Below are 57,281 nucleotides of genomic sequence, written 5' to 3' on the forward strand. Positions count from 1 at the left end.
CGGGTATGCCCCAGGCCTCCATCGGCTTGAAGCTGCCATGGGCTGCCGGCCCGGCGCTGGGCCACGCCGCGTTGAAGCCGGGCCACAGCAGCGCGGTTTGCCCCAGCTCAGGTACCGCGTAAAACCGGGCATAGAACAATGCGCCGAACAATGCGCCGAAGAACATCACCTCGGAGAAAATAAACCAGCCCATACCCCAGCGGTAGGAGAGGTCGACCTGATCGTTGAACAATCCGGCGACGTTTTCGCGGATAACGGTGCCGAACCAGCCGAACAGCATGGCCACCAGGATCAGCGCACCGACCGCCATGACATAGGGGCCGGCATGGATTTTTTGCAGCAGCAGCACAAAGCCTGTCGTCAGGGTGAGCAGCGCGATCGAGCCGGTGATCGGCCACAGCGAAGGCGCCGGGAGATAATATTTGGTAGGGCTGGCGGTGGATTGCATGATGGTTTCTCCTTATTTGATCGCCGGCGCGGTTTCGAAGGAGTGATACGGCGGTGGCGAGGGCAAGGTCCATTCCAGCGTCTCCGCGCCTTCCCACGGCTTGGCGCCGGCCGGCTGGCCGCCGCGCACGCATTTGATCACGGTGTAGAGGAACAGCAGCTGGCTTGCGCCGAGTACGAATCCACTGATCGAGATGATTCTGTTGAAGTCGGCGAACTGCAGCGCATAGTCGGGAATCCGGCGCGGCATGCCGGCCAGGCCGAGGAAATGCATCGGGAAGAAGGTCATGTTGAAGGCGATCGTGGTCAGCCAGAAATGCCATTGGCCGAGCTTTTCGTCATACATGTGGCCGGTCCATTTGGGCAGCCAGTAATACGCCCCGCCCATGATGCTCATTGCCGCGCCCGAGAATAGCACGTAGTGGAAATGCGCCACCACGTAGTAGGTATCCTGCAGCTGGATATCCACTGGCACGATCGCCAATACCAGGCCGCTGAAGCCGCCGATGGTGAACAGGCATACCACGGCGATGGCGAACAGCATCGGTGTTTCGAACGTGATCGAGCCTTTCCACATGGTGGCAGTCCAGTTGAATACTTTCACGCCGGTGGGGATCGCGATCAGCATCGTGGAATACATGAAGAACAGCTGGCTGGAGACCGGCATGCCGACCGTGAACATGTGGTGCGCCCACACGATGAACGACAGGAAAGCGATCGACGCGGTGGCGTACACCATCGAGTGGTAGCCGAACAGCGGCTTGCGCGAAAAGGTCGGGATGATCGTCGACAGGATGCCGAATGCCGGCAGGATCATGATGTAGACCTCGGGGTGGCCGAAGAACCAGAAGATGTGCTGGAACATCACCGGGTCGCCGCCGCCCGCTGCGCTGAAGAACGAAGTGCCGAAGTGGCGGTCGGTGAGCAGCATGGTGACTACCGAGGCCAGCACCGGCATCACCGCGATCAGCAGGAATGCGGTGATCAGCCAGGTCCAGACGAAAATCGGCATTTTCATCAGCGTCATTCCCGGCGCACGCATATTGAATATCGTGGTAATGATGTTGATCGAGCCGATGATGGACGAGATGCCCATGATATGAATCGCGAAAATCGTCATGTCGTAGGCGGCACCGCCCTGGATGAACAGCGGCGGATACATCGTCCAGCCGCCGGCTACGGCGCCGCCGGGCACGAAGAACGAGGTCAACAGCAGCGTGGCGGCCATCGGCAGCAGCCAGAAACTCCAGTTGTTGAGCCGCGGAAAAGCCATGTCCGGCGCGCCTATCATCAGCGGGATCAGCCAGTTGGCGAAGCCGACGAAGGCCGGCATGATTGCGCCGAAGATCATGATCAGCCCGTGCATCGTGGTGAGCTGGTTGAAGAACATGGGCTGGAAGAATTGCAGCCCGGGCTGGAACAGCTCGGTGCGGATCAGCATTGCCAGGGCGCCTGCGAACAGGAACATCGCAAAGCTGAACCACAGGTACAGCGTACCGATGTCCTTGTGGTTAGTGGTGGTCACCCAGCGTAAAAAGCCGCTCGGGTGCAATTCGTGGGAATCGTGCACGGGAATGCTGGTGGCCATTGCAATTCTCCTTATCCTGCGGGTTTGCGCAAAGCCGAAACCTCCGCCGGCTGGATTACATCGCCGGTATGGTTGCCCCAGCTGTTGCGTTCGTAACTGATGACGGCTGCGATATCGACATCCGACAGCTGACCGGAAAAACCCGGCATCGGCGTTCCCGGAATGCCGTGCATCACGATGTCGAGATGACGGTTTTTCGGCCCCAACACGATCTTGTCAGCTTTCCAGAAGCCGCGTTCGGTGAGTGGATCGGTCATGTTCTTGCCGGCGGAGAAGGGCGCCCCATCTATTAATGGCGGGAATACGCCCGCAGTGCCCTGGCCGGTGGCCTGGTGGCAGACTGCGCAATTGGCCATGAAGGCTTTTTCGCCCTGGGCTTTCAGTTCATCCAGCGTGAACGTCCTGCTGGAAGCCGCGGCCTGTTCGGCGGTGCTGGCTTTCTGCCTGGCCAGCCAGGCCGAATACTCTTCCGGCGCCATGGCTTCCACCACGATCGGCATGAAGCCATGGCCCACGCCGCACAGCTCGGCGCACTGGCCGCGGTAGGTTCCGGGTTTTTCCACCTGGAACCAGGCTTCGTGGATGAATCCCGGAATGGCGTCCTGCTTAACGCCGAATTGCGGCAGCCACCACGAGTGGATGACGTCGGTGGAGGTGAGCAGCACCCGTACTTTTTTACCTGTCGGAACCACCATCGGGTGGTCGACTTCGAGCAAATAATGCTCGCCCTTGTCGGCCTTGTTGTCGATCTGGTCGCGCGGGGTGGACGAACTGCTGAGGTAGCGCACGCCCTCGCTTATGTATTCGTATTCCCACATCCACTGGTGGCCGGTGACCTTGATGCTAATGTCGGGATGGCCGGCATTTCTCATCGCGAAGATGGTTTTGGTGGTGGGGTAGGCCATGCCGATCAGGATGAAGAACGGAATGATGGTCCAGATGATTTCCAGTCGCGTGTTCTCGTGAAACTGCACGGCCTGATGTCCCACCGCTTTGCGGTGTTTGTACAGCGCATAGAACATGACTCCGAACACCACGATGAAGATGAACAGGCAGACCAGCAGGATCAGGTTGTGCAGCTGGTAGATCTCATGCGCAATCGGCGTGGCCGGGGTTTGCAGGTTCAGCTGATACTCCGCATGCGTTGCAGAGGCAAAAAAAATTATCGGGAATGCGGAAAGTAAGGAAAGTGTTTTTCTTGACATGCTGCAGGCTCCCTATGTTAGAAAACCGCCTAATCGCGACTTCAACAGACGCCCAACGTCGAGCCGTTCCTCACTGCTCAGGTGACGGCCAAATTCGATTTCCTTGCCATGCGAACGCAACGCCAGCCGTCGGCAATAGCCGTCCGGCATGCAGTCCAGAGTCACGCGTGCCCAATAACCGTTAAGCTCGACGCAGATGTCGGACCCCGGCGCGTGTTTCTCCACCAGGACTTTGTCATGGTCTATCGTCAGCCGCTCGTAATCGTCGGCATGGCGCCAGACCAGGTGCAGGCAAAAATACAGCACCAGCAATTCGGCGCCGGTAAAAGGTAAAACCAGCCACGCGCCTATCAGGAAAAACCCGAAAGCGATGCCTAAAGTAAACAGGGAAATCAGGAAAAAGATGCAAAGAGAACCGGCCGGAGACAGGGAGCAATTAGGCCTGCCGGTAATGGAGTAACGCACCGATGATGCCGAACCGCTGACATCGACCACGAATGCCTCACTTTCTGCGGCAGAGACGCTGCCGCAATCCTATTGTTGATTATATTAGTCTGATAATAGGTCGGATGGCAAGCATAATTATTGAAATCGACGACATCGCGAGACGTTTGGCGCGATACTTGTAGGTGTTTGTATTTAAATATATTTATTTGGAATTTCTCAGCGCCTGATGGATGGATAAAATGCTGGACAAACCATACTGAAATAGTAAACTATTGGTGCAGGATTAACCCTTGTAGAGAGGATGGTCGCCATGAGTCCGCGCAATATTTTCTTGCTGTTCGCTTCCCCTGCCAAAGGGTGGAGCAACCTGGTTCAAAGCAAGCCGTCGATCCACCGGCTTTACATGCTGCATGTGATGCCTTTCGCACTGATTCCGCCATTGATGGGGTATCTGGCAGCCAGCAAATATAGCGGGGAGTTTTTTCCGGCTATGTCGTCGTCTAAGCTGATACTGATTGCCGTCATCTTTTTTATCGTCGAACTGATCGTGGTGCCGGCGATGGCGGTGATTGTCCGGCAATTGGGCGAAGTTGCCGAAGTTCATCCTTCGTACCACGACGCTTTCGTCCTGGCCGCCGTGGCGCCCACGCCGCTGTGGCTGGCACCGGTCTTTCTGCTGGTGCCCAGCGTGCTGCTCAACTTGGCGGTAATTTCTATGGCGATGATGGCTGCGGCCGGGTTCATCTACTACGGCATTCCGGCGGTGTTCGGGCTGAAGGAGGAAGGCCACGCGATGCTGATGTTCGGCGCCGTGCTGATCGCCGGCGTGGTGGCGTGGGGATTCCTCATGGTATCGACGCTGGTGGTATGGGGCAGCGTGCAGAATCTGCAATTCGGCGTGCTGATGAGTTGAAGTTGCAATCGTCAGCATGTCCGTGACTAGCCAGCCGCGCGGTGGGATGTTGCCGTGCGGGGAAAGGAAGCTGACATGAACGAAGACAATTTCAACATGAGCATACGCACCTTCCTCAAGATGGTAGGGGTGCGTTCCCAGCATGAAATCGAGCAAGCCGTATCGCATGCAATGGCCAGCGGCGTGCTGAAGGGCAATGAGAAGCTGCCGGCGAAAATGACGTTAACAATAAGCGAAACCAATCTCAACGTCAGCTTCGATGGCGTGATCAGCCTGGAATAGATGTTTACTTCGCTACCCTGCCCATCCGGGCAGGGTAGCGAGAAACCTCAAGCCGCTTTTTTCCTGGCGAAATACCAGTCGCAAATCTCGTACTCGGTGTTGGCTGCCCGCAGTTCGGCCTCCTCCATCGTCGTCGGTGCCGGGACGATCACATCCTTGCCGCGCGTCCAGTTGGCTGGGCAGGCCACCTTGTTCGCATCCGCCATTTGCAGCGCGTCGATCACGCGCACGATTTCGTCGAAATTGCGGCCCACGTTCATCGGGTAATAAATCATCGCGCGCAGCACCCGCCTGGGGTCGATGAAGAACACACAGCGTACGGTGGCGGTGCTGCTGCTCGATTCGTGGATCATCCCGTACAGCCGGGAAACCTTCATGTCGATGTCGGCGACAATCGGAAATTTGATCTTTACGCCGAATTTGTCCTCAATATTGCGTGCCCAGGCGATGTGGCTATAGATGCTGTCCACCGAGCAGCCCAGCAGCGCCACGCCTTTTTGCTCGAATTCGTCGAAGCGTTTGGCGAACTCGATGAATTCTGTGGTGCATACCGGCGTAAAATCCGCCGGATGCGAGAACAGGATCACCCATTTGTCCTTGGCCCATTCGGAGAGGCGAACCGGTCCCATGGTGGTACTCGCCTCGAAATCCGGCGCCGGGCCGTTCAACTCCAGCCGGGCCGGAGCCCTTTCAATCGTTGTCGTGTCCATGGCATATCTCCTGTACGTTGCAAGTTAAGGCTGGCGGAAATTTCCCAACCCTGAGTTATAACTATCAGACAGTTGCAGCCGGGGGATGTTCGCCTGATCCTGTTCGCCAGAATTAAAGATGTAACGCATCGGGCAGGTCCTTGATGGAGGCGAGCACCAGGTCTGGTTTCACGGCGGAGGTTTCGGCGTAAGCCCTGCGGTATTTGCCGGTTTTGACCAGGATGCCTTTCAGCCCGGCCTGCTGCGCGCCGCCCACATCGGAATCGATGTCGTCGCCGACCATCGCCACTTCGTCAAGCTGAAGGTGCATGTCGTCCAAGGCCGCCTGGAAGAAATCCATTGATGGCTTGCCGATGATGATCGCCTCGGTACCGCTGGCGTATTCCAGCGCGTGCACGAAGCCGCCGATATCCATCTGCAGCCCGTCCCCGGTCTGCCAAAAGCGGCTTTTGTGGATCGCGATCAGTTTGGCGCCGTCGAGCAGGCGGTTGAAAACCTCGTTCAGCAACCGGTAGTTCCAGGCATCGCCGATATCGCCGATGACGATATGGTCGGCGCAGGTATCCGACTGGCGCAGTTCGCTGAAATCCCGCCTCACGTCATCGGCTAACAGCAAGCGGCAGACCGGATCAGCCTGGCGGCGCAAATAAAGCAGTGCCGCTTGCGGCGCGCTGATGATTTCTTCCTTGCGGATGGCAAAGCCGAAAGCGTTGATTTTCTTCTGCAGCGAGGCCAGCGACAGGGTGCTGGTGTTGGTGACGAAGCGGCAGGGCAGGCCGCTCTTGCGGATGCGCTCGACGGCGGTGGCGGCGCCTTCGATGGCCTGCGAGCCGACATAAAGTACGCCGTCCAGATCCAGCAAAATACCTTTGATAGCAGAATTAAAACTCATGCCGATCCTTCGCTTGTTGGAAGAGGGAGTAGGCATAGGATACTCCCGATTAGGCAGAGCATTGGACTGGGGTGTCGAGGCTGAGTTCTCGGCATGCGGACAACGCGGGCGTTTATTAATGCGGATGAATCGGTGATAATGAACAGATAAAAGGTCTGCTGTAATAAGGATGATGATGGATATTTCCAGTCTTGCCGGTGCGGCGACATTGATCAGTGCGTTGTCGCAGGCGCCAAATTTGCCCTCCCATTTCGGCCATAGCATTAATACTAGCGCCTGATGGTCAATAACGAAGCCCTTATTCTGCGCCTGTTGTGCGGGGTAAAAGCCTTTGCCGGCTTTTCACCGCAGGATGGCAGGGATTTAATGACCTGTGCGGTGCGGCATGACGTCGCTGTCGGTAACCGCGTCGTGCGCGAGGGCGACGGCGGACGCGAGTTCTATATCGTGCTGTCGGGAGAGTTCTCGGTCGTCAAGATGCTGCCATCGGGCAAGGAGAAAATCATCGCCAAACTGCATCCGGGCGATACTTTCGGCGAAATGTCCTTTCTGGACGGCAGGCCGCGCGCCGCTTCCGTCATTGCCGACAGTTCCGGCCTGCTGCTGAAATTCGAACGCCCCAGCCTGCTGAAAATTCCTGAAACCGCGGCCAAGATTTATTTCAACCTAGCCAATCTCATGGCGAGCCGTATCCGCGAAACCAATTCGCTGATTTCCCTGGCGCTGGAAGGTCGCGAAACGCCAACCGGGCCAGGCGTGCCGGCCGAGGCGCTGAAAACCCATCGCAACGTTCGAAAGTTTTGAGTCAATGTTCACCCGTCATTTCACCAGTATAGGCATCGCCGTCGCCCAGTTATTCCTGTCGCCGGCTTGCCATGCGGCCGATTGGTACGAGGTGGGAGGTTTTCCGGACAAAGGCGTGAAAGTCTATGTCGATGAGTCTTCGCTGGTGGTCGACCACGATACCGTCGTTACGGGCTGGATACGCTTCGAGTACAAGACGCCGCGCGAACGGGACGGCAAACAACTGATTGGCCAGAGTTCGTTGCGCATGGCCAATTGCGGCGACCGCCGTTACTGGATATCGGAAGCCTGGGGCCATCCGCCCAACAATACCGAGCCGGTGCGCCTTTACAGCGATACGCAGGAATGGCAGCTGGCCGCACCTGACAGCGAAGCCCGGATTGCGCTGGATGCGTTGTGTTTCGAGGCTCAATCGCTGTTCAGCATCCTCTGGGACAAGGCCGGAACCGGTCTTTCCCGGATACGCCACGGTGGCATGGGTGCGGGGCAGTAGTATTACAGCCTGCTTTCCAGCTCTTCCCAGCGCAGCATCGCCGCTTCCGTTTCCGCTTCGATGCGCGCCAGCCTTTCCTGCAGCCGTTTCACTTCCTGCGGCTGGTCGCGGTAGAGCGCGGCGTCGGTCAGCCGTTCGCCGATTGCCTTTTGTTCGGCTTCCAGTTTTTCGATCAGTTCCGGCAGTGCTTCCAGTTCGCGCGCTTCCTTGAAGCCGAGGCGGCTCTTTTCGGGCTTGGGCGCGGCCGGCTTGGACGCGGTCGCCGGCTTCGCTTTCAGGAGCGCCGCCTCATCCGCACGCGCCGCCTGGAATCGCCGCCAGTCGTCATAGCCGCCGCCGAATTCGGTAAGCCTGCCGTCGCCTTCGAACGCGATCACCTGGGTCACGGTGTTTTCCAGGAAAGCGCGGTCATGGCTCACCAGAAACAGCGTGCCGTCGAACGCTTGCAATAACTCCTCCAGCAGTTCCAGCGTGTCGATGTCGAGGTCGTTGGTGGGCTCGTCCAGCACCAGTACGTTGGAGGGCTGGCTGAACAGGCGGGCGAGCAGCAAACGGTTGCGCTCGCCGCCGGACAGCGATTTCACCGGCGCACGGGCGCGCTGGGCCGGGAACAGGAAGTCTTCCAGATAGCTGATGACATGCTTGCGCTCATTGCCGATCTGCACATAATCCGCGCCGGGGCTGATGGTGTCGGCCAGCGTGGCTTCCTCGTTCAATTGTTCGCGCATCTGGTCGAAATAGGCCACGCTCAGTTTGGTGCCAAGCTGAACCTCGCCGGAATCCGCTCGCAGTTCGCCCAGTATCAGCTTGAGCAGCGTGGACTTGCCGGCGCCGTTAGGGCCCAAGAGGCCGATGCGGTCGCCGCGCAGGATGCGGGTGGAGAAGTCGCGGATGATCGGCCTGCCGTCGAAGGCCTTGGCGACGTGGGCGAGCTCCGCCACCAGCTTGCCCGAGCGTTCGCCGACATCCAGGTTCAGCGCCACCTGGCCGATGCGTTCGCGGCGCGCGGCGCGCTCGCGGCGCAGCGCTTCCAGCCGCCGCACGCGGCCTTCGTTGCGGGTGCGGCGCGCCTTGATGCCCTGGCGTATCCACACTTCTTCCTGCGCCATGAACTTGTCGAATTTCGCCGCGTGCTGCTCTTCGACGGCGAGCAGTTCCTGCTTTTTGCTTTGATACGACGCGTAGGAGCCGGGAAAGTCGGTGAGGATGCCGCGGTCCAGTTCGACGATGCGCGTCGCCAGCCGGTCGAGAAAGCGCCGGTCGTGAGTGATGAACAGCACCGCGCCGCTGAAGCCCAGCAGCAGTTCCTCCAGCCATTCGATGGCTTCCATGTCCAGGTGGTTGGTGGGCTCGTCCAGCAGCAGTACGTCGGGCTCGGCCACCAGCGCTTGTGCCAGCGCCACGCGCTTTTTCCAGCCGCCGGACAGGCTGGCAATGGCGGCATCGGCGGGCAGCCCCAGTTTGCTGATGACGGTATCGATGCGTGACTGCGCCTGCCAGCCGTTCTGTGCTTCCAGGTCGTGCTGCAGATGCTGCATGCGCGCGAGCAGGGCATCGGTATCCGCATCGGCGTGCGACAGCTCCACCGACACCGCGTGGTAGTCCAGCAACAGCCGGCGCAACCCGCCCAGACCTTCGGCGACGGCTTCCAGCACGGTATGCGTATCTTCCAGCGGCGGTTCCTGCGGGACATAGGCCAGGCGGATTCCCGGCGCGCGCCAGGCGATGCCGTCATCCAGTTTGATGGTGCCGGCGATGGCCTTGAGCATGCTGGATTTGCCGGCGCCGTTGCGGCCGATCAGGCCGACGCGCTCGCCGGCATCGAGCTGGAACTGGACATGGTCGAGAAGCGGCGTCAGGCCATAGGCAAGGCCGGCCTGGTCAAGGGTAATTAAGGGCATGGCGTATTTTACCGCGCCTATGGCTTTCTTAGCCGATTTGATTTTACCGACTCCTCTATGCATATTGCATAAAGCCGAGTAACCTGACAGGAACTCCCGCATCTTGAAGAGGGGACATCGAAGCATGAATTGGAGAAGTCCCGATTTTCGTCGGCAGTTTTTCTCAATGTGACGGGCGATGAGGATGTTCGATCGCCTGCGCACATTGTTCCGCCGCTTCTGGCTGGGATCCATTTATCGCCAGCTGACGCTGGCTTTTGCCCTTCCCGTCGCATTGCTCATGCTCATTTTCGGCTGCAGCCTGATCCGGCAGGAGCGCGAGTTCCTGATGCGGCAGAGTATCGAGCACGCCAGGGATATCGCCCATACGATTTCAGTGGGCTGCGCCGCCTGGATGGCGGCCGGCGACATCGCGAAACTGCAGGAGGAAATGAAGAATGTTTCCCGGCGGCCCAGTGTGCGCTATGCGATGGTGATGTCGCCGGACGGGCTTATCGTGGCTTCGACGGCCGAGGCCTATATGGGCCGTTTCATCAACGACGAGGCAAGCCGCGGCCTCATCGACCAGGCCGACCCCTATCCCCACGTGCTGGCGCAGGAAGACCAGATCATCGAAGTGGCGGCGCCGGTATTTGCCGATACCAGGCTGGTGGGATGGGTGCGCATCGGAGTGGGACGCGACGAGTCCCAGGAGAACCTGCGCGATGTATCGCTGCAGGAGGCGTGGATGGCCGGATTGGCCATCGCCATGGTCATTCTGATTGCGGTCTCCATTTCCAGGAGATTCGCCGGCGGCCTGCGGCAGTTGATGCAGGCCATGAAGCTGGTGCAGGCCGGACGGCGCGACGTCCGTGCCGATGACGCCCGCGCGGACGAACTGGGCGTGCTGGCAAGAAATTTCAACGGCATGCTGGACAGCCTGGCAGAATCCGAACGCAAGCTGGAGCGTTTGAACCGGGTGTATGCCGCCTGGACGCAAAGCAACGAGGCGCTGGTGCGCGAAGCCGACGAGCAGGTGCTGCTGGAGCGCATCTGCGGCATCATGGCGGAGTGCGTGCCGTTCAAGCTGGTGTGGGTGGGGATGGTGGATGCCGGCGGCTGGGTGCATGTTATCGCCTCCAGTGACCCGCAATCCGTTTACCTGCGCGACCATGCCAGGATCTCCGTGGATGCCGAAAAACCCGAAGGGCGGGTCGCGATGGCAATTGCCATTCGCCAAGGCATACCTCAAATCCATAACGATTTCCTCAACCCCGATAACGTATTTCCCTGGAAGGCTGCGGCGCAAGCCGAACAGTTCCGCTCGGTGGCGGCATTCCCGCTCAGGCGCAATGGGAGCTGTGTCGGCGCGCTGGGATATTACTCCACCGAGATCAATTTCTTCGACCTCGACGTGGTGGCGCTGATGCGCGGTCTGTCCGACGATGTTTCCTTTGCGTTGGACAGCTTCGACCACGAACGCCGCCGCCGCGATGCCGAGGCGCAACTGGTGCTGGCCTCGCGCGTGTTCGAGAACAGCATGGAAGGCATCATCATCACCGATGCCGAGCGCAACATCATTTCGGTAAATCCGGGGTTTACCGAAATTACCGGATACACGCTGGAAGAGGCGCTGGGCCAGACTCCGCGCATCCTGAGCTCGGGGCAGCAGGAGCAGCAGTTCTACCAGGCGATGTGGAGAAGCGTCGAGGCTTCCGGCAGCTGGCGCGGCGAAATCAGCAACCGCCGCAAGAACGGCGAGTTTTATCCCGAATGGCTGACCATCAGCCGCGTATTGGACGAATCCGGCCGTGTCTCGAATTACATTGGCGTGTTCACCGATATTTCCGAGCGCAAAACGGCCGAGGCCCGTATCCAGCACCTGGCCTATTTCGATGCCTTGACCGACCTGCCGAATCGTATTTTGTTGCGCGACCGGCTGGAGCAGGCGATCATCAAGGCGCAGCGCGCCAACGAGAAAGTCGCGGTACTATTCCTCGACCTCGACCGTTTCAAGGTGATCAACGATACGTTGGGCCACGGCGTTGGGGACGGTTTGTTGAAGGTGGTATCGAAACGCCTGCTGGACTGCGTACGCGAGCAGGATACCGTGTCGCGCCAGGGCGGCGACGAGTTTCTGGCGATACTGCCCGACACCGATGCGGAGGGTGCGGAGCTGGTGGCGCAAAAGATGCTCTCCGCCCTGACCGGCCCCTGCCCGGTCGAAGGGCACACGCTGTATGTCACGCCCAGCATCGGCATCAGCCTGTATCCGGACAACGCCACCGATATCGACGAACTGGTCAAGCTGGCCGACGTGGCGATGTACCGGGCCAAGGACCGGGGACGCAACAACTACCAGTTCTATTCGACGCTGGCGAGAGCCAGTGCCTGAACGGAACTTTATTTCCCCAGCAGCGCCTTCATCTGTGCAATCCGATTGGCTGCCTGCGCCTTGCGGTCTGCCGGATCGGCCTCGGCGGTCTTGCCCGCATGGCGCACGTCGTCTTGCGGCAGTTCGTCAAGGAAGCGGCTGGGCTCGCAGTTTTCCCAGTCGCCGGCGCGCTTGCGCTTTTTGCAATAGGTGATGGTCAGCGATTTCTGCGCGCGCGTGATGCCGACGTACATCAGGCGACGTTCCTCCTCCACTTTTTGCGGCTCCAGCGATTCCCTATGGGGCAAAATGCCTTCCTCCACGCCGATCAGGAACACATGGCCGAATTCCAGCCCCTTGGCGGCGTGCAGCGTGGACAGCTTGACCGCGTCCGGCTCCGCTTCCTCGCGGCCTTCCAGCATGCTCATCAAGGCCACGGTCTGGATCAGTTGCAGCAGGTCTTTTTCCTCTTCCTCGCCTTTTTTCGACAGCCAGTTGGTGAAATCCGTGACGTTCTTCCACTTGGTCTCGGCGGCGCGCGGTTCTTCGCTGTCGTAAAGAAACGCTTCGTAGCCGATCGCGGTCAAGAGATCGGTGAGCAGTTCGCCGGCCGAGTCCTTCTGCGCGCGGGCTTGCATGCGGTTGATGAAGTTGCAGAAGGTCAGCAGGTCTTCCAGCTGCTTGGCGCCGAGCGCATGCTGAAATCCCGGCTCGAACGTGGCCTCGAACAGAGAGATATGCTGTTTGGCGGCATGCTCGCCCAGGCGTTCCAGCGTAGTGTTGCCTATGCCTTTCTTGGGCGTGGTGGCGGCGCGGATGAAGGCCGGATCGTCGTCTTCATTGGCGATCAGCCGCAGGTAGGCGATCAGGTCCTTGATTTCGGCGCGCTCGAAAAACGAGGTGCCGCCGCTGACGGTGTACGGCACTTTCTGGTTGCGCAGCTGCTGCTCCAGCAGCCGCGCCTGGTGATTGCCGCGGTAGAGGATCGCATAGTCGGCATAGCGCGTGCGATATTCGAACTTGTGCGCCAGCAGTTTCATGACGACGACTTCGGCCTCGTGCTCTTCGTCCTTGGCCGGCGTGATCTGGATCGGGTCGCCCAGCCCAAGGTCGCTCCACAGTCTCTTGTCGAACAGCTTGGGGTTGTTGGCGATGACCTGGTTGGCCGCCCTCAAGATGCGCACGGTCGAGCGGTAATTCTGCTCCAGCTTGATGACTTTCAGCCGGGGAAAGTCCTGCGTCAGCTGGCGCAGATTTTCCACGTCCGCGCCGCGCCAGGCATAGATGGCCTGGTCGTCGTCGCCGACCGCGGTGAACTTGCCCTCGACGCCAGCCAGCAGTTTGACCAGTCGGTATTGGCAGGCGTTGGTGTCCTGGTACTCGTCGATCAGCAGGTATTGCAGCTTGCGCTGCCATTTCTCCAGCGCCTCGGGATGGTTCTGGAACAATTCCACCGGCAGACGGATCAGATCGTCGAAGTCTACCGCCTGGTAGGCTTTCAGTGTCTGCTGGTACAGCTGATAAACCTTGGCGGAAGCGACGTCGAGTTCGTCCTCCGCGGTCACGGCCGCGGCTTCCGGCGTGACGAAAGCATTCTTCCATTGTGAAATTCGCCACTGCGTGCGGCGTAATAATTGTTTGTCGGTGGTGGCGAGGATATCGGACAGCGTCTTGAAGCTGTCGGAGGAATCCAGAATCGAAAACTGCGGCTTGTAGCCCAAGAGTTGCGCCTCGGCGCGCAGCATTTGCAGGCCCAGCGAGTGGAAGGTGGTCACCGTCAGGCCCTTGCAAGGCTTGTCCTGCAGCAAGTGCCCGACGCGCTCCTGCATTTCGCGCGCTGCCTTGTTGGTGAAGGTGATCGCGGCGATATGCCGGGGCGCATAGCCGCAATGCTCGATCAGGTGCACGATCTTGTGCGTGATCACCCGCGTCTTGCCGCTGCCGGCGCCGGCGAGGACGAGCAGGGGGCCGTCGAGATATTTTACGGCTTCGCGTTGGGGGTCGTTGAGTTTGGAAAGCATGAGGAAATTCCGCGGTCCGGAGTTTATCCGCTTGCGGGTTAGGTGTCACTTCGCAAAGGCGAACGCGAGATTTTTATAGCCGGTAATTAGTGTGAACACGCCCTAACTCAAGATCACTCGCGTCGTCAGAGAAATGGGCGCCCTCTCATTGCTCGAAGGCGCATGCAGCAAACTCAATGATGGGCTGAGCACTGCGGATGAAGTGCTGCGCGTGCTCGGCGCGCAGCAGTCGGGTATCAGTCCTGGGGACTAACGACTTTCGACTGGCTGAGGTATCCTGCGAGGTTCTTCGATGATCTCCTGGTTCACATGTCGTCCTCCGCCCGGCAAATCCTCCACGACGTTTTCGGCTATGCCGACTTTCGCGGCGCGCAGCAATCCATCGTCGAACATGTCGCGGCCGGTGGCGATGCGCTGGTGCTGATGCCTACCGGCGGCGGCAAGTCGCTGTGCTACCAGATTCCCGCATTGCTGCGTTCCGGCATAGGTCTCGTGGTGTCGCCGCTGATCGCGTTGATGCAGGACCAGGTCGACGCGTTGAAGCAACTCGGGGTGCGGGCGGCCTTCCTCAACTCCAGCCTGGACGCCGAGGCCGCGCGTGCGATTACCGGCCAGCTTCATCGCGGCGAACTGGATATGCTTTACGTTGCGCCGGAACGCCTCTTGATGCCCAACTTCCTGGCGCTGCTGGAGCAGGTGCAGGACGGGCCGGGGCTCGCCCTGTTCGCGATCGACGAGGCGCATTGCGTCTCGCAATGGGGGCATGATTTCCGGCCGGAATACCGTGCGCTGACAGTGCTGCACGAGCGTTTTCCCGATGTGCCGCGCATCGCACTGACGGCCACTGCCGATGCGCCGACGCGGGCCGAAATCGTCGAACGGCTGGCGCTGGAAGATGCCCGGCAGTTCGTTTCCAGCTTCGACCGCCCCAATATCCGCTACCGCGTCACGCAAAAAGCCAACGCCCGTAGCCAACTGGAGGCATTCCTCGAGGCCGAGCATCCCGACGACGCGGGCATTGTCTATTGCCTGTCGCGTAAGCGCGTGGAGGAAACCGCGGAATGGCTGAAAGCGCGCGGCTGGGATGCGCTGCCTTACCACGCCGGCCTGGACACCGCGACGCGCAACGCCAACCAGCGTCGTTTTTTGCGTGAAGAAGGCGTCATCATGGTGGCGACGGTCGCGTTCGGCATGGGCATAGACAAGCCCAACGTGCGCTTCGTCGCCCACCTCGACCTGCCCAAGAGCATGGAGGGCTACTACCAAGAAACCGGCCGCGCCGGCCGCGACGGCCTGCCCGCCGACGCCTGGATGGCCTACGGCCTGGGCGACGTGGTCAGCATGCGCCAGATGCTGGATTCCGGCGAGGCGCCGGAGGAAAGAAAACGGGTAGAGCGGCAAAAACTGGACGCGCTGCTGGGCTTCTGCGAATCCACCGCCTGCCGCCACCAGACCATACTGCGCTACTTCGGCGAAGAGCATCCGGGCGATTGCGGGCAGTGCGACAACTGCCTGGAGCCAGTGGACACCTGGGACGCCACGCAGGCCGCGCAGATGGCGCTATCGTGCGTCTACCGCACCGGGCAAAGATTCGGTGTCGTGCACCTGATCGACGTGCTGCTGGGCAAGACTACGCCAAAAATCGAACAATTCCGCCACCAGGCCCTTTCCACCTACGGCATCGGCCAATCGCTCAATCAGGCGCAGTGGAGCAGCGTGTTCCGCCAGCTGGTCGCAGCCGGCCTGCTCGAATCCGACATGCAGGCCTATGGCGGCCTCAAGCTTACCGAAACCGCCCGCCCGGTGCTGAAAGGCGAGCGGGAAGTCTGGCTGCGCCGCGACGCCGAGCCCGCCCGCCGCAAAACCAGCAAGGCCGAACGCGCTTCTCGCGCCAAGGAAGCCTTCGCCGGCGCGCAAGACGATCCGCTATGGCAAGCGCTCAAGGCCAGGCGCCTTGAACTGGCAAAAGAGCAGGGCGTGCCGCCATATGTGATTTTTCACGACAGCACCTTGCTGGAAATTCTCAACCGCCGCCCCGGCAGCCTGGCCGAAATGGGACAGATCAGCGGGGTAGGCCAGGCCAAGCTGGCGCGGTACGGGGATGCGTTTTTGCAAGCGCTGGAAGAGGCAGAAGGTTAAAATAGCGATCTACTTCATCATTCCGCATGCATTCGTAAAGGCTTCAAATAGTCATGTCTGAAACTACCGTCGATGTGTTGCTGGTCGGGGCCGGCGTCATGAGCGCCACCCTCGGCATGTTGCTCAGACAATTGGATCCCGCATTCAGGATCGTCATGGTAGAGCGGCTGGATGAGGTGGCGCAGGAGAGCACGGACGGCTGGAACAACGCGGGCACCGGTCACGCGGGCTATTGCGAACTGAACTACACCCCGCAGAGCGCGGATGGCAGCATCGAAATCGGCCGGGCATTATCCATCAATGCCGCCTTTGAAGTCTCGCTTCAGCTTTGGTCCTGGCTGGTCGAACAGAACGCGCTGCCTGCCCCACGCACGTTTATCAACCCTACACCCCACCAAAGCTTTGTCTGGGGCGAGGCCGACGTCGCCTTTTTGCGCCAGCGGTTTGAACGCTTGAACCGGCATCATCTGTTCAAGGACATGGAATACAGCGAGGATCTCAGGGTTCTCGGTACATGGATGCCGCTGGTGATGCGCCAACGGGATGCAAGCCAGGCGGTGGCCGCCACGCGGGTAAGCTACGGCTCGGATGTCGATTTCGGCACCTTGACGCGGAGCATGGTGAAGTCGCTTGAGCAGCATCCCAACTTCACACTGATGCTGGGGCATGCCGTGAAGGCGCTGAAACAGCAAGCGGACGGGCAGTGGAATGTCCGTATCGAGGATAGACAGACCGGAAAACTTAAAACGATAAACGCCGGCTTTGTTTTTCTCGGCGCCGGCGGCGGCGCGCTGCCCCTGCTGCAAAAGTCGGGCATCCCCGAAAGCAAGGGCTACGGCGGCTTTCCGGTCAGCGGTCAATGGCTGGTCTGTAAAAACCCGGATATCGTGAGGCAGCATCGTGCCAAGGTGTACGGAAAAGCACCCGTGGGTGCACCGCCCATGTCGGTTCCGCATCTGGATACACGCATCATCGGCGGTGAACCCGCGCTCCTGTTCGGGCCTTATGCGGGCTTCACTACCAGGTTTTCCAAACAGGGTTCGCCTCTCGACCTGCTGGCCTCGGTCAAGCCTAACAACCTCAAGTCCATGCTGGGCGCCGGTTTGCATAATATCGACTTGACGCGCTACCTGATCGGCGAAGTGTTCCAGTCGCACAAGGAACGGGTTGATGTCCTCAGCAACTTCTACCCGGAAGCCAACATGGATGACTGGACACTCGCCACCGCAGGGCAGCGCGTCCAGATCATCAAAAAGTGCGGTCAAAAAGGCGGGAAACTCGAATTCGGCACCGAAATAGTCGCCTCCGAGGATGGCTCCTTGGCCGCGCTGCTAGGTGCATCCCCCGGCGCATCCGTCTCCGTGCAAGCCATGATCAACGTGATCGAGCGCTGCTTCAAAAACCGGATGCATCACGGAGACTGGCAAGCCAAGCTGAAAGAAATGGTGCCATCCTATGGCGAATCCTTGGTCGAAGACGCGGAGTTGCTCCAGGCTGTACGCAAGAGGACACTGGCCACATTGGGCTTGAACCAGGCGTAAACCCGATGTGGCGGCGTATTGGAATGCTATAGATTGCAGAGAGTGAAATAGTTGCACATGAGAGATTGATGCCAGAGTTAAGGATTTTTGCAAACTGGCGGTGCAGACAGCCTCGGTTGCCGCGCATCTTCCGAGGGAGTGGCATGGATACGCTTGAAATCCGGTGGTTCTTCCGCCTGGTCGAGAAATGCGGAAAATCCCCGGCCGAAAGGTTGGTGGCTGTTTTCGCCATTGTCGAGAGCTTGGTTCAATCGCCAGAACTCCGCGAAAAGCTGATGCAGGAGTTTCCGGGAGATGTGCATTGCCTGTATGCGGCCCTGGAACTGAAAGAGTTTCTGACGGGATTGGCGGCGGCAAATATCGCCAACCCCACCGGTTTGGCGCATCAGTTGGCGATTTTGCTGCAGGGAGCGATTGCCGAAGAGCTGCGCAATCCGCATACCGGCGCCTTGCGCGAGGCCGCAAAAGTGGCCCAGGTGGTGATTGAAAAATCTGGCAAAAAATCCGCGGTGCAGAATGCCGGCTGGATGTCTGTCGGCGGCGTGGCTGCGCGCTGCTGTTATCGCTGATGGGCTGGCAGGCGGCTGAGCGGGCTCCGGCACATGCCGCCCCGATGGCACATGTGGCGGCGTTGAGAGCACCGCAAGCCATGCCGGCCGGGGTAAGCCCCGACGAGATCGACGCCGTGCTGGTGCTGCCGCCGGGTCAGATGACGGCCTATATGAATGTGGTCGAGTTTCGCACGCCGGATGACCCCGCCGCGGATCGCAAGAATATTCGGGAGTTTCTGGCCTGGTTCAACAAGATACAATCCACCGAATGCTATGACCCGCCGATCAATGGCCATACCGCCGTGACCTGGAAGAAAGGCTAGCGCCGAACCCGTCCGACGCGGACTCTCTCAGTGCTTGACGATCAGCCCGCCAAGCAGCGCGGCGATTTGTTTCTTGGGCTTATTGGGACGGAAAACGGGGCGGTCTCCGGCAAGCACCGCGGTTGCGGAGGGCTCGTAAGGCTTATGGAACCAGTCGTCCACCGGGGCGGTTTTTCTGCCTGATGCTGCGGGGCGATGCGCGCGCGGGGCGGCCGCCGCAACCGTGGCCCGCTCGCGCGGGAATTCGCGCTTGAGCAGTTTCTCGATATCCTTCAGCAGTCTTTCCTCTTCGCCATCTATCAGCGAAATCGCTTCGCCGGAAGCCCCGGCACGGCCGGTGCGGCCGATGCGGTGGACGTAATCCTCGGCGTTGGGTGGCAGTTCATAGTTCACCACCAGCGGCAACTGGTCGATATCCAGCCCGCGCGCGGCGACATCGGTGGCTACCAGCGCGGTAATCTTGCCTTCCTTGAAGGCATCCAGCGCCTTGATGCGTTCCTGCTGGCTCTTGTCGCCGTGGATGGCGTCGGCAGCAATGCCATCTTTTTCCAGCATGCGCGCCAGCCGCGCCGCGGTCAGTTTGGTGCGGGTGAACACCAGTACCTGCTTGACGCCGCGTGAGCGAATCAGGTCGGCCAGCACGCTGAATTTGTTGGCCTGATCGACCAGATAAACCGATTGCTTGACATTTTCTGCCGCGGTGTTGCGGCGCTCGGCTTCAACCGTGACCGGGTTGATGAGAAAGTCGTGCGCCAGTTTCTTGATGTCGTCGGAGAACGTGGCCGAGAACAGCAGCGTCTGGCGCTGTTTCGGCAGCAGGGCGAGGATGCGCTTCAGGTCGGGCATGAAGCCCATATCCAGCATGCGGTCAGCTTCGTCCAGAATCAACACCTGCACCTGATTAAGCTGAAGATTTCTGCTTTCGACGTGGTCCAGCAGCCGTCCCGGTGTTGCCACCAGAATTTCCACGCCTTTCATCAGCGCGGGCTTCTGCGTCTTGATGTCGATACCGCCGAATACGACAGTAGAGCGCAGCGGCACATGTTTGCTATAGGTTTCTACGCTTTCCTCGACCTGGATCGCCAGTTCCCGCGTTGGCGCCAGAATCAGCGCGCGGATCGGGTGTTTGGCCGGCGAGGCGCTGGTGCTGGCTTGTGGCAGCAGGAGTTGCAGCAGCGGCAGCGTGAATGCTGCCGTCTTGCCGGTACCGGTCTGCGCCATCGCCATCAGGTCGCGGCCGGCCAGAACGTGGGGAATGGCCTGCGCCTGGATCGGCGTCGGTTCGGTGTAGCCCTCTTCTTCGATGGCCCGCAGAATCTGGGGGGCGAGGTTGAGGGATGAAAACATGATTTTCGTTGCTGAGGAATCTTCCATATGTGGCGTCAGTGATCCTGAAAATGCTTTTTTACCATAGGGAACACGGGAATTTCAAATATGAGCTTCCGTGTCCCCGTGGTTCAAATGCTGTCCCGGAATTAGGCAAAATTCCCGCGGCGCTTGGCAGCCGGCTTGGCGTCATGCCAATGCTTGCCGCCGTTGCCTGCGCTCTTGTTGCCGTTGCCGAAACCGCTGCGCGGTGCGCCGTTGCTGCTGCGCGGCTTGCCGTTGAACGGTTTTTTGTGCGCGCCGGCAGGCTTGGCCGACGGTGCCCGCATTTGCGGCTCCAGGCCGGGGATGACTTCCGCTTCCAGGCGCTGGCCGGTCAGGCGCTCGATGCTGTACAGGTGGCGACGGTCGGCCATCGAGGCGAACGATACCGCGATGCCGGTGTTGCCGGCGCGGCCGGTGCGGCCGATGCGGTGCACGTAGTCTTCGGCCACCTTGGGCAGGTCGAAGTTGATCACGTGCGTGATGCCGTTGACGTCAATGCCGCGGGCGGCGACGTCGGTGGCTACCAGCACGCGCAGGTCGCCGTGGCGCAGCTTGGTGATGGTGCGGTTGCGCGCGCCCTGGTTCATGTCGCCGTGCAGCGCGGCAGCCTTGTGACCCTGCGCGTACAGGTCTTCCGCCAGCGCATCGGCATCGCGCTTGGTGGCGGTGAACACGATGGCCTGGCGCAGGTCGACGTCGGTGAGGATGTGCTGCAGCAGTTTATGCTTGTGCGACAGGTTGTCGACGAAGTGCAGCTTCTGTTCGATCTGCGCGTGGCGGGTATGTGCGGTGGCTACTTCGATGCGTTGCGGGTTGCGCAGCAGCTTTTGCGCCAGGCCGGCGATGCTGCCGTCCAGCGTGGCCGAGAACAGCAGGGTCTGGCGGCTGGCCGGCGTGGCGGCGGCAATGCGCTCGACATCCTCGATGAAGCCCATATCCAGCATACGATCGGCTTCGTCCAGCACCAGTACTTCCAGGCGCGAGAAATCGATGCGGCCGCGCTCCATGTGATCGATCAGGCGGCCGGGAGTGGCGACCAGGATATCCACCGGCTGGCTCAAAAGCTTGTTCTGCACCGGGTAGGGCATGCCGCCGACGATGCTGACGGTGCGGGCGCGCATGAATTTGCCGTATTTGCGCGCGGCGTCGTTGACCTGCGCGGCGAGTTCGCGCGTCGGGGTCAGTACCAGCACGCGCGGACCGCGGCTGCGGCTATCGGACGGGGTGGCGATGCGGTGCAGCGAAGGCAGCATGAAAGCGGCGGTCTTGCCGGTGCCGGTCTGGGCGGACGCCATCAGGTCGCGGCCTTCGATCGCAGCGGGAATTGCCTGCTGCTGGATCGGCGTGGGTTGGGTGTATCCCGCCTCCTGCAATGCTTTGAGGATGGAAGGGTTCAGATTCAGAGATTCAAAAGACACAAGTTTTCCTTAATGAAAGGAATGAAAAACGCGCAAGCAAGCGGAGTCCGAAAGAGTTCGGGAAATATGGTATTGCCGGCGCACGGGCATCGTCGCTAACCGGCAATCTATAAACCAGGAAAATACTGGTGAGGGAGGTCAGGGATCGATGAATCGTCAGCTAACGTCAGCTGATTCGAAGTCGCGCATTCTACGTTGATTAATCGTTATGTCAACACTTATGTGCTAGAATGCGCGCCTTTTTTCAATACGGTTCAAACACATGTCTCGCGCTCTCAGAAACATCGCCATCATCGCCCACGTCGACCACGGCAAGACCACCATGGTGGACAAACTGTTGCAGCAGGCCGGCACTTTCGCCGCGCACCAGCATGTGCAGGAGCGCGTGATGGACAGCAACGACCTGGAAAAGGAGCGTGGCATCACCATCCTTTCCAAGAACACCGCGGTGGATTACGACGGCGTGCACATCAACATCGTCGACACCCCGGGGCACGCCGACTTCGGCGGCGAGGTGGAGCGCGTGCTGGCGATGGTCGACGGCGTGCTGCTGCTGGTGGATGCGGTGGAAGGCCCGATGCCGCAGACCCGTTTCGTCACCAAGAAGGCGCTGGCCCTCGGTCTGCGCCCCATCGTCGTCATCAACAAGGTGGACCGCCCCGGCGCGCGCGTTGACTGGGTGATCAACCAGACCTTCGATCTGTTCGACAAGCTGGGCGCGACCGAAGAGCAGCTCGATTTCCCGGTGGTTTACGCTTCCGCGCTCAACGGCTATGCCAAGCTGGACATGGCCACCACTTCCGATAACATGCGCCCGCTGTTCGATACCGTGTTGAAGCACGTGCCGGCGCCGGTGGTGGATGACGCGGGCGGCCTGCAACTGCAGATCAGCAACCTCGACTATTCCACCTTCGTCGGTCGCATCGCCATCGGGCGCGTCGCGCGCGGCCAGATCAGGCCGGCGATGGACGTCATCATCATGAATGGCGAAAAACAGGTGGGCCGCGCGCGCATCAACCAGGTGATGGGTTTCCAGGGCCTGGAGCGGGTACAGATGACCGAAGCCGGCGCCGGCGAGATCGTGCTGGTGACCGGCATCGATGAAATCGGCATCGGCGAAACCGTGTGCGATCCGGATCATCCGGAAGCATTGCCGATGCTGTCGGTGGACGAGCCCACGCTGACCATGAATTTCCAGGTCAACAATTCGCCGTTCGCCGGCCAGGAAGGCAAGTTCGTCACCACGCGCCAGATCCGCGAGCGCCTGAACAAAGAATTGCTGACCAACGTTGCGCTGCGCGTGGAAGATACCGCGGATACCGACGTGTTCATGGTCTCCGGCCGCGGCGAACTGCACCTGACGATTCTGCTGGAAAACATGCGCCGCGAGGGCTATGAACTGGCAGTTTCGCGCCCGCGCGTGGTGTTGCGCGAAATCGACGGCGTCAAGTGCGAGCCATATGAAGCGCTGACGGTGGACGTCGAGGAAACTCACCAAGGCGCCGTCATGGAAGAACTGGGCCGCCGCAAGGGCGACCTGACCGATATGGCCTCGGATGGCAACGGCCGTACCCGGCTTGAATATCGGATCCCGGCGCGCGGCCTGATCGGCTTCCAGTCGGAGTTTCTGACGCTGACGCGCGGTACCGGGCTGATGAGCCACGTGTTCGACGAGTATGCGCCGATAAAGCAGGGCGACCTCGCCGAGCGCCGCAACGGCGTGCTGATTTCCGCCGAGCAGGGCGATGCGGTAGCCTATGCGCTGTGGAAATTGCAGGATCGCGGCCGCATGTTCGTCAGTCCGGGCGATCGTTTGTATGAAGGCATGATCATCGGCATCCACAGCCGCGACAACGACCTGGTGGTGAACCCGATCAAGGGCAAACAGCTCACCAACGTGCGCGCTTCCGGGACCGACGAGGCGGTGCGTCTGGTACCGCCGGTGCAGATCACGCTGGAGTCTGCGGTGGAGTTCATCGCCGACGACGAACTGGTGGAACTCACCCCCAAAACCATCCGTATCCGCAAGCGCCACCTCACCGAGCAGGACCGCAAGCGCGCGATGCGCAGCGACGCGTAAACCGATTCGGCCCCCGGTGCAACAGGGGCCCGGGTCTTTATTGCCTTATATCGCGGCGGCGGCCGATTCCGTATCGCTGTAGCTGGTCAGCTGGATATTGTCCTTGCCGGCCAGCTTGTTTTCATGGATCAGGTTGTCTACCAGATCGAGTGCGTGTCCGACCGAGCCCGGCGACTTGTCGAAGGCGATGGCGCCGATGCTGAAAGTGATGCCCCAGCGATGCTCCTGCATCGCGTCGTTGAGTTTGGTCCTGAGCTTTTCCAGCACGGTCATGGCTTCGTGCTTCATGATCAGCGGGAACAGCAGCGCAAATTCGTCGCTGCCCAGGCGCGCAACGATGTCGGTGGTGCGGGTGTTGAGTTCCAGCGTGCGGGCGACGGCGATCAGCAGATTGTTGCCTTCGCTATGCCCCAGCGTATCGTTGATGCGCTTGAAGTGGTCGCAGCTGATAATCGCCAGGGTATAAGGATGGCCAAACCTGATCTGGCGCCGGATTTCCATGTTGAGGACGTCGTAGAACCCGACCCGGTTCATCGCGCCGGTAAGAAAATCCTCGCGGCTGATCCGATGCAGTTTGCGGTGGTCCTCGCTGAAGCGGGCGGTCAGGCAGGCCACTCCGAGAAACACCACCAGAAACCCGAAGGTGTTGATATACAAGGCCAAACGCGAACCCGCCGGCATGCCCGCGTAGAAGTCGACGCTTAGCAGCATCACGGTTGCCAGCAGTGAAAAGGCGATCCCCCACATCAGGCCGCCCGTCCAGCTGACCAGCGCGACAGGAATGAAAAAATAGATTCCGATCATGATCTGCTGGCTGACCAGATGGTTCAGCAGGTAAATAATGCCCATCAGCACAGCCGCTGCGATTTGCATCCAGATTCTTTCGTTATCCATTGCGCTACCCCCAGTAGCTTGCGGCTGCGGATCAGTTTTTGATTTTGTAGAAACGCTCCGTCAGCGTCTTGCCTTCGCCGATATTGTCCAGACGGTCGCCGATGGCATCGCCCAGCTTCGCCAGTCTATCATCAGGATGCGGATGGGTCTTGAACAGCAGCGCTACCCGGTTGTCATCCTTGCCGGCATGGCCGATTTCCTGCAGCACTTCAGGCAGTCCATACGCATCGTAGCCGGCACGGGCACTCAGCACGACGCCGATGCGGTCGGCCTCGAACTCGGCATCCTTGTCCAGGCTGCGGGCGAAGATTTCCGCTCCGCTGCCTACCAGCTTTTTCACCGTATCGTTGTTCTTGCCGGCCTTGTCGCCCAAGAGGCCGGCTCCGGCATCGAGGAACTGTTGTTTCTGCAGCAGCTTGAGTTGGTGCTTTTTGACGACATGGCCGATTTCGTGGCCGAGTACGCCGGCCAGTTCGGCCTCGTTTTCCAGTTTGCGGTAGAGCCCCTTGGTGATCAGTACATTGCCGCCAGGCGTGGCGAAAGCATTGATGTCTTCGCTTTCGATCACGCCGAAGTGCCACGGCAGGTCGGGGCGCTCGCTCTGCAGCGCCACCCAGCGGCCGACATGGTTGACGTATTTCTGCAACTCGGCGTCATTCACCAGTGGTGCTGCGCCCAGCAGATTGCCGGCGATTTCGCGGCCGATCTTGATTTCGTCTTCCTTGGAAGTTTTGCCCAGGTTCAGGCTTTTGCCGCCCAGCGCCTTGCCCAGATCGAAAGCCTGGGCGGGCAGGGCACACACGACTAGCATCGCGGCGAGAGTGATAGAGCGTTTCATTGCACACCTCCTTGTGTGGCGGGGGCGGGTAGATAATCCAGCTTGCGCGGTTTCAGGCTGCCTGCCGCGGCGAACTGTTGTGCCTCCGCACCGGAGATGCCGTTGCCCTCCAGCTTCCTGATTTCGTCTTCACTGAATTTGGCAGCTTTCAGGTCTTCCTCGCTCAGGCCGCGCACGCCGGTCGTCGACACCACCTGCCCGGTGCCGGACCGGCCAGTGGCGAGCCCGAGCACGCCAGCGGCGTCATTCGATTTGCCGAGCGTGCCGCGCTTGACTGAGAGTAGCCGCACCCAGCCGCTGTTTTTCGCGGTCTTGATCTTGAGCCAGGCGCCTTTTTTCTCGAGGATATCCAGTTTGTCGCCGCGCGTGAGGCTGCCGACAGGCCGCGCATCGCTATAGGGTTCCGCCATGAGGCTATCGTTCTTCAGCGCAGTCCCGGTTTCCGCTGCACTGGCGGCCGTGGCGGCCAGTAGCGCAAGCGTGGTGATGAGGATTTTTTTCATAAATGCTCCGCTGGTTTTACGATGTGGTCCGAGGCCACCTTCAAAGTTCCCTGTTTTCCAGTTGCATGATGGCCTGGGCAAACAACACGCGCCATTGTGCTGCCGTATCGCCGTCGTCATGCAACCGCCCCGCATGTCGGGCCTGGCGAAAGCTCACATCCGCTGACACCCCTTGCCGCGCCAGTATGCCCGGCAGGGCTTGCAGCAGCTCTGCGGCTTCCTGCCCGGCGGTCGCGTCCGCCTGTGTCCAGGAAACGGCCAGCATATCCCCGAACAAGCCCCAGATGCCGGATTGCGTGGCTTTGAGTTCGTCCACCCGGCAATGCATATGCGTTTTAGACATCAATGCACGCCTGATTTTCTTCAGCATGGCCTCGCCTAGCGGTTGCGGGGTTTCGAGTAATATCACCATCAGCGAAACTTCTACATCGCCGCCCCCGGCCGGTAGATTTGATGACAGCACCCGTTGCAGCGCCCGGTCGGTTGCCAGCGCATAAATTTTGGCAATGCTGAAATAAGCAATGGCCCAGGTCACCGGCGCGGTCAGATCGATATAGACATTCGCCAGGTTGATGCCGATATAGGAAATCGCCAGCAGCACCAGTTGCGATGCCCCGAACAAGCGGTCGAACCGGTCGCGTTCGATATTCCGGTAAAACGCGGCAGCGGCCAGCCAGATGACAAGCAGGCTTAAAACAATATAAGGCACCGATCCGCGCCAGAACTTCAGCGGGTCGCCGTGCTTGATGTTGTCGATCGCGGTGGCCAGGATTTCCACGCCGGGATGGGCTTTCGCCATCGTCGTCGCCTTGAGGTCGAACAAGCTGGGGGCGGTGGAGCCGATGATGACGATCTTGCCGGTGAATTCGTCGGCCGGGCGTTTGGGTGTTTTTGCGGTCATGTCGCGGTAAACGTCGCTGAAGCTGACGTAGCGATAGGTGAACGGTCCGCCGCGCCAGTTGAGCAGCATGCTGTCCTGCGACGGGATGGTGCCGCCGACGGCGCGGCCGACCGCAAGCGGCAGCGAAGGCAGGCGCCAGCCGTAATCGTCGCGGTAGAGACGGTATTCGCGCACGATGCCGTCGGGGTCGGGATAGATGTTGTGCGTGCCCAGGCGGCCCGGTTTCAATGCTGCCGGGAAGTGCGGGAGCACGACGGCGACCGTGGCGGTGGGATCGGCTGCGCTTGCGGCAGGCGAGCGCTCGATGCCGGGAATCATGCCTGGCTTGACCTGGCTTAAGTTGTCTTGGGCCTCGGAAAGCCGTAGAAAAGGAAAAAAGGTATTGTCGGTCGCGGCAATTGCGTCATTGAAATAGGCGTCGCTATCCGGATTGTAGATGTCGGCATCGGAAAACAGGATGTCGAACACCACGGCTTTGGGCTGCTGCCGTTCCAGCTGTTCCAGGAACTCGCCGAACACTTGCCGCGGCCACGGCCAGCGTCCGTAATCCGGCGCCAGCGCGGCGAGGCTGGCTTCGTTGACGTCGACGATAACGATGTCCGGGTCGGGCTTGGGCACGACGATGCGGTGGCGCACCACGAGATCGAAAGCCTTTTGTTTCATGTCGGCGCCGACATGGAACAACGAGGCATCCAGCAATATGCCCAGCGACAGGATGAGCGCCAGGTAGAGGTAAAAGTTGTTGCGCAGGCGCTCGGCCAGCAGCGTGGAAAAGCGGATGAATTGAAAGTTTAGTTTACTCAGCAAGATTGATTTCCATCAATTTTTGCTGAAGCGGCGCTGTGCGGCCAATAGTCTGGCGTTGAGCAGGCGCGGCTGAAAGGGTTTTTTCATGCAGGCGTCGGCACCGGCCTCAAAGGCCTCGATTTGACGATACTCGTCCTCCAGCGCGCTCAGCATGATGAAATAGACCCGGCTTCCCCAGGATTGTTCGCGTATCCTGCGGCACAACGTTACTGCGCCGGTTTCCGGGGTCAGCCAGTCGGCAATGATGACCTGGGGCTGCTCGCGCTCAGCGATTTCGAAAGCCTGGCGGCCGTTCTTCGCGCTGAATACGGTATGTCCGGCAGCATTCAGTTCCCTGCAGGTCAACGCGACCAGGGTTTCGTCGGTATCCGCGAGCAGAATGCGCAAAACGGGCGTAGCGGAGGCAGGCGGCAGTGGATGATGGCCGTTTTCGCCGATGGCGGCGGGGGGCGCCTCATCCGGCGTCCGGAAAGGCGCGATATTGCTGGTTTTGATATTGAGCAGCCGCCCCCATTCGTGCCATTCGGTCAGCGTCTGGTTGGCGATATTCACGATTTGCCCGGTTTCCAGATTGAGCGCGCCGGCCAGCCTGAAAACACGCCGCATCAATTCCTCGTGCGCCTCTTCCGCAGCCAGGTAGACGTCGGCCAGCAATGCCGCCAATTGCAGTGCGCAAGTCAGTTTCTGCTGACGCGAACCTTCCGCAAAACCGGAGTTTTCCGGGTTTTCATGGAAGAACACGGCGTCGATGAAGAGTTTGGGGATACCCCAATCGGTCATCATTTCGGCGCTGAGTTTGTTATGGCTCATACCGAAGCGCTCGATTTCGGCGGCTGTAAACTCGATGCCTGAAATGACGGGAAGCTGTTCCAGCAAATCGGAATATTCTGCCGGACGCGCGGCTGCCATTCCCAGCCGACCGATGCCCGAGAGCAGGCCACAGGTAAACATTTCCGCCGGCGGAGCGACGCGCAGGGCCGCGCCCAGCGCCTGGGCGATACTGGCCATCGCGACCGAACGCGACCAGTAGCGGTGGTAATCGAAAGCCTTGCAGGCCCCCTCCCGATAAGACGTGATCAGCGAGAACCCCAGCACCACCTGGCGCACCGCATGGATGCCGATCAGGATCAGGGTGTCTATCGATACCGAGGCGATGGGACGCGACTTGTTGGGGTTGACGATATTGGCGACCTTGATGATGCGCCCGGCCAGGACCGGGTCGGCCTGGATGATGTGCGCCAGTTCCGGCAGCGAGACGTTTTCCGTCTGGCACAATTTCATGATGGTCAGCGCTACCCCTTTAGGCGAGGGCAATACCCCGGCGGTCTTGAGTTCGGCGAAATTGAGCTTGTCGTTCATCGGTCAGGAATGATGTTTTCGTATGGTCAGAACGTTTTCCCGGCAGGCAAGAAAAGCACTTAACGTTGTAGTGCTCGGTCTGGGCTGAGGCATTGTGGCATGGGCGATGATCGCCTGTCTAATACCGCTCGTTATTCGGTCTCGACCCAAAACAATCGACCGCCCAATCTTGGTTGGGTTTTATTTCGGAAAAGCCAGATTATCATTGAAAATTCAGTCATGTAAATGAACCCGTGAGCCGGGCGTAAAAGCCGCGGCGGCAAAGCTGCGCTATAATCGCGCCATGATCGAAGTCCTGACCCTGGCGTTTGCGTTTTCCACTCTATTGCTCGTGGCCTGGCTGCTGCTGCGGTTGCGCGCGTCTTCCGATACACAGCGGCAGCTGGCCGGGCTGCTGGAAGAAAAACACCGCGCCATGCTGATGGATTTGCACAATGTCATGGACAAGCTGGGGGACCGCTTGAGCAGCGCCTCGGCGGAATCCTCCGAGCGCCTGCGCAGCGCCGTGGCGCAGGAACTCAAGGCCACGCGCGACGCCATGCAGGCGCTGCAGCTGTCGCAGACCGAAAGCCTGGCGGCGACCCGCGAACAGGTGCTGGAAAAGCTGCACCTGACATTGGCCGAGCAGGGCAAGGCCGAGCAGGAAATGATTCAGGGCACCATGCGCAACGCCACGCAGCAGCTCATCAGTAGCATCGAAAGCCTTGCCAAGACCGTCGACGGGCGCCTGGAACAGATCACCGGCAAGGTCGGCGAGCGCCTGGACGAGGGCTTCAAAAAGACCAACGAGACCTTCATCAGCGTGATGGCGCGGCTGGCGACGATAGACGAGGCGCAGAAAAAGATCGACGGCTTGACCACCAACATGGTCAGCCTGCAGGAACTGCTCGGCGACAAGCGCTCGCGCGGCGCGTTTGGCGAAGTTCAGCTGGAAGCGCTGGTGCGCAATATCCTGCCGCCCACCGCCTACGCCTTGCAGTACACCCTGCCCAACGGCTCCCGCGTCGATTGCGCGCTGTTCCTGCCGGAGCCTACCGGCACCGTCGCGGTCGACTCCAAGTTTCCGCTGGAAAACTACCATCGCATGTACGAAACCGGCATCCCTGAGACCGAGCGCCTGCAGGCGCAGCGCCAGTTCAAGGCCGACGTCAGGAAACATGTGGACGATATCGCTGCCAAATACATCATCGCCAACCATACCTCGGACGGCGCGGTGATGTTCGTGCCGGCGGAAGCGGTATTTGCGGAAATCCACGCTTACCATGCCGATGTCGTGGAATATGCCCAGAAGCAGCGCGTCTGGATCGTTTCGCCGACCACGCTGATGGCGGTACTCAACACCGCCCGCGCGGTGCTCAAGGACGTGGAAACGCGCAAGCAGGTGCATATCATCAAGGACGAACTGGGTAAGCTGGGCCGCGAATTCGAGCGCTTCGACAAGCGCATGCAGAACCTCGCCACGCATATCCGCCAGGCGCACGAAGACGTGCAGGAGGTGCATACCACCAGCCAGAAGATCAGCCGCCGCTTCTCGCAAATCGAGAAGGTGGAACTGGAGGGCGAAGCGCCGCAGGTGGCTTTGCTGGAAACTGAAGAGGAAAAGGAATGAACCACGGGGAACACGGGGATTAAAACAGGTTTTCCCGGTGCGCCGCGTGGTTGAATGAATTTTAGGGAAAATATCATGGAAGACGAAAGCACTTTGATCATGCTGATTCAGCAATACGCCTCGCGGTTCGGCATTACGTTCAATTCCAAGGCGATGGAAAACGAAGAGACCAAACAGAAAGCCATGCTGCTGATGATGCAGGCGATCAACGGTACGCGCGGGCCGGTCACGGACGAGGATCTGGAACTTTGAACCGCGCTGTCCGCATCCTGTATTTTGCCCGGCTGCGGGAAAGCTTGGGCCTGTCCGCCGAAGAAGCCGCGTTGCCCGACGATGTCGCCGATGTTGCCGGCCTGATGCGTTGGCTGGCCGCACGCGGCGGCGCCTGGCAGCAGGAGTTCGACGGCTGTCGCCAGATTCGCGCCGCGATCAACCAGGAACTGGTGCCTGACGCCGCACCCGTCGCGGCAGGCGACGAGGTGGCGTTTTTTCCGCCGGTGACCGGCGGATGAGCGTTCGCGTCCAGCACGGGGATTTCGATGCCGGCGCCGAAATCGCCCGCCTGCGCCGCTCCGACCCCGGCATAGGCGCGGTTGCTTCGTTCATCGGCCAGGTGCGCGACGTCAACGACGGCGCCACCGTCGGCACGCTCACGCTGGAGCACTATCCCGGCATGACCGAGAAAACGCTCGCCGAGATCATCGAGCGGGCGCGGACGCGCTGGGACTTTTTCGATGCGCTGATCATTCATCGCATCGGGAAGCTTGAACCGCTGGACCAGATCGTCATGGTCGCGGTTGCCGGCAGCCACCGCGACGAATGTTTTTCCGCCTGCGAATTCATCATGGATTACCTCAAGACCGAGGCACCGTTCTGGAAAAAAGAACAGACGCCTGAGGGCGAGCGCTGGGTCGACGCACGCGTGAGCGACGACGTCGCCCGCCAACGATGGGAACAATAACCGCCACTATGCCGCAAACCCTCTCTTCAGCCGCACTCACGCTACAGATCGACCCCGCCAGCCTGGGCTTCGCCGATACTTCGGAACTGACCAATACCGATCCGGTCTGGATCGGCCAGGACCGCGCCGAAAAGGCCGCGCGCTTCGGGCTGGCCATCAACCAGCCCGATTACAACCTGTTCGTGCTGGGCGAAGTGGGCAGCGGGCGCTCCTCGCTGTTATTCCGCGTGATGCAGGAAATCGCCGCGACCCGCCCGCCGGTGTCGGACCTGATCTGTTTGCATAATTTCGCCCAACCGGAAAAACCGATCGCACTGCGTCTTCTGCCTGGCAAGGGCAGCGTGCTGCGAAGCCGCATGGAGGGATTTACCAAGGATATTACCGTGGAAATTCCGCGCAAGCTGGACGAGGAAGGCTACCGCCTCGACTGCGCCCGCGCGCGCAAGGTCTATCAAGCGCAGATCGATCACGCCTATGCCGAACTGGCCGCGCTGGCCTCGTCCTGGCACTATGCGCTGCGGCGCGAGGATGGTCGGCTGGTATTCAACCTGCTCGACAAGAACGGCCAGGCGATGCAGGAGGAAACGCTGTTGAGCATGTCCGCAGAACAGCGCGTGGTGCTGGAACAAGCCGAGGAGGAGCTGCGTGCATCGATCGGCGAATACCTGGAAAAAATCCGCCCCAAGGAACGCGCGATGGAGCAGGCATTGGCCGACTTGCGCCATCACGCCGTCCAGCCGCTGGTCGGCAGGCTGGCGGAGGGGCTGGGGGCCGGCTTGGCCGGGCAGCAGGGAGACGAGCAGCGGCTGCATGCCTGGATAGAGCAGCTGATCGACGACGTACTGGGCAATCTGGAGGTGTTCGTCCCCACCGCCGTCGCGGAAGACGCCGAACACGACCATCTGCTGGAACTGCTGGCGCGTTATCGGGTAAATGTGGTGGTGGACAATGGCAATGTCTCCGGCGCGCCGGTATTGCGCGACGACGACCCGATTTTCCGCTCGCTGTTCGGCGGCATCGAATACCAGGCGGAAAGCGGCGTGCTGCTGACTGATTTCACCCACATCCGTGCTGGCAACCTGGTGCGGGCGCACGGCGGCTTTCTGATGCTGCACCTGGGCGACCTGATGCGCGACGCGCAGGTGTGGGAAAAACTGCAGCGCTTCCTGCGCAACGGCCGGCTGCAGATCGAGGAGCCCGCCGCCGCGCTGGGCCAGCTGGCCGCAACGACACTGGAGCCGGAGGCGCTCGATATCCAGGTGAAGATCGCGCTGATCTGCACGCGCGAGGAATACTATCATTTGCAGGAACTCGACCCCGAGTTCTGCCGCCATTTCCGCACCAAGGTGGATTTCGCCGAAAGCTTTCCCGCCGACGAAACTGCACGCCAAGCCACCGCGTTGTTTACGGCGCAGACCTGCCGCCGGCTGAAACTGCCGCATTTGGAGGCAGCCGCTGTGGCGCGCCTGCTGCTGGACATGCAGCGCGAGGTGGACGACCAGCGGCGCTTAAGCGCCGTATTCGGCCGGCTCGAGTCTTGGCTGGTGGAAAGCGCGACGGTATGCACGGCGCGCGGCGGCGAGCTGATCTCCGTCGCCGATGTCGAGGCTGCGGCGCAGGCGCGCATTGCCCGTCACAATTATCCGGAACAATGCCTGCACGAGGCCATTGGCGAAGGCGAGATCGTGATCGACGTCGATGGTGAACGGGTGGGGCAGATCAACGGCTTAACGCAGATCGATCTGGGCGATTACCGTTTCGGTTCGCCGGTACGCATTTCGGCGCGCGCCTATGCCGGCGACGAGGGTATTATCAACGTTGACCGCGAAGTCGAAATGAGCGGCCCCAACCACGACAAGGGGGTGTTTATCCTGCAGCACTGGCTGGCCGCGACGTTTACCAGCATTACGCCGTTGTGCCTGTCAGCCTCGCTGGTATTCGAGCAGGAATATCATGGCGTGGAGGGTGATTCCGCCTCATGCGCCGAATTGTTTGCATTGATTTCGGCACTGTCCGGTTTAGCCTTGCCCCAGGGCATCGCCGTTACCGGCGCGCTCAACCAGCACGGCGAAGTACTGCCGATAGGCGGAATCAACGAAAAGATCGAAGGCTATTTCCGCATATGCCAGCGTTTGGGGCTGAACGGGAAACAGGGCGTGATCATTCCGTCCCGCAACCGCCATCATCTGCTGCTCGATCGGGAGGTGGTCAGCGCGGTGGAGCGGGGCAGGTTCACCATCCGTACCATGACTAATGTACAGGAGGGGCTGGAACTGCTGACCGGCCTTGCGGCCGGAAGCCAGGACGAAATGGGCCGGTTCCCTCCGGATACCGTTCTGGGCCGAGTGCAGCGCACTCTGGAAAGATTCCGCAAGGCTTGCGATCAGGCGGAACATATGCGCGACAAGGAGCACCACTGACTCCGGCTTATCCAATAAAAAAGGCCCCGCAGGGCCTTTTTTATTGGATAAGCGAATTATTTCTTCGCCTTGTCCTTAGCTGCCGGAGTCTTGTCGGCAGGCTTGGCGTCCTTGACGGCCTTTTCCGGCTTGCCTGCTGCCGCAGCGGTGACATTGCCGACGGTGATATCTTTCTTCACGGCTTCCACAGTCTTTTTGCCGAAGCCGGGAACCTTGTCCAGGTCATCCGCGGACTTGAAATTGCCGTTCTTGGTACGGTAATCGATGATGGCCTTGGCCTTGACCGGACCGATGCCCTTGACGGTTTCCAGCTCGGCTTGGGTGGCCTTGTTCAGATCGACGGCTGCCCAAGCGGAAACGGAGAATGCCAGGGCGCTGATCAATACCATAAGTGTTTTTTTCATGATTTTCCTCTTTAGATGTTATTGGACAATCGCGAGCGGCGCATGAGCCGAACCCGTGGGGGCATCATGCGCCAGCAAGCTTACACCAATCTTACCGCCGCCCGATGGCGAAATATTCGATGCCGTGCGCCTTGACCCTGGCTGGTTCATACATATTGCGGCCATCGAAAACCACCGGATTTTTCAATGCCGCCTTCACCGCCTCGAAATCCGGCGCGCGGAATTCCTTCCATTCGGTGGCGATCACCAGCGCATCCGCATTGTTGAGGGTATCCATCGGGGAATCCGCGTACGCCAGCCGCGGGTCGTTGCCGAAAATGCGCCTGGACTCCGTCATCGCCACCGGGTCGTAGGTGGTGACCGTCGCCCCCATCGCCCACAGGCCTTCGATCACGACGCGGCTGGAAGCGGCGCGCATGTCGTCGGTGTTGGGTTTGAACGCCAGCCCCCACAACGCGAAGTGCTTGCCTTTGAGGTCGGCGCCGAAGCGGCCCTTGATTTTCTCCAGCAGGATGCGTTTCTGGGTTTCATTGGCCTCTTCCACCGCGTTCAGTACCTTGAGCGGCATGCCGATGCTGTCGGCGGCGCGGATCAGCGCCTGCACGTCCTTGGGGAAGCAGGAGCCGCCGTAGCCGCAGCCCGGATACAGAAAGTGGTAGCCGATTCTAGGGTCGGAGCCTATCCCTAAGCGCACCTGTTCGATGTCGGCGCCCAGCTTGTCGGCGAGGTTGGCCAGTTCGTTCATGAACGAGATGCGCGTGGCCAGCATGCAGTTGGCGGCATACTTGGTGAGCTCGGCGCTCCTGATGTCCATCACCACCAGCCGGTCGTGGTTGCGGTTGAACGGCGCGTAGAGTTCGCGCATGAGATTGACCGCGCGCTCGTCGTCGGCACCGACGACGACACGGTCGGGACGCATGAAATCCTCGACCGCAGCGCCTTCCTTGAGAAATTCCGGGTTGGATACCACTGAAAATTCCGTATCGACGCCGCGCCTGGCGAGTTCCTGCTGCAGTGCCTCTCGGACCTTGTCCGCAGTGCCGACCGGCACCGTGGATTTGTCGACGACGACCTTGTATTCGTTCATATGGCGGCCGATATTGCGGGCGGCAGCGGTGACATACTGCAGGTCGGCCGAGCCGTCCTCGTCGGGAGGCGTGCCGACGGCGATGAACTGCACCTGGCCGAACGCGACGCTTTCCTCGATGCTGGTGGTGAAGTGCAGCCGGCCGGCGGCGACGTTGCGCTGCACCATTTCCAAGAGGCCGGGTTCGTGGATCGGGATGCCGCCTTCGCGCAGTATGCGGATCTTGCTTGCGTCCAGGTCCAGGCAGAGTACGTCGTTGCCGACCTCTGCCAGACAGGTACCTGTGACAAGGCCGACATAGCCGGTGCCGATGACGCTGATTTTCATGGAAACTTCCTCTGGATATTAAAAGTTCTGTATTTCCGCATGGATGCGGTGCAGCGCCGCGAGCGGATCGGCGGCCTGGGTGATGGGGCGGCCGATGACGAGATGGCTGGCGCCGTTGCGCAACGCTGCGGCCGGCGTCAGCACGCGCGACTGGTCGTCGAGGCTGGCGTCCGCCGGCCGGATGCCGGGGGTCACTAGCAGAAAATCATTGCCGAATTCGGTGCGCAGCAGCGGGGCTTCCTGGGCCGAGCACACCACGCCGGCAAGATTGCATTCATCGGCCATGCGCGCCAGGTGCAGCACATGGCTGCGCACCTCGCCGGCAAGCCCGACATCGTTCAATGCCTGGCGATCCATGCTGGTGAGCACGGTCACGGCGATCAGCAGCGGCGGGTTGGCCGCCTGGTCTACCGCTTCGCGTGCCGCCGCCATCATCGCGCGCCCGCCCAGCGCATGTACGTTCAGCATCCACACGCCCAACCGGCTGGCAGCAGCGCAGGCCTTGGCTACGGTGTTGGGAATGTCGTGGAACTTGAGGTCGAGAAAAACGCCGTAGCCTTTCTCAACCAGGGAAGAAACGAGCGCCGGCCCCTCGGCGGTAAATAGTTCCTTGCCGACCTTGAGCCGGCACAGACCGGGATCGAGCTGCGTCACCAGCCGGTTGGCGGAAGCCGCGTCCGGGTAGTCCAGCGCGACTATAATTTTGGGGTCGATTTTCGGATCGTTCATAAATTCGTTCATGAGACGGCGCGCTCGAAGCGCGGCGGGAAGGTTTCCCATTCGCTGCAACTGGGGCAGTGCCAGTGGAACTGGCGAGCGGTGTAGCCACAAGTGGTGCAGCGGTGGAAGGCGGTTTTTTCAAGGTTCTCGCGGATCGCGCCCATCACCAGGCGCAGGTCGCCGTCGGGCATGCCGCTGACCTTGGCTTGCAGCAGGCGGTCAAGGGCGGTGAGCGTCGGCGATTGTTCGGCTTCCTCATGTGCCATGCGGTAAGCGGCTTCCGGCCCTTTCAGGTCCAGCGTGGCCTCGAACAATACCTGGGCGGTTTCGCCCAGTTGGTATTTGCGTACGACATCCTGCAGCCAGGAGAGCCCGCCCTCGGTCTTGCCCAGGCTGCGCCAGCTCATCATCATGCGCTCAGCGACCAGTTCGATGTAATCCGGGATTTGCAGTTCGATGGCGCGCCAAGCGGCCAGAGCCTTTGCATGATCACCGCAAGCGGCTTCGAGATCGCCCAGCATGACATTGGCGCGCACGCAGTCGCGGTTGGTTTCGAGCGCTTCCGCGAGATTGACGCGGGCCTGGTCTATCTGGCCGAGCAAAATCTGCTGCTGCGCCAGTTCGCAGTGAAATTGCGCGACTTCCATGCGCAGCGGCTTGCCGGTCAGCGCCTCCAGGCGTTGAGCCGCGCTTATCGCCTGTGACCACTCCTTCTCGCGCACATAGATTTCCAGCAGTGCACGCAAGGCCGAATTCGCATAGCGGGTTTCGGTGAGCTTGATGAAAATTTCCTCGGCGCGGTCGAATAGGCCGGCCTTGAGATAGTCCTGCGCCAGTTCCGCCAGCGCCATCAATTTTTGCGGCTCTCCCAGGTTTTCCCGGTCCAGCAGGCCCTGATGCAGCCGGATGGCCCTGTCCATCTCTCCGGTACGGCGGAACAGGCTGCCCAGCGCGAAGTGCAGTTCCAGCGTGTTGGAGTCCGCCCGCAGCGCCTCGGTGAAAGCCTCGATGGCCTTGTCCGGCTGTTCGCTGATGAGAAAATTCAGCCCGCGGAAATACGATGCCGGCAGCGTGCTGGTCTCGGTGAGCAGCTGGCCGATGTCGATACGCGCCGCGATCCAGCCCAGGCCGAAAAAGAACGGCAGCGTCAGCAGCCACCAGTATTCGAAATCCATGCGTCAACTCATTCCGGAATATGAAAGAAGTTACCGCGGGGCCGACGTGGCGCCGCTGTCGGGATTGAGCGTGGAAAGCTCATGCCGCAACGCGGAAAACGCCCGCCGCTGGCGTACCACGATGCCGAGGCAGGCCATGATGCCGCAAGCGATGCCGATGCCGAAGCTGACCAGCACCACCAACACTAGCGGCGCGCTCCATGCCAGACCGAGATAATAATGCAGTGTGACCGGTTCGGCATTTTTTACGGTGAAGCCCAGCACCGCGAAAAACAGGACTATCGAAAGCAATGTGTAGAGATAACGCATAGATGCCAATTTTACCAGTAAAAAAGCGGCGCAATCTTGCGATTGCGCCGCTAGTCAAAACCATTTCAATAAAAACGGCTGTCAGTCCGGGAAATCCACGCGTTCGCGCAACTCCTTGCCGGCCTTGAAGTGCGGAACGTACTTTTCGGGTACTTGCACCTTGGTGCCGGTCTTGGGGTTGCGGCCGAGGCGTGGAGGACGGTAGTTCAGGCTGAAACTACCGAACCCGCGAATCTCGATGCGTTCGCCGGCTGCCAGTTTGTCAGCCATCGCATCGAGCACTGTCTTGACGGACAGTTCCGCATCCTTGACGACAAGCTGGGGAAAACGAGCCGCCAGCTTGGCGATGAGTTCCGATTTGGTCATGTCGGCCCCGTCGTTATTCGTTGTTTTTGCCATCCATCTTGGCCTTGAGAAGCGCGCCAAGGTTGGTGGTGCCGGCACTGCCGCTGTCATTGCTGTACTTCTGTACGGCATCTGCCTCGTCAGCCATATCCTTGGCCTTGATCGACAGGTTGACGGTGCGGTTCTTGCGATCCATGCTGATGACCTTGGCTTCGACCTCGTCGCCTTCCTTGAGCACGTTGCGGATGTCCTCCACTTTTTCGCGGGAGACTTCAGAAGCGCGCAGATAGCCTTCCATTTCGCCGCCCAGATCGATCACGGCGCCCTTGGCGTCCAGGCTCTTGACCGTGCCCTTGACCAGCGTGCCCTTGTCAAAGCTGGCGCTGGTCATGGGATCGCCGGAGAGCTGCTTGATGCCCAGGGAAATGCGTTCTTTTTCCACGTCGATGCTGAGGATGACGGCCTCGACTTCGTCGCCCTTCTTGAAGCCGCGAATGGCTTCTTCGCCAGGCTGGCTCCAGGACAGGTCGGACAGGTGCACCAGACCGTCGATGCCGCCGGCCAGGCCGATGAAGATACCGAAATCGGTGATCGACTTGATCTGGCCGCTGACCTTGTCGCCCTTCTTCATCGAAGCGGCGAAATCGTCCCAGGGATTGGACTTGCACTGCTTCATGCCCAGGGACAGGCGGCGGCGGTCTTCGTCCACTTCCAGGATCATCACTTCGACTTCGTCGCCCAGCTGGACGATCTTGGCCGGATGCACGTTCTTGTTGGTCCAGTCCATTTCGGAAACGTGGACCAGGCCTTCGATGCCCGGTTCGATTTCGACGAAAGCGCCGTAGTCGGTCAGGTTGGTGACCTTGCCGAACAGACGGGTGCTGACCGGGTAGCGGCGGGTCAGCGCGACCCACGGGTCGTCGCCCAGTTGCTTCATGCCCAGCGAGACGCGGTTCTTCTCGGCGTCGAATTTGAGGATCTTGGCTTCGACTTCATCGCCCACGGCCAGCACTTCGGACGGATGCTTGACGCGGCGCCAGGCCAGGTCGGTGATGTGCAGCAGGCCGTCGATGCCGCCCAGGTCGACGAAAGCGCCGTAGTCGGTGATGTTCTTGACGATGCCCTTGACCACGGTGCCTTCGGTCAGCGACGACATCAGCGCCTCGCGGTCGGCGCCCATGGACTCTTCCAGCACGGCGCGGCGCGACATCACGACGTTGTTGCGCTTGCGGTCGAGCTTGATGACCTTGAATTCCCACTCCTTGTTTTCGTAAGGGGTGGTGTCCTTGACCGGGCGCATGTCCACCAGCGAACCCGGCAGGAAGGCGCGGATGCCGTTGATCATCACGGTCAGGCCGCCCTTGACGCGGCCGTTGATCACGCCTTTGACGATGCGGCCTTCGGTCATTGCTTCTTCCAGGTCCAGCCATGCCGCGAGGCGCTTGGCCTTTTCGCGCGACAGCTTGGTGGAGCCGTAGCCGTCTTCGAGAGACTCGATGGCTACCTTGACGAAATCGCCGGCCTTGACTTCAAGCTCGCCGCGATCGTTGCGGAATTCTTCGGTGGGGATGATGCTTTCGGACTTGAGGCCGGCATTGACGACGACGAAGTCATCATCCACGGACACGACTTCAGCGGTGATTACTTCACCGGAGCGCATCTCCTGGCGTTCGAGACTTTCTTCAAAAAGCGCGGCAAAACTTTCCATGGAAGGGTTGGCAGTGGACATTAAAATACCTAATAAAATAACCCGTCAGGCGACGGGGAAAATTAAAAAAACCGCAAGCTGGTGGGGCTTACGGACTCCTCACTTAATGGCGGAGGTTTTTCTGGCTATTGCCAGGACTGCGTCGACCGCCTGGTCGATGGTCAGTTCACTGGTGTCCAGCAGAATCGCATCCGCGCATTGCCGAAGTGGGGCGGCGCTTCGCTGCATGTCGCGCGCATCGCGCGCTTCGATGTCAGCCAAAATCTGCGCTAGATTAGCATGGTTTCCTTTGTCGATCAACTGCTTATACCGGCGCTCCGCGCGCACCGCCGCGCTGGCGGTCAAAAACACCTTGGTGGTGGCTTCGGGAAACACCGCCGAGCCCATGTCGCGGCCATCCGCCACCAGCCCGGGCGCCCTGCGGAAACCATGCTGCAGCCCAAGCAGCGCGCGCCTTACCAGCGGGTGCACCGCCACTTCAGAGGCGCCCCGGCTCATCTCCTCCGAGCGCACCGCGTCGCTGACGTTGTCGTGGCCCATGAGTATCTCGCCATTTTCGAAACGGATGTCGAGTTTTGCCGCAAGGGATGCCAGCGCCGCCTCGTCCTGCCAGGGGATGCCGGCCTGTTTGCCGGCAAACGCCACGATGCGGTACAGCGCGCCGGAATCGAGGTAATGAAAACCGAGCTGTCTTGCGACCAGCTGCGCAACGGTGCCCTTGCCGGATGCGGAAGGGCCGTCGATGGCGATGACGGGGGTGGCGCTACTCATGGGTGGAGGATTTTTCCGAAACGTTCGAAGTAATCGGGGAAAGTCTTGGCCACGCATTTCGGATCGTTGATGGTGACCGGCACACCGCCTAAGCTTACCAGAGAGAAGCACATCGCCATGCGGTGATCGTCATAGGTGTCGATGGCGGCATTGGGCGTCAGGCTGGCCGGCGGCATGACGCGAATATAGTCAGCGCCTTCTTCCACCGTTGCGCCTACCTTGCGCAACTCGGTCGCCATCGCCTTGATGCGGTCGGTTTCTTTCACGCGCCAGCTGGCGATGTTGCGCAGCGTGGTGGCGCCGTCAGCGAACAGCGCGGCCACGGCCAGCGTCATCGCGGCGTCGGGAATATGGTTGCAGTCGAGGTCGAGCGCGCGCAACCTGCCGCTGCAGCTTGCCTCCATCCAGTTGTCGCCGATGGCAATGTCGGCACCCATCAATGCCAGCGCTTCGGCGAATCTCACGTCGCCCTGGATGCTGCTGCGGCCCACGCCTTCCACCCGGACCGGGCCTTTTCCTATGGCGCCGGCGGCAAGAAAATACGAGGCGGACGAGGCGTCGCCTTCGACGAACAAGGTGCCGGGGCTGACGTAGCGGCTGTCGGCCGGGATCGTGAACGAATGCCAATCCTGGCGCCGCACCTCGACGCCGAAGCGCGACATCAGGTTAAGCGTGATTTCGATATAAGGTTTGGAGATCAGTTCGCCGACGACTTCTATCGTGGTTTGCCGGCCGGTGATGGGCAGCGCCATCAGTAGGGCAGTGAGGAACTGGCTGGAAACGTTGCCGCGCACGCTGACCTTGTGGCCTTTGACCGCGCCCGGCCGGATTTCCAGCGGTGGGAAACCTTCATTGCCCAGGTAGGAGATGTCCGCACCGGCCTGGCGCAGCGCCTCCACCAGGTCGCCGATGGGGCGCTCGTGCATGCGGGCGACCCCGGAGAGCCGGTAGTGCCCGCGGGACAGCGCCAGCGCCGCCGTCAATGGCCGGAATGCGGTGCCGGCATTGCCCAGGAACAGCTCCGCCTGCTTGACCGGGAAAGGGCCACCCACGCCTTCCACGCGCCAGTCGTCGGCGCCGGTTTTACTCAGCGCCACGCCCAGCGTTTGCAATGCCTCCAGCATGCGTTCCACGTCATCCGAGGCCAACAGGTCGCGCACGGCGGTGGCGCCATCTGCCAATGCGGCCAGCAACAGCGTGCGGTTGGAAATGCTTTTTGAGCCGGGCAGGCGGACGGTGCCGGCGGCGGCACGGGCGGGGAAAAGGGTCAGGGTTTCCATAAAATGATTAAACCACCGATGAACGCCGATGAACGCCGATATTAAGTGGCTGGAATACCGGTCGGGCGAATATGGTTCTCTTGCATGGCATCAAGCAAGCAAGGGGCTTGGGATTTTGTCGGCGTTCATCGGCGTTCATCGGCGCTTACTGTTTCTCCAGATTTCTGATCCAGGCGCCGCGGGCTTCGCGCGCCCGGTTGAACAGCGCTTCCAGCGCCGGGCCGTCGTTGCGCTCTATCATGCCGCGCAATTCGCAAAGCTGCGCCTGGTAGGCATCCAGCTCGGCCATCAGCGCGTTGCGGTTGGCGAGGCTGATGTCGCGCCACATTTCCGGCGAGCTGCCGGCGATACGGCTGAAGTCGCGAAAGCCGCCGGCGGCAAAGCCGAACAATTGCCTGGCGTTGGCGCGTTTGGCGATATCGGCCACCAGCGCGAATGCCAGCAAGTGCGGCAAATGGCTGACCGCGGCGAAAATCTCGTCATGCATTTCCGCCGACATGTGGCTGACGCGGGCGCCGCAGCCCTGCCACAAGGCATCGGCCTTGCGTATCGCGTCGCCATCGGTTTCCTTAAGCGGGGTGAGCACGACGTCCTTATCCAGAAACAGGCCGGCGCGGGCTGCCGCGACCCCGCTTTTTTCGGCGCCGGCGATGGGGTGTGCCGGTACGAAACGCCTGAGCTTGTCCTGCAAGCGGCTGCGGGCTGCCGCGACGACATCCCCCTTGGTGCTGCCGGCATCGGTGATGACGGCTTGCGGGGCGAGGTGGGGCGCGATGGACCGCATGATCGCGGAAAAGTGGCCGACAGGCGTGGCGAGCAGCACCAGGTCGGCATCCCTGACGGCATCCTCGGCGGTGGCGGCTTCGTCGATGACGCCGAGCTGGATGGCCTGTTTAAGCGCTTCGCCGTTGCGTCCGACGCCGACGATCCTGCCGGTCTGCCCGGCCTGTTTCATCGCGAGCGCCACCGAGCCGCCAATGAGGCCGACGCCGAAGATGGCGAGTTTGTCGAAAATGCGTGTCGAGGTCATAAGAGGCGCGGATTATAGCATGCAGTGTCATGCACTTACGCCGGCCTTGAAACGGCAATGCTGCTGACGCAACCGATGGAGCATCAGTCCGGCAAGGGGTGGAAAGCCTTGGAAATGTAGGCGACGATGGCGGCGATCTGATCTTTGCCGAGCACGGATTTCCACGCGGGCATCGACGTGTTGGGCAGGCCTTCGCGAATGGCCGACGTCAGCCGGGCGCGTGTCATATGGCTCATGAAGTCGGGGTCGCGCAGGTCGCGGGGGTGAGGCTCCAAAAAGCTGCCGATCCAGTTCTTGCCGGTGCCGTCGGCGGCATGGCAGAACGCGCAGTTGTGTTCGAACAGCGCCTTGCCGCGGCTTTCCTGCGCCGAAAGATTGGCCACGCTCGGTGGGATGTCGTGCAGCACATAAGGGCTGGCGCTGGTCATCGCATCCAGCGACTTGGCGTTCATTGTCTGCAGGGTCTGGGGGTCGGTGGGTGAATAATGGTTGCGCGGGTAAGACAGCGGGTGCTTTTCCCAGGCGATGCCGCCCCTGTCCGTGCTGGCTGAGTTGTGGCAGCTGATGCAGCTCGACATGAACAGGCGCTTGCCCGCAGCCTGCTCCTTGCTCAAGGATTCCCACGGCCGGTCCGACGGGATCTCGCCGGTGGCGAACGGAAATGCCGCCCGATAACGCTCGTGGTTGGGCCAGCCGTTTTCCGGCGTATGGTAGCGGGTATTGGGGCCTTTCTTGCGGACGAATTCGTCCGCCACGAAATGCGCGACCTGCTCCATTTCCGGTTTCGAGAGAATTCCCGAAAATGATTTCATTGCCGTACCCGGCTTGCCGTGCTGCAGTATGCCGACAATATATTCCGGCGTGACGCGGCCGGCATCGGCAGCGGTAAAGTCTGTCGGCGGTGGATTGACAAAACCGGCTGCGACGGTTTTGGCGTTGCCGGAATAGCCGTGGCAGAAGTAGCAGCGGAAGTTGTAAATCTTCCGCCCGGCCTCGATCCTGGCCTGGCCGCTCGCGCTGCCATGAGCGGTTGGCGCAGGGCGGTCCGTATTGCATAAGGCCGGGGCGGAAAACAGGATCAAGGCCAGGAATACCATTCCCGGCAATCGACGCCTCATTTGTTCCCTGTGCGGTCGCTGGCGTTGGCCCGGATGAAGGTGCGATACACGAACTCCGCAATGTCGGCGATCTGCTGGTCATCCAGCACCTTGCTCCAGGCCGGCATGACCGTGCCGTTTTTCCCCATGGAAATGGCTGCGAACAGCATCGGCCGGTTGAAGCCGGCGGAGGATTTGTCCAGGAAGTTGCGCGGCCTGGGGCTGATGAAGAACGCCCGCGGACCTTGCCCGTCGCCCTTGGCGCCATGGCAGGCGGAGCAGTTGGTCAGGTAGAACTTTTGGCCGCGCTGCGGATCACCCGTCAGCCCTTTGGGCAGTGGAAGATCCGCACTGGCCGTGGTGGATTTGCCGGCGTCCGCGGTCACGGAAGCCGCTTCCTGCGGTTGGCCGCCGCGGGCGCGTGTGCCGGAAATGGATTCAACGGGTCCGACCATGATGACCTTGAGCAGATAATCCGCTACGGCATCGATGTCCTGCTCCGGAAGCTTCTTGTCGAAGCCTTCCATCGCCGTGCCCGGCTTGCCGTGGGCAATCGATGCGATCAGGCGTTCGCGGTTGGGCCCGCCCTTGGTCTGCGAGACCGATAAATCTGGTGGCGTGGTCATGCGGGTATCGGCTACCAGAGGGCCCTTGCCGCTCTCGCCGTGGCAAGTGGTGCAATAATGGCCGTAGACGCTGCGGCCGCGCGCTACCAGCGGGTCCAGCGCGGCCTGCATGAAACCGTTGCGGATGTAATCGACGACCGCTTCGATCTCCTTGCCGCTCAACTGGGTTTTCCAGCTGGTCATTGCCGTACCCGGTTTGCCATTGGTCACGGTGGCGATCATTATTTCCCGTGTCAGATTGGTCGCAGTGGTGAAGTCGCGTGGAGGCGGTACCAGCGAGGTACTCGCGCGGCTATGACCATCTCCGCGATCGCCGTGACAGACCGAACAGTAATTGTGGTACAGCAGTTCCGGCTTGATTTCGTCCGACTTCAGGGGGCGCTCGCCGGCGGCAGCGGGGGAAATCAAGTCGTTGCCCAGCGATGCTATGGACAGCATGAGCGCCAGCGCGGCGCATGTTCGCGACAGATGAAAAAGCAGGGTTTCTGGAAGGGTAGGTATCACGGGTATTTTCATTCGCTGGATTTCTTTCAAGTCGGGTAAGCGTTGCGAGCATTTCCCGAGCAATATCTGTACCTGTTTTTGAATTCCCTTGGCATGTGTGTTGCTTCTACCGAGTTAAAAGCATTTAGCCAGGGCCTGACGGTCCGATGCTCAGGGATTTTAACATGTAGCCAATGACTGGACTGAGCGCTCCTTTACGAGAGGAGGCGACAGAAGGAGATGGAACGATGAGGATGTTGAATTTGGCGGCATTTCTGGCGCTGGCGCTGAGCTCGACGTCAAATGCTGCCGATGGGCGCAATATATACAAACAGACTTGTGCCACCTGTCATGCAGCCGGCTCTGCCAGCGAGGCACCCAAATTAGGCGTGCTCGCAGACTGGCGAGCCCGTTTAGCCGGCGGTCGCTCCAGTTTGCTGCATTCGGTGATGAAGGGCAAAGGCGCCATGCCGCCCAAGGGCGGCAATGCCTCGATTTCGGATGCCCAGGCCAATGCTGCTTTGGATTACATGCTATCGAGAATAGAAGAGGGGCATGATTAATGAAACTTTTATACCTCAAAATCGGCTATATTCATTAAAATTCCAACCTTTCTTAAAAAGCGGGAAGGTTGGCGCTGCCACTTAGGCAAATTTCATTTGGCTTAATAGTATCGTGAGGAATTTTTGTATGTCGAATCGCTATTTTTTCTCATGGAGAAAACTGATCAACTGGCTGGTCTGCGCGCTGCTGCTGGGATTGGCGGCTTGCGCTCAGCTTCCTGACCAGCCAGTGAAAACCAAGACCAAGGACAGCGCCCTAGTGTTCCCGCCGCCGCCGGAAGAGGCAAGATTCGTGTTCGAGCGCGTCATTTACGGCAGCGCCGACGTTGTGCCCGAGAAAGAGGAATCCAGTCTGAAAAAACTGGTGGTAGGGACGACGGAGCATGGCGGCAATGACCCGCTACGCAAGCCTTATGCTGTCGCTGTGCATCGCGGGCGAATTTTCGTTTCTGATACGGTCGCTCGCGTGGTCAAGGTATTCGATGTGCCGGAAGGCCGCTACTTCACTGTTGGCGATAGCGACCCCGGGCGTCTCATGAAGCCGTTAGGTATTGATGTGGATGATGCCGGCACGCTGTATGTCGCAGACGCAACCACAAAACACATCCTGATTTATGACCGAGACGGTAAATTTCTGCGCCAGCTGGGAGGCCCTTCGATGTTCGATCGCCTAACCAGCGTTACTGTGGACAAAAAAGGGGAGCGGCTTTACGTAGTGGATATAGGCGGGGTAAGTTCCGAGAATCATCGCGTGCGCGTCATGGATGCGCACAGCGGTAATGTCCTGTTCGATATCGGAAAACGCGGTAATGGGCCTGGAGAACTCAATCTGCCGCGCGACGTCGCGATTGGGAAAGGCGGCAGTCTGTATGTCGTCGATGGTGCCAATTTCCGGATACAGGTATTTGACAGTAACGGCAAGTATCTTAGAAATTTTGGCCAAGTCGGTAAGCAGTACGGCAGTTTCGCCAGGCCTAAGGAAGCGTCAACGGATGCGAACGGAAATCTGTATGTAATCGACGCGGCTTTTGGCAATTTCCAGATATTCAGCCCTGACGACGATTTGCTGTTATTTATTGGTGACCGCTCTGCTGAGGATGGGCCGGCGCAATATATGTTGCCATCAGGTATTTACGTGGATGAGGATGGTCGCGTGTACATGGTTGACCAATGGTTCCACAAATTGGAGGTTTATCGCCCTGCCGCGCTTGCTCCGCAGGATGGATATTTGGGGAAAAAACATAATGCAGAAACGTCCCGATAATTTACGGGCTTTGGATAAGTCGCTGCTAGCTAGAGCCGGCAGTGAGATTCAAGAAAGCGGACACTGCGTCTCTAGGGTTGTTTTAATCAATAACGGAAATATTAAATTCTCATTTCTCGGAAATAATACAAGATAAAATAATCCAAATATCTTTACACGGGGCCGGGTTTTATATAAAATCAGGATATAAAGGTTTTTATATTATTTATTATATGGATACATCACCATTCTAGAAAAAGGATGCAAATGGCGATGAGGCTATCTTAAATTTAACATATTGTTTTGTAATGTTAATTTTTTTCATTGTGGATGCCTTGGAACGGTCTGCAACAATCTTCTAAGTGGCATTGGAATGGCTGATTAAAGAGGGATGTGATTTTATTCTTTAATTCAGTCTGGCATGAAAGATGCATAGGTGGTTGCAAGAGTCAAGATTGTATGTTCGAAGTTTTAGAGAAAATTGTTGTTCTAAATTAAGGAGCGGGATCATGAAACTACATATGCGTGACAAAACGGGCTGGGCGGATTTGCTGTTCCCCCTTCTGGTTTTCGCTTTTGCACTGGCTTTCGGGTCCCAGGCATTAGCCGGCATTAGTACTACCAAGCACAACCTGAGTACCGGCGGTACAGGCTCGAATCACCTTACGGCCGGAACTGCGGAAATCTGCGTGTTCTGCCATACGCCGCACGGAGCCAACACCAGTGTCAAGGCACCTTTGTGGAACAAGGCGCTGCCGCCAAGCGTATATACAACATATAGCTCGGCGACATCCAGCACTATCGACGGTACGGTCAGCCTAGCGACTTCCGTTTCTCTGGCCTGTCTGTCTTGCCATGACGGCACGCAAGCCATGGATAACATGATCAATGCGCCGGGCTCTGGCGGCTACAATGCGGCCGGCGCAAGGCTGGCGGGGGCCACCTGGACAGCCAACGTCGGAGCCAGTGGGCAGATGCCTGGTACGACGGTTGCGATGCTTAGCACCGATCTTACGAACGACCACCCGGTTGCGATTCAGTTCTGCGGCGGCGGTCTTACCGGAGGCGGCGGATCGGTAGTCAGCGGAACCTGTAACGACGGCGATTTCAATCAAAGTAAAGTGCTGGCCAAGGTTGTTGGCGCTACCCAGGTGTTTTGGGTGAGTACGGATGCCAATGCTACTCGCGATAAGGTTGACTTTCCTCTCTTCAACAACTCCGGCAACGTTGGGCCGTCAGTAGAGTGTGCTAGCTGCCATGATCCTCACTCCTCCACTAACGCGACTTTTTTGCGGATATCTAATGCCGGTAGTGCAGTGTGCCTGACTTGCCACAACAAGTAGGAGCGGTTTATTTATAATATGCAGCGGGCCGGAATGTCGGCCCGCTTTTTATTTGCTAGGAACGTTGCTATGCGTAGACGTGAAGGTGTCAGTTGCTGTTCTGCCTTGGTAAGCATCTTGTGTCTGGGAATGATCTTGGTAAAAGCGGCGGGAGCTGCAGACAGCCTGCCTGAGAACCGCGCACAAGTTCAGGTTGAGCCGGTATTTGCCAAAGTTAACGGCAGGGTCATTACGATGCGGGAATTCGAGGCATTGTATGTAGCTGCAGTTCGTCAACGTTTCTATCACGGCAAGATGCAGGAAGGGCAGGCCGAAGCGGTGCGTAAGGAGGTGACTGATCAACTGATTGAGCGAGCGTTGCTTCTGGAAGAGGCTGATCGGTTAGGCCTCAAACCGGACGCAGCCAAAATTGAACAGGAAGTGGCAGGCTATGAGTCTCGGTATGCCTCGTCGCCAAGGTGGAAGGAGCAGCGCGAGAAGCTATTGCCTGGGCTCAGGGAACAGCTCGCGCGGCAAAATCTGCTGGAACAGGTGGAAAAAATACAACGCGAAATTCCGGCAATAACCAAAGACGAGGTGCGTGCTTATTACGACCAGCATAATGAGCTGTTTACCGAGCCTGAGAAATTGCGCCTGTCGGTGATACTTCTGAAAGTGGCCCCCTCGGCTCAAACGCCGGAATGGGATAGTGCACGTGCCGAGGCGCAGGAAATCTATCTACAGCTTACACGAGGGGCGGATTTTGCCAAACTGGCGCGTGCGCGCTCGGGCGATGCCTCCGCAGATCAAGGCGGGAATCTGGGATATGTCCACCGTGGCATGTTGCCGGAGGGGATACAGAACCATATCGACAAGGCGCAGTTGGGGGTTGTGTCCGAACCGATCACCACACTTGAAGGGGTCGTCCTGTTTCGCCTTGACGAACGTGTTATGCCTAAGCTACGCGAATTTAAAGATGTTGAAGCGCGCGCGCGCGAATTGCTGATGCGTGAGCGACAAATCCAAGCCGGGAAAGAATCTCTGGCGCGTCTGCGTACCGCAGCTACTATAGAGATTGCAACTCCGCAGGCCAAGGATGACAAGAAGCCGTAATAATCGATAGTCGTGGCAAGAGCTATATATATGCGCTTAGGCTCTCCAGAGTTGCATATATGCAGAACCGGGATCGACATCATCCGGGCAAATCCATGATGTAATTTCCCGCGTTTTTATTCAGTCTTGAAAATGATGTCCTTTCTGTATTCCGGGCAGACTGGTTTAGTGAATCTGTTTGTTTTTTTTTAAATTTCCAGTTTATCTTTAAAAAGACGATGGAACTGCTTGTTATTTATATAAATCAAGCATATAACTATGAGTGGTAGCCAACATATAAGAAAAGACCAAGCGGGGCCGGTTTTAAGCGGAATATCCGGTATGTGGCAGTCGGGATAGGTTCTTGCTTGAAGGCTTCTATATCGGTACGAGGAGATGCTTCATGTCGGCCGGGTAGCGCAGTTCCATAATCTGCAGGTCATTGCTATGGTTGAGTCGAAGAAGTGCTTAGAGGGGTGGTAAATGCGGAATGCGGCAGCCATCCTGCTGAAGTGTGCGGTTATTGGCCTGGTGGTTACAGGCCAGCGGACGGCATTTGGCGCCGAACCTGGTTCGCTCAAGCTGCGATTGTCGAGTGAGCTGGCTACTCCCGAGAATCGGCCCATCGCGCAAACGGAAGCCGGGATTGCCGCTGAAAAGCAACTTGAGCAACAGTTTGGCTCTTCCGGGCTATTGTTGCGATTGTCCAGATCCACCGCTCCGCCCCCCCCCCCCGGCAATGACGGTTCTGGCGATATGAATACGCCGGCGGTAGCCCCCAGGCGACCGGCCGATGAAAAACCGGATACGATTACGCAACTCGCCCAGTCTGCCAAGAACACCGCAACTGGTCCCGGGATTTTCGGTTTGGGCCTGGCCCCTATCCGCTGGGGCGGTTATACGACCGATGTTTTTCGCATGATGAAAAGCTCGGACCGCCCCCTCGATATGAATCATTCGCAGCGCCTCGATCTGCGGGCGACGAGTTATTTATGGCAGCCGTGGTTCGCTACCGTCAGTGGCGGCATCGGACTGTCCAGAGGCGTGCAGGATTCCGGCGATCGCAATGGCGAAAGCAAGAGCAGTTCGCTGACGGGATTCGGCGATTTTTCATTATTTCCCCAGAGCAGATTTCCTTTTTCGGCGGCTTTCTCGGTTTCCGACAGCAGCACCAGCACGCCGTTGACTTCCGACGATATGCAGAGCAAGCGCTTCTCGCTGCGCCAGGCCTACCGCCCTCCCACTGGCGACAGCAATTACAGCGTGGCCTACCAGAACAGCACGATGACGAGCAAGCTGAACGGTGACGATGTCGTCGAAACCTGGCAGGGTTCGTACTCGACTTCGCTTGGGCAGCAGCATATTGGCCTGGATGTGGACCGTACCGAAACCAGCCGTTCGCAAAACAAGGAAGGGCTGGTGCTGAATTCGGTCAATGCGCGGCACAGCTATAGTCCGGCGGCCAACCTGTCCGTCGACAGCAATGCTCGCATCTCGGATTCCGTATTGCGCATACGCAGTTCCAACGAGATCAACACAACCAGTTCGCGGTATTCCCAGGCGAGCTCGTTCGCTACGTGGAGGCCCAAGGAGGAGTTGGCGCTCAACGTCACCGCGGGCTTGAATTATTTCGATGCGTCGTCCGCGATTAACGATGTTTCCAATCAGACGCAGAGTTTAAGCGGCAATCTCTCGGCAACCTATAACCCCACGCGCAACCTCTCGCTGGGGGCGAGCGGCACCATCGTGGCGGTGAATGCCGATAGCGGCTCTACCAGCATCACCAGCACCCAGAGCGGCAATGCCAGCTATAACGGCGACCCTCTCACACTTGGGAATTTTTCCTACAACTGGAACGTTTCCGGCAGTGCGACCAACCAGACATCGGACTCGGGATCCAGCCAGACATTCTCCACCGGGGGATCGCACGGCCTTAGCCGCGATTACCGATTGAGCGCGCTTTCCTCGCTGCATCTCGGCGTCAATCAAGCGCTGACGGTCAATTGGGTCGACCAGAATGGGCAGAGCAGCAATCTGAGCAGTAGTGGCTCTCTTGCCTGGCAGATATCCCCCAGCGATTCGATGTCGGGCACGGTCAGCCTTTCCGCGACGGATACGCGAACCATGGGCGCCCTGGCTTCCGATAACCAGTTCATCAGCCTGCAAAGCAATGGCAGGATACAGCTATCCACGTATGCGACGGCCTCGGCCAATTTCAATATCCAATGGAACCGCCAGGGCACGAGCGGACTGGACGCCGGCGGTGAAGCAAAAACCACGATCTATACCTCGGGCAGCGCCAACTACCAGCATTCACGGGCTTTCGGCATCAATAACCTGCGCTACTCGGGGCTTGCCAACATCAATATGCAGCAGTCCAACGCGCGCCTGCTGGGAGATGCGAACGCGGATGCCAACCCGGTCGGGTATTCCCTTGAGCAACACCTTGACTATCGCATCGGCCGTATCGACATAGGTCTGACCGGAACGATCTCCGTTCAGGATGGCAAGGAAAATGCTTTGCTGTTTCTACAAGTGGGACGGACGTTCGGCAACTATTAGACCCGGATGAGTAGTTGAATTAAAATAATCAGCTCTTTAAGTCTTAATTATTCCGCGCCAGTGATTTTACCCGGCAGATATTCAGGTAACCAGGTGTTCCTGATTTTGAAATAGGTGTCGGGTGGCAACCAGATTTCAACTAACGCAACAAGGATCGGTAAATGAGGAAACGAAAAGGATGGACAGCGTTCATGGCGCTGATGGCGGCTCTGATAACCGGGATGCTGCTGTTCGTCGATATCCCGACGGCCAATGCCGAATATGGGGATATCGTCATCAACAACTATGCCGATAAAGCCGGTATGCGCCCGGCTATTTTCCCGCACTGGTTCCATCGGATTCGTTTCCGCTGCAAGGTCTGCCATGCCGACCTGGGCTTCAAGTTCAAGGCCGGCGGCAATGAAATCAACATGGTCAAGATCATCGATGGCCAGTTCTGCGGGGCCTGCCATAACGGCGAAATTGCCTGGTCGATCGAAAACTGCAATCTGTGCCATTCCGGCAAACCGGGAACGCCCACGCAGGTCCATGAAAGCACTATTCAGAAACTCGTAACACCCGCCTCGGGCGCGGCTGTGCAGAAGTAGAGGTGGATGATGAAATTTAACAATACACTCCTGGTAATTCTCGTTGCTACCGCGTTGATGCCTGCCGTTACGCAGGCCGCCAGCAATCCGGTCTATGATAAGACCTGCTCGATGTGCCATGCGAACGGCATCGCCGGCGCCCCGCGATTCGGCAATGCCGAAGACTGGTCGCCGCGTATCGCGCGCGGCGTCTCCAGCCTCTATAGCAGCGCGCTGCAGGGTACCGCCAAAGGCATGCCTCCGAAAGGCGGCCAGCCGGCCTACTCGGATGCCGAGATCAAAGGCGCGGTCGATTTCATGGTAGCCAAGGCGAAAGAGGCGGCCAAGGCGGCTGCACCGGCCAAAGCGGCCGCCAAGCCCGCGGCGAAAGAAGCTGCAGCGAAAGAAGCGGAAAAACCCGCTGCAGCAGCGGCAGTCCCGGCTCCGGCAGCTGCGCCCGCGCCCATCGCGGCGGCGGTCGCGGCACAGCCCGCCACTGGCGCCGCCATCCCCTTCAACCGGCTGCTGCGCCCCAGGAGCAAGGCCAACCTGCCGCCGGCCGAGGACGGCATCCACGACCCGACCAACGATGGCACGCATGCCTTGCTGCCGCCGCAACAAGGCCTTGCAGGATTGCCTGCAAGTACCTGGGGCAATCGGGTAAACTGGGTGCAGGCGATCGCCAACAAGAGCATTAATCCGCGCTATGATCGCAACGATCCGGCGGCCGAGCCTATCGTGATGGACCTCAACATCGTGCGCGAGGTCAAGGGCTCGATGCCTGATGTGGTTTATCCGCACAAGCAGCATACCCAGTGGCTGGATTGCTCCAACTGCCACCCGGCGATATTCATTCCGCAGAAAGGCGCCAATCAGATCAGCATGGCGGCGATCCTGCTGGGCCAGAAATGCGGCGTTTGCCACGGCAAGGTTGCGTTCCCGGTATCCGAATGCCGCCTGTGCCACTCGAAGAAGAAGGACATTCCGCTGAGCACGGCAAGCAGCGGGGACAAGCCCTGAACAAGGGAATAGTATGTTAGTCGGAGAACAGGCATGAAGATGTCGCAGCTTTTAGGAATGGTGCTGGCGGGATTGTCGGCCCTGGCGTATGGCGTGGAGCAGGCCGGTACAGCGCCTGTCGCAACCAGCGCATCTTTACGCCTGGCCGCCGGCGAAGTTGACCGGCAGCAACTGGAAAAGCGCCTGAACTCGGTCTCCACCCTGATCGAGGAATCGTCTGCGGCAAAGCAGATCGAAGCCAGCGGTGACGCACGGGCGCTGGAAAAACGCGCCAAGGCGCGCGAGTTTTACCGCAGCGCCCAGGATGCGTTCAACAAGGGCGAACTGGCCAGCGCTTCGCAATTATTATCCCAGGCGTCGATGACGATGTTCGAGGCGGTGCGCGTGGCCGCCCCCGAGCAGGTAACCGCAGCCAAGGTCAAGGCTGACTTCAACACCCGGCTGGAAACGGTGAAAGCCTTGCTGGCCGCGCATAACCGCATCGCCAGCGAAAAAACCTCGGTGCCCGGCACTGCGGAAACGACACGCAATATCGAGAAGGCGCTGGCGGAGGCCAACCAGTTGGCAGCCGAAGGCAAGTACGACGAGGGCCGCAAGGTGCTCGACCGCGCCTACCTGATAACCAAGACCGCCATTGCCTCGCTGCGCGGCGGCGATACCCTGGTGCGCTCGCTGCATTTCGCCACCAAGGAAGAGGAATACCGCTACGAGATCGACCGCAACGATACCCACCAGATGCTGATCCAGGTACTGCTGAGCGAAAAGCGCGCGGCGGCGGATCTGGATGCGATGGTCAAGAACTACTTGGAGAAAGCCCGCGCGTTGAGGGCCCAGGCGGAAGAGGCTGCGGGGCGCAAGGATTTCGAGGCCGCCATCAAATTGCTGGAAGATTCGACCAGCGAAGTCGTCCGGGCCATCCGCAATGCGGGCATTTATATCCCAGGCTAATGAGGATGGCCGCCTGCGTTTGAGGATATTACTCTCGCTGTTGCTGCTATCGGCCAGCCTGTATGCTGGTGCCGGCGAGTGGCTGCCGCTGGATAACGACGGCGTGCACGACCCTTCCAGCCCGGCCGTCAAGCGTTTGATGGAGCCGCGCGACGGCCTCTCCGGGCTGGCGCCAGACGATGTCGGCAACCAGGTGCGCTGGCCCCAAGCGCTGGACCAGGGGCAGATCAACCCGCGCACCAACTTGCTGCCCGAGACCAAGGTGGAAGTGCTGGACAAGGATATCCTGCTGGATCTTTACGGTAGCATGCCCATCGTGCGCTTTCCACACCGGATACATACACTGTGGCTGAACTGCAACAACTGCCACGAGCATCTGTTCAAATCCAAGACCGGCGCCACCGATATCAGTATGCTCAACATCCTGGACGGCGAACAATGCGGTCTGTGCCACGGCGCGGTGGCGTTTCCGCTGAGCAAGTGCGACCGCTGCCACAGCGTTTCGCGTAATATTCCCAAGGTCAAAAGCGGCGGGGCCGGCGAAATCAAGGAAACCGGCAAATGAATGCCGCCGCAGGCAGGAAGAACAGTTGGCAATTCAAGCTGGCACTGCTGCTGGCACTGCTGCTGGCACTGCCGATGGCGCAGGCGGAATACGGCGATGTCGTACTCAACCGCTATGCGGAAAAGGAAGGCATGCGGCCGGTGGTGTTTCCGCACTGGTTTCATCGCACGCGATTTCGCTGTAAGGTATGCCATCAGGAGCTGGGCTTCAAGATGCGCGCCGGTAGCAACGACGTGAAGATGAGCGATATCATCGATGGCAAGTTTTGCGGCATGTGCCACAACAACGAAATTGCCTGGGGACCGGACAACTGCGATTTGTGTCATTCGGGAAAACAGGGGCTCTCCAGCGGGATATATGGCGGCGATAGAACCAATGGGCCGGGGCGGTGGTGAAACGCGGCTTGCCCTAAAAATATTTTTTATCCTTGCGGCGTTCGCCGCCCTGATGGAAGGGTGTGCCGCAGACCCTGCGTCGTTAAAAAACGGCGCAAGGCAGCAACATGCGCCCGACGACATATTGACGCCATGGCGCATCATCAAGGGCGGTCGGCTCGCTGCGCGCCAGGACCCCAACGGATTTCCCCTTCCCGATTCCCTCAAAGGGTTCACACCGCTGATTTATCCGGCCGCATTGGCGGCGCATGCTCCCGACCTCTATATCGCCGATGCCGGTGCCGGCAGGATTTATCGCTACTATGCCGACCTCCAGGCGCTGAACGTCGTTCCCGGAGTCGCAGCCACCACGCGCACCCGGCTGCAGATGGCGGCCGATTGGTCGTTATTGGTGCTGGACCCCGCGCGCTCGTCGATTGTGCGCCTGAGCCGGGGCGGGCAAGCTTTGCAAACCATTGTTTCTCCGTTGACCAGCGCGCATCTCACCGAATTCGTCGTCGGCGAATACCTGGATAAAATATACGTTACCGACCAGCTCAACCAGCAACTGATGCTGCTGCACCCGCTGGGTCCTGCCGGCACGCCGCTGATTACCGCCGGGGAAGGAGAGTTCAAGGCGCTGGGTGCGCTGGCAACAGCTGGAAGCATGGTGTACGCTGTGGATGCCGGCTGCAGCTGTATTGCGGCAATCGATGAGGGGGGCCGGATCCTGGCGCATATCGGCCAGGGCGAGTTGATCCAGCCGAGTGCGCTGGTCGCCGATCAATTCGGACGGCTCTATGTCGCCGATGGCTTTGATCGTACGCTCAAGGTGTTCCGGCAGCGCAAGCTGATTGCCAGATATGCCCCGAACAAACTGCAGGTGATCGAGATTACCGCCTTGGCTATCGACCAGGGAGCTCTCTATATCGCGGACGGGCCGGGTGCGCAGGTGGTGATATTCCGTATCCGTCCCCCGGGAAACGAGCCGCAATGATCAGGCGCAGGCGATTGGCAGCATGGTTGGGGATATGGTTCGCTATATCCTTGCTGGACGGTTGCGCCACGGAGCCCGGCGTGTTCCGCTTCGATCCGCCGGAAATATCGGGCGCGCCCAGGGAATTGGTGTGGCCGGCCAAGGAGCAGGCCGAGGTGCCCAGATATCTGTATCTGGGCGAACTCAATGGCGAAGCAAATTTTCATAAGCCGGACGACCGCGCCAAAGGATTCATCCGCTGGATTACCGACCTGATTCAGGGGGAGCCGGTGCCGGTGATATTGCAGCGGCCCCAGTCCGGCGTAGTGGACGAAAGCGGCCGGATATTCGTCACCGACACCAGCCGTCAGGCGGTGTATGTGTTCGACCAGCAGCAGGGGCGGTTGGATATCTGGGAAAATGCGATCGGCATGACGCATTTCTCTGCGCCGACCGGCGTCGCGTTAGGCCCAAACGGAGACGTTTTCGTCGCGGATTCCAATCTCGGTTTTATCGTGCGCCTGAACCGGCATGGCCAAAACATTGGCATCATCGGCAAGGGCCTGCTGAAACGGCCTATCGGCATTGCGTACGATACGTTGCAAAGCCAGCTGTATGTGGCCGATACCTATGGCCATGACATCAAGGTGTTCGATCTTGCCGGCCATCTGCTGCACACGCTGGGTCAGCGCGGGGATAACCCGGGGGAATTCAATTTCCCGACTTACATCACTCTATATCAAGGCGACCTGTATGTGGTCGATACCATGAATGCGCAGGTGCAGGTGCTGGATGCGGCATCGGGAGAACAGAAGCGGGCGATAGGCACGCGCGGCCTGAACGTCGGCAATCTGGTGCGCCCCAAGGGCGTGGCGGTCGACAACGAAGGCAATGCCTATATCATCGAGTCTTATTAC

The 57,281-nt window shown here is 59.6% G+C and carries 54 protein-coding genes (1 of these 54 running past the window's edge); 27 read left to right on the plus strand and 27 right to left on the minus strand.

Annotation, left to right across the window (positions count from 1 at the left end):
- The 4 genes from VGK14_RS07885 to VGK14_RS07900 form a co-directional block, all read right to left on the minus strand.
- Positions 1-448, minus strand: a 448-nt coding sequence (locus tag VGK14_RS07885; RefSeq protein ID WP_331508449.1) for a cytochrome c oxidase subunit 3, incomplete at its 3' end; no start/stop codon positions are given.
- A 12-nt stretch (positions 449-460) separates the two neighbouring features.
- Positions 461-2,035, minus strand: coding sequence for a cytochrome c oxidase subunit I (gene ctaD / locus VGK14_RS07890; protein ID WP_331508450.1), 1,575 nt, complete (start codon positions 2,033-2,035; stop codon positions 461-463).
- Positions 2,036-2,046: 11 nt separating this feature from the next.
- Complete coding sequence (gene coxB, locus VGK14_RS07895) at positions 2,047-3,240, minus strand: cytochrome c oxidase subunit II (protein WP_331508451.1); 1,194 nt, start codon at positions 3,238-3,240, stop codon at positions 2,047-2,049.
- 12 nt (positions 3,241-3,252) lie between these two features.
- Positions 3,253-3,735, minus strand: coding sequence for a DUF2244 domain-containing protein (locus tag VGK14_RS07900; RefSeq protein ID WP_331508453.1), 483 nt, complete (start codon positions 3,733-3,735; stop codon positions 3,253-3,255).
- A gap of 262 nt (positions 3,736-3,997) precedes the next feature.
- Here VGK14_RS07900 and VGK14_RS07905 point away from each other — a divergent pair, with 262 nt between their 5' ends.
- Together VGK14_RS07905 and VGK14_RS07910 are read left to right on the plus strand one after the other, a co-directional pair.
- Positions 3,998-4,600: a Yip1 family protein gene (locus VGK14_RS07905; protein WP_331508454.1), complete on the plus strand. Its 603-nt coding sequence runs from the start codon at positions 3,998-4,000 to the stop codon at positions 4,598-4,600.
- A gap of 75 nt (positions 4,601-4,675) precedes the next feature.
- A complete protein-coding gene (locus VGK14_RS07910; protein WP_331508455.1) occupies positions 4,676-4,882 on the plus strand; it encodes a DUF6494 family protein in 207 nt (68 codons plus the stop codon).
- Between the two features lie 47 nt (positions 4,883-4,929).
- Here VGK14_RS07910 and VGK14_RS07915 read toward each other — a convergent pair whose 3' ends face one another.
- Together VGK14_RS07915 and VGK14_RS07920 are read right to left on the minus strand one after the other, a co-directional pair.
- On the minus strand, positions 4,930-5,592 hold the full coding sequence (locus VGK14_RS07915) for a peroxiredoxin (protein WP_331508456.1): 663 nt from the start codon (positions 5,590-5,592) through the stop codon (positions 4,930-4,932).
- A gap of 112 nt (positions 5,593-5,704) precedes the next feature.
- Positions 5,705-6,484: a TIGR01458 family HAD-type hydrolase gene (locus VGK14_RS07920; protein ID WP_331508457.1), complete on the minus strand. Its 780-nt coding sequence runs from the start codon at positions 6,482-6,484 to the stop codon at positions 5,705-5,707.
- A gap of 279 nt (positions 6,485-6,763) precedes the next feature.
- Between VGK14_RS07920 and VGK14_RS07925 the strand changes: the two genes are divergently transcribed.
- Positions 6,764-7,288 (plus strand): cyclic nucleotide-binding domain-containing protein, encoded by a 525-nt coding sequence (locus VGK14_RS07925; protein ID WP_331508458.1) that lies wholly within the window; start codon positions 6,764-6,766, stop codon positions 7,286-7,288.
- A 4-nt stretch (positions 7,289-7,292) separates the two neighbouring features.
- Positions 7,293-7,781, plus strand: coding sequence for a surface-adhesin E family protein (locus tag VGK14_RS07930; RefSeq protein ID WP_331508459.1), 489 nt, complete (start codon positions 7,293-7,295; stop codon positions 7,779-7,781).
- A gap of 2 nt (positions 7,782-7,783) precedes the next feature.
- On the opposite strand, the gene VGK14_RS07935 is transcribed toward VGK14_RS07930, so the two are convergent.
- Positions 7,784-9,682, minus strand: a complete 1,899-nt coding sequence (locus VGK14_RS07935; protein ID WP_331508461.1) for an ATP-binding cassette domain-containing protein — start codon at positions 9,680-9,682, stop codon at positions 7,784-7,786.
- Between the two features lie 184 nt (positions 9,683-9,866).
- On the opposite strand from VGK14_RS07935, the gene VGK14_RS07940 reads away from it, so the two are divergent.
- Complete coding sequence (locus VGK14_RS07940) at positions 9,867-12,056, plus strand: diguanylate cyclase domain-containing protein (RefSeq protein WP_331508462.1); 2,190 nt, start codon at positions 9,867-9,869, stop codon at positions 12,054-12,056.
- Positions 12,057-12,064: 8 nt separating this feature from the next.
- On the opposite strand, the gene VGK14_RS07945 is transcribed toward VGK14_RS07940, so the two are convergent.
- A complete protein-coding gene (locus tag VGK14_RS07945; RefSeq protein WP_331508464.1) occupies positions 12,065-14,056 on the minus strand; it encodes a UvrD-helicase domain-containing protein in 1,992 nt (663 codons plus the stop codon).
- Positions 14,057-14,365: 309 nt separating this feature from the next.
- Between VGK14_RS07945 and recQ the strand changes: the two genes are divergently transcribed.
- From recQ to VGK14_RS07965, 4 genes are all read left to right on the plus strand, one after another.
- Complete coding sequence (gene recQ, locus VGK14_RS07950; RefSeq protein WP_331508465.1) at positions 14,366-16,195, plus strand: DNA helicase RecQ; 1,830 nt, start codon at positions 14,366-14,368, stop codon at positions 16,193-16,195.
- A 53-nt stretch (positions 16,196-16,248) separates the two neighbouring features.
- Entirely contained in the window at positions 16,249-17,736 is a 1,488-nt protein-coding gene (gene mqo / locus VGK14_RS07955) for a malate dehydrogenase (quinone) (protein WP_331508466.1), read from the plus strand.
- Between the two features lie 143 nt (positions 17,737-17,879).
- Positions 17,880-18,305, plus strand: coding sequence for a hypothetical protein (locus VGK14_RS07960; RefSeq protein WP_331508467.1), 426 nt, complete (start codon positions 17,880-17,882; stop codon positions 18,303-18,305).
- Entirely contained in the window at positions 18,305-18,610 is a 306-nt protein-coding gene (locus VGK14_RS07965; protein ID WP_331508469.1) for a hypothetical protein, read from the plus strand. The genes VGK14_RS07960 and VGK14_RS07965 overlap by 1 nt, the downstream gene beginning before the upstream one ends.
- Positions 18,611-18,637: 27 nt before the next feature.
- Here the strand turns inward: VGK14_RS07965 and VGK14_RS07970 are convergent, their stop codons facing one another.
- On the minus strand, positions 18,638-19,957 hold the full coding sequence (locus VGK14_RS07970; protein WP_331508470.1) for a DEAD/DEAH box helicase: 1,320 nt from the start codon (positions 19,955-19,957) through the stop codon (positions 18,638-18,640).
- Positions 19,958-20,085: 128 nt separating this feature from the next.
- Positions 20,086-21,399: a DEAD/DEAH box helicase gene (locus tag VGK14_RS07975; protein ID WP_331508471.1), complete on the minus strand. Its 1,314-nt coding sequence runs from the start codon at positions 21,397-21,399 to the stop codon at positions 20,086-20,088.
- 262 nt (positions 21,400-21,661) lie between these two features.
- Between VGK14_RS07975 and typA the strand changes: the two genes are divergently transcribed.
- The gene (typA, locus tag VGK14_RS07980) at positions 21,662-23,479 is read left to right on the plus strand and encodes a translational GTPase TypA (protein WP_331508472.1); all 1,818 of its coding nucleotides are present in this window, start codon (positions 21,662-21,664) and stop codon (positions 23,477-23,479) included.
- A gap of 45 nt (positions 23,480-23,524) precedes the next feature.
- Here typA and VGK14_RS07985 read toward each other — a convergent pair whose 3' ends face one another.
- From VGK14_RS07985 to VGK14_RS08005, 5 genes are read right to left on the minus strand one after another with little or no spacing between them, the layout of a single operon-like run.
- The gene (locus VGK14_RS07985; protein ID WP_331508473.1) at positions 23,525-24,352 is read right to left on the minus strand and encodes a diguanylate cyclase; all 828 of its coding nucleotides are present in this window, start codon (positions 24,350-24,352) and stop codon (positions 23,525-23,527) included.
- A 52-nt stretch (positions 24,353-24,404) separates the two neighbouring features.
- Entirely contained in the window at positions 24,405-25,211 is an 807-nt protein-coding gene (locus tag VGK14_RS07990) for a M48 family metallopeptidase (protein ID WP_331508474.1), read from the minus strand.
- Entirely contained in the window at positions 25,208-25,714 is a 507-nt protein-coding gene (locus tag VGK14_RS07995) for an SH3 domain-containing protein (RefSeq protein ID WP_331508475.1), read from the minus strand. Before VGK14_RS07995 ends, VGK14_RS07990 begins: the two co-directional genes overlap by 4 nt.
- A gap of 40 nt (positions 25,715-25,754) precedes the next feature.
- On the minus strand, positions 25,755-27,422 hold the full coding sequence (locus VGK14_RS08000; protein WP_331508476.1) for a CHASE2 domain-containing protein: 1,668 nt from the start codon (positions 27,420-27,422) through the stop codon (positions 25,755-25,757).
- A gap of 12 nt (positions 27,423-27,434) precedes the next feature.
- Positions 27,435-28,781 carry an HDOD domain-containing protein gene (locus VGK14_RS08005; protein ID WP_331508477.1) on the minus strand — a complete coding sequence of 449 codons (1,347 nt, stop codon included), beginning with the start codon at positions 28,779-28,781 and terminating at the stop codon, positions 27,435-27,437.
- Positions 28,782-29,064: 283 nt separating this feature from the next.
- On the opposite strand from VGK14_RS08005, the gene VGK14_RS08010 reads away from it, so the two are divergent.
- The 5 genes from VGK14_RS08010 to VGK14_RS08030 all read left to right on the plus strand — a co-directional run bounded on the left by VGK14_RS08010 (position 29,065) and on the right by VGK14_RS08030 (position 33,771).
- The gene (locus VGK14_RS08010; protein ID WP_331508478.1) at positions 29,065-30,390 is read left to right on the plus strand and encodes a DNA recombination protein RmuC; all 1,326 of its coding nucleotides are present in this window, start codon (positions 29,065-29,067) and stop codon (positions 30,388-30,390) included.
- A gap of 75 nt (positions 30,391-30,465) precedes the next feature.
- Positions 30,466-30,642: a hypothetical protein gene (locus VGK14_RS08015; RefSeq protein WP_331508479.1), complete on the plus strand. Its 177-nt coding sequence runs from the start codon at positions 30,466-30,468 to the stop codon at positions 30,640-30,642.
- Positions 30,639-30,902 carry a molybdopterin converting factor subunit 1 gene (gene moaD / locus VGK14_RS08020; RefSeq protein WP_331508480.1) on the plus strand — a complete coding sequence of 88 codons (264 nt, stop codon included), beginning with the start codon at positions 30,639-30,641 and terminating at the stop codon, positions 30,900-30,902. The genes VGK14_RS08015 and moaD overlap by 4 nt, the downstream gene beginning before the upstream one ends.
- Positions 30,899-31,351 carry a molybdopterin synthase catalytic subunit MoaE gene (gene moaE, locus VGK14_RS08025; protein ID WP_331508481.1) on the plus strand — a complete coding sequence of 151 codons (453 nt, stop codon included), beginning with the start codon at positions 30,899-30,901 and terminating at the stop codon, positions 31,349-31,351. Before moaD ends, moaE begins: the two co-directional genes overlap by 4 nt.
- 8 nt (positions 31,352-31,359) lie before the next feature.
- Positions 31,360-33,771 (plus strand): Lon protease family protein, encoded by a 2,412-nt coding sequence (locus tag VGK14_RS08030; RefSeq protein WP_331508482.1) that lies wholly within the window; start codon positions 31,360-31,362, stop codon positions 33,769-33,771.
- Positions 33,772-33,827: 56 nt separating this feature from the next.
- Here VGK14_RS08030 and VGK14_RS08035 read toward each other — a convergent pair whose 3' ends face one another.
- The 12 genes from VGK14_RS08035 to VGK14_RS08090 form a co-directional block, all read right to left on the minus strand.
- Positions 33,828-34,175 carry a helix-hairpin-helix domain-containing protein gene (locus tag VGK14_RS08035; protein ID WP_331508483.1) on the minus strand — a complete coding sequence of 116 codons (348 nt, stop codon included), beginning with the start codon at positions 34,173-34,175 and terminating at the stop codon, positions 33,828-33,830.
- A gap of 91 nt (positions 34,176-34,266) precedes the next feature.
- Positions 34,267-35,589: a UDP-glucose/GDP-mannose dehydrogenase family protein gene (locus VGK14_RS08040; RefSeq protein ID WP_331508484.1), complete on the minus strand. Its 1,323-nt coding sequence runs from the start codon at positions 35,587-35,589 to the stop codon at positions 34,267-34,269.
- 18 nt (positions 35,590-35,607) lie between these two features.
- Positions 35,608-36,330, minus strand: coding sequence for an orotidine-5'-phosphate decarboxylase (pyrF, locus tag VGK14_RS08045; RefSeq protein ID WP_414691710.1), 723 nt, complete (start codon positions 36,328-36,330; stop codon positions 35,608-35,610).
- Positions 36,327-37,484 carry a lipopolysaccharide assembly protein LapB gene (gene lapB, locus VGK14_RS08050; RefSeq protein WP_331508485.1) on the minus strand — a complete coding sequence of 386 codons (1,158 nt, stop codon included), beginning with the start codon at positions 37,482-37,484 and terminating at the stop codon, positions 36,327-36,329. Before lapB ends, pyrF begins: the two co-directional genes overlap by 4 nt.
- 30 nt (positions 37,485-37,514) lie before the next feature.
- Positions 37,515-37,793, minus strand: coding sequence for a LapA family protein (locus VGK14_RS08055; RefSeq protein WP_331508486.1), 279 nt, complete (start codon positions 37,791-37,793; stop codon positions 37,515-37,517).
- Positions 37,794-37,874: 81 nt separating this feature from the next.
- Positions 37,875-38,159 (minus strand): integration host factor subunit beta, encoded by a 285-nt coding sequence (locus tag VGK14_RS08060; protein WP_331508523.1) that lies wholly within the window; start codon positions 38,157-38,159, stop codon positions 37,875-37,877.
- A gap of 13 nt (positions 38,160-38,172) precedes the next feature.
- Positions 38,173-39,867, minus strand: a complete 1,695-nt coding sequence (gene rpsA, locus VGK14_RS08065) for a 30S ribosomal protein S1 (protein ID WP_331508487.1) — start codon at positions 39,865-39,867, stop codon at positions 38,173-38,175.
- A 78-nt stretch (positions 39,868-39,945) separates the two neighbouring features.
- Positions 39,946-40,617 (minus strand): (d)CMP kinase, encoded by a 672-nt coding sequence (gene cmk, locus VGK14_RS08070; protein ID WP_331508489.1) that lies wholly within the window; start codon positions 40,615-40,617, stop codon positions 39,946-39,948.
- Positions 40,614-41,897: a 3-phosphoshikimate 1-carboxyvinyltransferase gene (aroA, locus tag VGK14_RS08075; RefSeq protein WP_331508490.1), complete on the minus strand. Its 1,284-nt coding sequence runs from the start codon at positions 41,895-41,897 to the stop codon at positions 40,614-40,616. Before aroA ends, cmk begins: the two co-directional genes overlap by 4 nt.
- Positions 41,898-42,042: 145 nt before the next feature.
- Entirely contained in the window at positions 42,043-42,927 is an 885-nt protein-coding gene (locus tag VGK14_RS08080) for a prephenate dehydrogenase (RefSeq protein ID WP_331508491.1), read from the minus strand.
- Positions 42,928-43,010: 83 nt separating this feature from the next.
- Complete coding sequence (locus tag VGK14_RS08085; protein ID WP_331508492.1) at positions 43,011-44,045, minus strand: c-type cytochrome; 1,035 nt, start codon at positions 44,043-44,045, stop codon at positions 43,011-43,013.
- A complete protein-coding gene (locus VGK14_RS08090; RefSeq protein WP_331508493.1) occupies positions 44,042-45,166 on the minus strand; it encodes a c-type cytochrome in 1,125 nt (374 codons plus the stop codon). The genes VGK14_RS08085 and VGK14_RS08090 overlap by 4 nt, the downstream gene beginning before the upstream one ends.
- Before the next feature lie 215 nt (positions 45,167-45,381).
- On the opposite strand from VGK14_RS08090, the gene VGK14_RS08095 reads away from it, so the two are divergent.
- The 12 genes from VGK14_RS08095 to VGK14_RS08150 form a co-directional block, all read left to right on the plus strand.
- Complete coding sequence (locus VGK14_RS08095) at positions 45,382-45,696, plus strand: c-type cytochrome (protein WP_331508494.1); 315 nt, start codon at positions 45,382-45,384, stop codon at positions 45,694-45,696.
- A 127-nt stretch (positions 45,697-45,823) separates the two neighbouring features.
- Positions 45,824-46,960 carry a 6-bladed beta-propeller gene (locus VGK14_RS08100; protein ID WP_331508495.1) on the plus strand — a complete coding sequence of 379 codons (1,137 nt, stop codon included), beginning with the start codon at positions 45,824-45,826 and terminating at the stop codon, positions 46,958-46,960.
- A gap of 488 nt (positions 46,961-47,448) precedes the next feature.
- On the plus strand, positions 47,449-48,282 hold the full coding sequence (locus VGK14_RS08105) for a cytochrome c3 family protein (RefSeq protein ID WP_331508496.1): 834 nt from the start codon (positions 47,449-47,451) through the stop codon (positions 48,280-48,282).
- A gap of 69 nt (positions 48,283-48,351) precedes the next feature.
- The gene (locus VGK14_RS08110; protein WP_331508497.1) at positions 48,352-49,374 is read left to right on the plus strand and encodes a peptidylprolyl isomerase; all 1,023 of its coding nucleotides are present in this window, start codon (positions 48,352-48,354) and stop codon (positions 49,372-49,374) included.
- A gap of 462 nt (positions 49,375-49,836) precedes the next feature.
- On the plus strand, positions 49,837-51,915 hold the full coding sequence (locus VGK14_RS08115) for a hypothetical protein (RefSeq protein ID WP_331508499.1): 2,079 nt from the start codon (positions 49,837-49,839) through the stop codon (positions 51,913-51,915).
- A 161-nt stretch (positions 51,916-52,076) separates the two neighbouring features.
- Entirely contained in the window at positions 52,077-52,502 is a 426-nt protein-coding gene (locus VGK14_RS08120; RefSeq protein ID WP_331508500.1) for a c(7)-type cytochrome triheme domain-containing protein, read from the plus strand.
- 6 nt (positions 52,503-52,508) lie between these two features.
- On the plus strand, positions 52,509-53,501 hold the full coding sequence (locus tag VGK14_RS08125) for a c(7)-type cytochrome triheme domain-containing protein (RefSeq protein ID WP_331508501.1): 993 nt from the start codon (positions 52,509-52,511) through the stop codon (positions 53,499-53,501).
- 39 nt (positions 53,502-53,540) lie between these two features.
- Complete coding sequence (locus tag VGK14_RS08130) at positions 53,541-54,449, plus strand: hypothetical protein (RefSeq protein ID WP_331508502.1); 909 nt, start codon at positions 53,541-53,543, stop codon at positions 54,447-54,449.
- The gene (locus tag VGK14_RS08135; RefSeq protein WP_331508503.1) at positions 54,424-55,014 is read left to right on the plus strand and encodes a c(7)-type cytochrome triheme domain-containing protein; all 591 of its coding nucleotides are present in this window, start codon (positions 54,424-54,426) and stop codon (positions 55,012-55,014) included. The genes VGK14_RS08130 and VGK14_RS08135 overlap by 26 nt, the downstream gene beginning before the upstream one ends.
- The gene (locus VGK14_RS08140; RefSeq protein WP_331508504.1) at positions 55,011-55,409 is read left to right on the plus strand and encodes a c(7)-type cytochrome triheme domain-containing protein; all 399 of its coding nucleotides are present in this window, start codon (positions 55,011-55,013) and stop codon (positions 55,407-55,409) included. The genes VGK14_RS08135 and VGK14_RS08140 overlap by 4 nt, the downstream gene beginning before the upstream one ends.
- Before the next feature lie 52 nt (positions 55,410-55,461).
- Positions 55,462-56,385: a hypothetical protein gene (locus VGK14_RS08145; RefSeq protein ID WP_331508505.1), complete on the plus strand. Its 924-nt coding sequence runs from the start codon at positions 55,462-55,464 to the stop codon at positions 56,383-56,385.
- A 14-nt stretch (positions 56,386-56,399) separates the two neighbouring features.
- Positions 56,400-57,281: the 5' portion of a 6-bladed beta-propeller gene (locus tag VGK14_RS08150; RefSeq protein ID WP_331508506.1), read on the plus strand. Its footprint extends 192 nt past the window's final position; the window shows 882 of its 1,074 coding nt (coding positions 1-882); its start codon is at positions 56,400-56,402; the stop codon falls past the right edge of the window.

Origin of the sequence: Novimethylophilus sp., assembly GCF_036504375.1 — a bacterium.
In the GTDB taxonomy this organism is placed as follows: domain Bacteria; phylum Pseudomonadota; class Gammaproteobacteria; order Burkholderiales; family Methylophilaceae; genus Novimethylophilus.

Coding starts and splice junctions, on each gene's coding strand:
- VGK14_RS07945 (WP_331508464.1), bottom strand. CDS start 14,056: ATGCTTTCCAAACTCAACGACCCCCAACGCGAAGCCGTAAAATATCTC.
- VGK14_RS08035 (WP_331508483.1), bottom strand. CDS start 34,175: ATGAAAAAAACACTTATGGTATTGATCAGCGCCCTGGCATTCTCCGTT.
- VGK14_RS07940 (WP_331508462.1), top strand. CDS start 9,867: ATGTTCGATCGCCTGCGCACATTGTTCCGCCGCTTCTGGCTGGGATCC.
- VGK14_RS08130 (WP_331508502.1), top strand. CDS start 53,541: ATGTCGCAGCTTTTAGGAATGGTGCTGGCGGGATTGTCGGCCCTGGCG.
- VGK14_RS08060 (WP_331508523.1), bottom strand. CDS start 38,159: ATGACCAAATCGGAACTCATCGCCAAGCTGGCGGCTCGTTTTCCCCAG.
- cmk (WP_331508489.1), bottom strand. CDS start 40,617: ATGAGTAGCGCCACCCCCGTCATCGCCATCGACGGCCCTTCCGCATCC.
- VGK14_RS08040 (WP_331508484.1), bottom strand. CDS start 35,589: ATGAAAATCAGCGTCATCGGCACCGGCTATGTCGGCCTTGTCACAGGT.
- VGK14_RS08125 (WP_331508501.1), top strand. CDS start 52,509: ATGATGAAATTTAACAATACACTCCTGGTAATTCTCGTTGCTACCGCG.
- VGK14_RS07985 (WP_331508473.1), bottom strand. CDS start 24,352: ATGCAAATCGCAGCGGCTGTGCTGATGGGCATTATTTACCTGCTGAAC.
- coxB (WP_331508451.1), bottom strand. CDS start 3,240: ATGTCAAGAAAAACACTTTCCTTACTTTCCGCATTCCCGATAATTTTT.
- VGK14_RS08080 (WP_331508491.1), bottom strand. CDS start 42,927: ATGACCTCGACACGCATTTTCGACAAACTCGCCATCTTCGGCGTCGGC.
- VGK14_RS08110 (WP_331508497.1), top strand. CDS start 48,352: ATGCGTAGACGTGAAGGTGTCAGTTGCTGTTCTGCCTTGGTAAGCATC.
- VGK14_RS07990 (WP_331508474.1), bottom strand. CDS start 25,211: ATGAAACGCTCTATCACTCTCGCCGCGATGCTAGTCGTGTGTGCCCTG.
- VGK14_RS07915 (WP_331508456.1), bottom strand. CDS start 5,592: ATGGACACGACAACGATTGAAAGGGCTCCGGCCCGGCTGGAGTTGAAC.
- VGK14_RS08055 (WP_331508486.1), bottom strand. CDS start 37,793: ATGCGTTATCTCTACACATTGCTTTCGATAGTCCTGTTTTTCGCGGTG.
- VGK14_RS08085 (WP_331508492.1), bottom strand. CDS start 44,045: ATGAGGCGTCGATTGCCGGGAATGGTATTCCTGGCCTTGATCCTGTTT.
- VGK14_RS08095 (WP_331508494.1), top strand. CDS start 45,382: ATGAGGATGTTGAATTTGGCGGCATTTCTGGCGCTGGCGCTGAGCTCG.
- VGK14_RS08120 (WP_331508500.1), top strand. CDS start 52,077: ATGAGGAAACGAAAAGGATGGACAGCGTTCATGGCGCTGATGGCGGCT.
- VGK14_RS07910 (WP_331508455.1), top strand. CDS start 4,676: ATGAACGAAGACAATTTCAACATGAGCATACGCACCTTCCTCAAGATG.
- VGK14_RS07930 (WP_331508459.1), top strand. CDS start 7,293: ATGTTCACCCGTCATTTCACCAGTATAGGCATCGCCGTCGCCCAGTTA.
- VGK14_RS07965 (WP_331508469.1), top strand. CDS start 18,305: ATGGGCTGGCAGGCGGCTGAGCGGGCTCCGGCACATGCCGCCCCGATG.
- recQ (WP_331508465.1), top strand. CDS start 14,366: ATGTCGTCCTCCGCCCGGCAAATCCTCCACGACGTTTTCGGCTATGCC.
- VGK14_RS08140 (WP_331508504.1), top strand. CDS start 55,011: ATGAATGCCGCCGCAGGCAGGAAGAACAGTTGGCAATTCAAGCTGGCA.
- mqo (WP_331508466.1), top strand. CDS start 16,249: ATGTCTGAAACTACCGTCGATGTGTTGCTGGTCGGGGCCGGCGTCATG.
- VGK14_RS08015 (WP_331508479.1), top strand. CDS start 30,466: ATGGAAGACGAAAGCACTTTGATCATGCTGATTCAGCAATACGCCTCG.
- VGK14_RS07920 (WP_331508457.1), bottom strand. CDS start 6,484: ATGAGTTTTAATTCTGCTATCAAAGGTATTTTGCTGGATCTGGACGGC.
- VGK14_RS08115 (WP_331508499.1), top strand. CDS start 49,837: ATGCGGAATGCGGCAGCCATCCTGCTGAAGTGTGCGGTTATTGGCCTG.
- VGK14_RS07995 (WP_331508475.1), bottom strand. CDS start 25,714: ATGAAAAAAATCCTCATCACCACGCTTGCGCTACTGGCCGCCACGGCC.
- VGK14_RS07935 (WP_331508461.1), bottom strand. CDS start 9,682: ATGCCCTTAATTACCCTTGACCAGGCCGGCCTTGCCTATGGCCTGACG.
- VGK14_RS08135 (WP_331508503.1), top strand. CDS start 54,424: ATGCGGGCATTTATATCCCAGGCTAATGAGGATGGCCGCCTGCGTTTG.
- typA (WP_331508472.1), top strand. CDS start 21,662: ATGTCTCGCGCTCTCAGAAACATCGCCATCATCGCCCACGTCGACCAC.
- lapB (WP_331508485.1), bottom strand. CDS start 37,484: ATGGATTTCGAATACTGGTGGCTGCTGACGCTGCCGTTCTTTTTCGGC.
- VGK14_RS08145 (WP_331508505.1), top strand. CDS start 55,462: ATGGAAGGGTGTGCCGCAGACCCTGCGTCGTTAAAAAACGGCGCAAGG.
- rpsA (WP_331508487.1), bottom strand. CDS start 39,867: ATGTCCACTGCCAACCCTTCCATGGAAAGTTTTGCCGCGCTTTTTGAA.
- VGK14_RS08010 (WP_331508478.1), top strand. CDS start 29,065: ATGATCGAAGTCCTGACCCTGGCGTTTGCGTTTTCCACTCTATTGCTC.
- VGK14_RS08100 (WP_331508495.1), top strand. CDS start 45,824: ATGTCGAATCGCTATTTTTTCTCATGGAGAAAACTGATCAACTGGCTG.
- VGK14_RS08005 (WP_331508477.1), bottom strand. CDS start 28,781: ATGAACGACAAGCTCAATTTCGCCGAACTCAAGACCGCCGGGGTATTG.
- VGK14_RS08090 (WP_331508493.1), bottom strand. CDS start 45,166: ATGAAAATACCCGTGATACCTACCCTTCCAGAAACCCTGCTTTTTCAT.
- VGK14_RS07970 (WP_331508470.1), bottom strand. CDS start 19,957: ATGTTTTCATCCCTCAACCTCGCCCCCCAGATTCTGCGGGCCATCGAA.
- VGK14_RS07925 (WP_331508458.1), top strand. CDS start 6,764: ATGGTCAATAACGAAGCCCTTATTCTGCGCCTGTTGTGCGGGGTAAAA.
- moaE (WP_331508481.1), top strand. CDS start 30,899: ATGAGCGTTCGCGTCCAGCACGGGGATTTCGATGCCGGCGCCGAAATC.
- aroA (WP_331508490.1), bottom strand. CDS start 41,897: ATGGAAACCCTGACCCTTTTCCCCGCCCGTGCCGCCGCCGGCACCGTC.
- pyrF (WP_414691710.1), bottom strand. CDS start 36,330: ATGAACGAATTTATGAACGATCCGAAAATCGACCCCAAAATTATAGTC.
- VGK14_RS07960 (WP_331508467.1), top strand. CDS start 17,880: ATGGATACGCTTGAAATCCGGTGGTTCTTCCGCCTGGTCGAGAAATGC.
- ctaD (WP_331508450.1), bottom strand. CDS start 2,035: ATGGCCACCAGCATTCCCGTGCACGATTCCCACGAATTGCACCCGAGC.
- VGK14_RS07905 (WP_331508454.1), top strand. CDS start 3,998: ATGAGTCCGCGCAATATTTTCTTGCTGTTCGCTTCCCCTGCCAAAGGG.
- VGK14_RS08105 (WP_331508496.1), top strand. CDS start 47,449: ATGAAACTACATATGCGTGACAAAACGGGCTGGGCGGATTTGCTGTTC.
- VGK14_RS08030 (WP_331508482.1), top strand. CDS start 31,360: ATGCCGCAAACCCTCTCTTCAGCCGCACTCACGCTACAGATCGACCCC.